Source organism: Scleromatobacter humisilvae (genome assembly GCF_023231945.1).
Taxonomy (GTDB): domain Bacteria; phylum Pseudomonadota; class Gammaproteobacteria; order Burkholderiales; family Burkholderiaceae_C; genus Scleromatobacter; species Scleromatobacter humisilvae.
This window is the reverse complement of the sequence record NZ_JAJLJH010000009.1, coordinates 172321-227695: the sequence shown is the minus strand read 5'-3', so window position 1 is coordinate 227695 and position 55375 is coordinate 172321. Positions and strand designations below refer to the sequence as shown.

At 70.1% G+C, this 55375-nt stretch carries 54 protein-coding genes (2 of these 54 running past the window's edge); 27 read left to right on the top strand and 27 right to left on the bottom strand.

Translation table 11 applies throughout. The features are described from left to right. The 6 genes from LPC04_RS23460 to LPC04_RS23435 all read left to right on the top strand — a co-directional run. A protein-coding gene (locus LPC04_RS23460; RefSeq protein ID WP_275684730.1) for a transporter substrate-binding domain-containing protein crosses the window boundary here: on the top strand, positions 1–237 show its end. The gene continues 555 nt to the left of window position 1, outside the view; 237 of the gene's 792 nt are visible here — the last part of the coding sequence; its start codon lies beyond the left edge, outside the window; it ends in the stop codon at positions 235–237. Between the two features lie 19 nt (positions 238–256). Next, a complete protein-coding gene (locus tag LPC04_RS23455; protein ID WP_275684729.1) occupies positions 257–934 on the top strand; it encodes an amino acid ABC transporter permease in 678 nt (225 codons plus the stop codon). A 1-nt stretch (position 935) separates the two neighbouring features. Continuing rightward, a complete protein-coding gene (locus tag LPC04_RS23450) occupies positions 936–1586 on the top strand; it encodes an amino acid ABC transporter permease (protein WP_275684728.1) in 651 nt (216 codons plus the stop codon). Next, a complete protein-coding gene (locus LPC04_RS23445; protein WP_275684727.1) occupies positions 1576–2325 on the top strand; it encodes an amino acid ABC transporter ATP-binding protein in 750 nt (249 codons plus the stop codon). Before LPC04_RS23450 ends, LPC04_RS23445 begins: the two co-directional genes overlap by 11 nt. A 105-nt stretch (positions 2326–2430) precedes the next feature. Beyond that, entirely contained in the window at positions 2431–2940 is a 510-nt protein-coding gene (locus LPC04_RS23440; protein WP_275684726.1) for a hypothetical protein, read from the top strand. Between the two features lie 56 nt (positions 2941–2996). Beyond that, on the top strand, positions 2997–3797 hold the full coding sequence (locus tag LPC04_RS23435) for a DUF72 domain-containing protein (RefSeq protein WP_275684725.1): 801 nt from the start codon (positions 2997–2999) through the stop codon (positions 3795–3797). On the opposite strand, the gene LPC04_RS23430 is transcribed toward LPC04_RS23435, so the two are convergent. Continuing rightward, positions 3798–4214 carry a CHRD domain-containing protein gene (locus LPC04_RS23430; protein ID WP_275684724.1) on the bottom strand — a complete coding sequence of 139 codons (417 nt, stop codon included), beginning with the start codon at positions 4212–4214 and terminating at the stop codon, positions 3798–3800. A 93-nt stretch (positions 4215–4307) separates the two neighbouring features. Further along, the gene (locus LPC04_RS23425) at positions 4308–4775 is read right to left on the bottom strand and encodes a nuclear transport factor 2 family protein (RefSeq protein WP_275684723.1); all 468 of its coding nucleotides are present in this window, start codon (positions 4773–4775) and stop codon (positions 4308–4310) included. Between the two features lie 86 nt (positions 4776–4861). Between LPC04_RS23425 and LPC04_RS23420 the strand changes: the two genes are divergently transcribed. From LPC04_RS23420 to LPC04_RS23405, 4 genes are all read left to right on the top strand, one after another. Further along, positions 4862–5422, top strand: coding sequence for a TetR/AcrR family transcriptional regulator (locus LPC04_RS23420; protein WP_275684722.1), 561 nt, complete (start codon positions 4862–4864; stop codon positions 5420–5422). A 78-nt stretch (positions 5423–5500) separates the two neighbouring features. Then, positions 5501–7285 (top strand): DUF885 domain-containing protein, encoded by a 1785-nt coding sequence (locus tag LPC04_RS23415; RefSeq protein ID WP_275684721.1) that lies wholly within the window; start codon positions 5501–5503, stop codon positions 7283–7285. Positions 7286–7384: 99 nt separating this feature from the next. Continuing rightward, positions 7385–8125, top strand: coding sequence for a hypothetical protein (locus tag LPC04_RS23410; protein WP_275684720.1), 741 nt, complete (start codon positions 7385–7387; stop codon positions 8123–8125). Next, the gene (locus LPC04_RS23405; RefSeq protein ID WP_275684719.1) at positions 8122–9438 is read left to right on the top strand and encodes an outer membrane protein assembly factor BamB family protein; all 1317 of its coding nucleotides are present in this window, start codon (positions 8122–8124) and stop codon (positions 9436–9438) included. Before LPC04_RS23410 ends, LPC04_RS23405 begins: the two co-directional genes overlap by 4 nt. 93 nt (positions 9439–9531) lie before the next feature. Here the strand turns inward: LPC04_RS23405 and LPC04_RS23400 are convergent, their stop codons facing one another. The 3 genes from LPC04_RS23400 to LPC04_RS23390 form a co-directional block, all read right to left on the bottom strand. Further along, the gene (locus tag LPC04_RS23400) at positions 9532–11298 is read right to left on the bottom strand and encodes a DUF885 domain-containing protein (RefSeq protein ID WP_275684718.1); all 1767 of its coding nucleotides are present in this window, start codon (positions 11296–11298) and stop codon (positions 9532–9534) included. 96 nt (positions 11299–11394) lie between these two features. Beyond that, positions 11395–12573 carry a trans-sulfuration enzyme family protein gene (locus LPC04_RS23395; RefSeq protein ID WP_275684717.1) on the bottom strand — a complete coding sequence of 393 codons (1179 nt, stop codon included), beginning with the start codon at positions 12571–12573 and terminating at the stop codon, positions 11395–11397. 5 nt (positions 12574–12578) lie between these two features. Next, positions 12579–13979: a cystathionine beta-synthase gene (locus LPC04_RS23390; RefSeq protein WP_275684716.1), complete on the bottom strand. Its 1401-nt coding sequence runs from the start codon at positions 13977–13979 to the stop codon at positions 12579–12581. 185 nt (positions 13980–14164) lie between these two features. Here LPC04_RS23390 and LPC04_RS23385 point away from each other — a divergent pair, with 185 nt between their 5' ends. From LPC04_RS23385 to LPC04_RS23350, 8 genes are all read left to right on the top strand, one after another. Next, the gene (locus tag LPC04_RS23385) at positions 14165–15004 is read left to right on the top strand and encodes a TIGR00266 family protein (protein WP_275684715.1); all 840 of its coding nucleotides are present in this window, start codon (positions 14165–14167) and stop codon (positions 15002–15004) included. A 54-nt stretch (positions 15005–15058) separates the two neighbouring features. Continuing rightward, positions 15059–15970 carry an EI24 domain-containing protein gene (locus LPC04_RS23380; protein ID WP_275684714.1) on the top strand — a complete coding sequence of 304 codons (912 nt, stop codon included), beginning with the start codon at positions 15059–15061 and terminating at the stop codon, positions 15968–15970. Beyond that, on the top strand, positions 15967–16752 hold the full coding sequence (locus LPC04_RS23375) for a competence/damage-inducible protein A (protein WP_275684713.1): 786 nt from the start codon (positions 15967–15969) through the stop codon (positions 16750–16752). Before LPC04_RS23380 ends, LPC04_RS23375 begins: the two co-directional genes overlap by 4 nt. Positions 16753–16962: 210 nt before the next feature. Then, complete coding sequence (gene glnA / locus LPC04_RS23370; protein WP_275684712.1) at positions 16963–18378, top strand: type I glutamate--ammonia ligase; 1416 nt, start codon at positions 16963–16965, stop codon at positions 18376–18378. Positions 18379–18620: 242 nt separating this feature from the next. Then, positions 18621–19115 carry a hypothetical protein gene (locus tag LPC04_RS23365; protein ID WP_275684711.1) on the top strand — a complete coding sequence of 165 codons (495 nt, stop codon included), beginning with the start codon at positions 18621–18623 and terminating at the stop codon, positions 19113–19115. After that, the gene (gene glnL, locus LPC04_RS23360) at positions 19115–20272 is read left to right on the top strand and encodes a nitrogen regulation protein NR(II) (protein ID WP_275684710.1); all 1158 of its coding nucleotides are present in this window, start codon (positions 19115–19117) and stop codon (positions 20270–20272) included. The genes LPC04_RS23365 and glnL overlap by 1 nt, the downstream gene beginning before the upstream one ends. Positions 20273–20290: 18 nt before the next feature. Continuing rightward, on the top strand, positions 20291–21817 hold the full coding sequence (gene ntrC, locus LPC04_RS23355) for a nitrogen regulation protein NR(I) (RefSeq protein WP_275684709.1): 1527 nt from the start codon (positions 20291–20293) through the stop codon (positions 21815–21817). An 89-nt stretch (positions 21818–21906) separates the two neighbouring features. Next, complete coding sequence (locus LPC04_RS23350; protein ID WP_275684708.1) at positions 21907–22662, top strand: tetratricopeptide repeat protein; 756 nt, start codon at positions 21907–21909, stop codon at positions 22660–22662. 18 nt (positions 22663–22680) lie between these two features. On the opposite strand, the gene LPC04_RS23345 is transcribed toward LPC04_RS23350, so the two are convergent. Further along, positions 22681–24099 carry a sensor histidine kinase gene (locus LPC04_RS23345; RefSeq protein ID WP_275684707.1) on the bottom strand — a complete coding sequence of 473 codons (1419 nt, stop codon included), beginning with the start codon at positions 24097–24099 and terminating at the stop codon, positions 22681–22683. Positions 24100–24223: 124 nt separating this feature from the next. Between LPC04_RS23345 and LPC04_RS23340 the strand changes: the two genes are divergently transcribed. After that, positions 24224–25144 carry a DMT family transporter gene (locus LPC04_RS23340; RefSeq protein WP_275684706.1) on the top strand — a complete coding sequence of 307 codons (921 nt, stop codon included), beginning with the start codon at positions 24224–24226 and terminating at the stop codon, positions 25142–25144. Here the strand turns inward: LPC04_RS23340 and xth are convergent. Both xth and LPC04_RS23330 read right to left on the bottom strand, forming a co-directional pair. After that, entirely contained in the window at positions 25111–25878 is a 768-nt protein-coding gene (xth, locus tag LPC04_RS23335; protein WP_275684705.1) for an exodeoxyribonuclease III, read from the bottom strand. The two genes, LPC04_RS23340 and xth, sit on opposite strands and share 34 nt — an antisense overlap. 58 nt (positions 25879–25936) lie before the next feature. After that, positions 25937–27130 (bottom strand): macrolide family glycosyltransferase, encoded by a 1194-nt coding sequence (locus LPC04_RS23330; protein WP_275684704.1) that lies wholly within the window; start codon positions 27128–27130, stop codon positions 25937–25939. Between the two features lie 114 nt (positions 27131–27244). Here LPC04_RS23330 and LPC04_RS23325 point away from each other — a divergent pair, with 114 nt between their 5' ends. Then, a complete protein-coding gene (locus LPC04_RS23325) occupies positions 27245–28561 on the top strand; it encodes a hypothetical protein (protein WP_275684703.1) in 1317 nt (438 codons plus the stop codon). Here the strand turns inward: LPC04_RS23325 and LPC04_RS23320 are convergent. Then, positions 28536–29732 carry an FAD-dependent oxidoreductase gene (locus tag LPC04_RS23320; protein WP_275684702.1) on the bottom strand — a complete coding sequence of 399 codons (1197 nt, stop codon included), beginning with the start codon at positions 29730–29732 and terminating at the stop codon, positions 28536–28538. The two genes, LPC04_RS23325 and LPC04_RS23320, sit on opposite strands and share 26 nt — an antisense overlap. Here LPC04_RS23320 and LPC04_RS23315 point away from each other — a divergent pair. Beyond that, on the top strand, positions 29731–30132 hold the full coding sequence (locus tag LPC04_RS23315) for a hypothetical protein (protein ID WP_275684701.1): 402 nt from the start codon (positions 29731–29733) through the stop codon (positions 30130–30132). The genes LPC04_RS23320 and LPC04_RS23315 overlap by 2 nt on opposite strands. Before the next feature lie 9 nt (positions 30133–30141). Beyond that, positions 30142–30603 (top strand): acyl-CoA thioesterase, encoded by a 462-nt coding sequence (locus LPC04_RS23310; protein ID WP_275684700.1) that lies wholly within the window; start codon positions 30142–30144, stop codon positions 30601–30603. Here LPC04_RS23310 and LPC04_RS23305 read toward each other — a convergent pair. The 8 genes from LPC04_RS23305 to LPC04_RS23270 all read right to left on the bottom strand — a co-directional run bounded on the left by LPC04_RS23305 (position 30581) and on the right by LPC04_RS23270 (position 37497). Beyond that, positions 30581–31018 carry a YybH family protein gene (locus LPC04_RS23305; protein WP_275684699.1) on the bottom strand — a complete coding sequence of 146 codons (438 nt, stop codon included), beginning with the start codon at positions 31016–31018 and terminating at the stop codon, positions 30581–30583. The genes LPC04_RS23310 and LPC04_RS23305 overlap by 23 nt on opposite strands. A gap of 54 nt (positions 31019–31072) precedes the next feature. Further along, positions 31073–31882: a molybdopterin-binding protein gene (locus LPC04_RS23300; protein WP_275684698.1), complete on the bottom strand. Its 810-nt coding sequence runs from the start codon at positions 31880–31882 to the stop codon at positions 31073–31075. After that, positions 31879–32745 (bottom strand): cytochrome b/b6 domain-containing protein, encoded by an 867-nt coding sequence (locus LPC04_RS23295; protein WP_275684697.1) that lies wholly within the window; start codon positions 32743–32745, stop codon positions 31879–31881. The genes LPC04_RS23300 and LPC04_RS23295 overlap by 4 nt, the downstream gene beginning before the upstream one ends. A gap of 73 nt (positions 32746–32818) precedes the next feature. Then, positions 32819–33442 carry a hypothetical protein gene (locus tag LPC04_RS23290; protein WP_275684696.1) on the bottom strand — a complete coding sequence of 208 codons (624 nt, stop codon included), beginning with the start codon at positions 33440–33442 and terminating at the stop codon, positions 32819–32821. Positions 33443–33628: 186 nt separating this feature from the next. Further along, entirely contained in the window at positions 33629–34216 is a 588-nt protein-coding gene (locus tag LPC04_RS23285; protein ID WP_275684695.1) for a TetR/AcrR family transcriptional regulator, read from the bottom strand. A 57-nt stretch (positions 34217–34273) separates the two neighbouring features. Further along, entirely contained in the window at positions 34274–35263 is a 990-nt protein-coding gene (locus tag LPC04_RS23280; RefSeq protein WP_275684694.1) for a 2-dehydropantoate 2-reductase, read from the bottom strand. Between the two features lie 4 nt (positions 35264–35267). Further along, complete coding sequence (locus tag LPC04_RS23275) at positions 35268–35840, bottom strand: DUF4337 domain-containing protein (RefSeq protein ID WP_275684693.1); 573 nt, start codon at positions 35838–35840, stop codon at positions 35268–35270. A gap of 100 nt (positions 35841–35940) precedes the next feature. Further along, complete coding sequence (locus LPC04_RS23270) at positions 35941–37497, bottom strand: methyl-accepting chemotaxis protein (protein WP_275684692.1); 1557 nt, start codon at positions 37495–37497, stop codon at positions 35941–35943. Between the two features lie 201 nt (positions 37498–37698). Between LPC04_RS23270 and LPC04_RS23265 the strand changes: the two genes are divergently transcribed. From LPC04_RS23265 to LPC04_RS23255, 3 genes are all read left to right on the top strand, one after another. Then, the gene (locus LPC04_RS23265; RefSeq protein WP_275684691.1) at positions 37699–38514 is read left to right on the top strand and encodes an isocitrate lyase/PEP mutase family protein; all 816 of its coding nucleotides are present in this window, start codon (positions 37699–37701) and stop codon (positions 38512–38514) included. Positions 38515–38605: 91 nt separating this feature from the next. Further along, positions 38606–39136, top strand: coding sequence for a GAF domain-containing protein (locus LPC04_RS23260; protein ID WP_275684690.1), 531 nt, complete (start codon positions 38606–38608; stop codon positions 39134–39136). Positions 39137–39138: 2 nt separating this feature from the next. Then, entirely contained in the window at positions 39139–39990 is an 852-nt protein-coding gene (locus LPC04_RS23255; protein ID WP_275684689.1) for a sugar nucleotide-binding protein, read from the top strand. Here LPC04_RS23255 and LPC04_RS23250 read toward each other — a convergent pair. After that, the gene (locus tag LPC04_RS23250; RefSeq protein WP_275684688.1) at positions 39911–40450 is read right to left on the bottom strand and encodes a hypothetical protein; all 540 of its coding nucleotides are present in this window, start codon (positions 40448–40450) and stop codon (positions 39911–39913) included. The two genes, LPC04_RS23255 and LPC04_RS23250, sit on opposite strands and share 80 nt — an antisense overlap. A 136-nt stretch (positions 40451–40586) precedes the next feature. On the opposite strand from LPC04_RS23250, the gene LPC04_RS23245 reads away from it, so the two are divergent. Further along, complete coding sequence (locus LPC04_RS23245) at positions 40587–41768, top strand: hypothetical protein (protein WP_275684687.1); 1182 nt, start codon at positions 40587–40589, stop codon at positions 41766–41768. A 5-nt stretch (positions 41769–41773) separates the two neighbouring features. On the opposite strand, the gene LPC04_RS23240 is transcribed toward LPC04_RS23245, so the two are convergent. From LPC04_RS23240 to LPC04_RS23230, 3 genes are read right to left on the bottom strand one after another with little or no spacing between them, the layout of a single operon-like run. Further along, positions 41774–43198 carry an efflux transporter outer membrane subunit gene (locus tag LPC04_RS23240; RefSeq protein WP_275684686.1) on the bottom strand — a complete coding sequence of 475 codons (1425 nt, stop codon included), beginning with the start codon at positions 43196–43198 and terminating at the stop codon, positions 41774–41776. Further along, positions 43195–44406 carry an efflux RND transporter periplasmic adaptor subunit gene (locus LPC04_RS23235; protein WP_275684685.1) on the bottom strand — a complete coding sequence of 404 codons (1212 nt, stop codon included), beginning with the start codon at positions 44404–44406 and terminating at the stop codon, positions 43195–43197. The genes LPC04_RS23240 and LPC04_RS23235 overlap by 4 nt, the downstream gene beginning before the upstream one ends. A gap of 2 nt (positions 44407–44408) precedes the next feature. Further along, positions 44409–47630, bottom strand: coding sequence for an efflux RND transporter permease subunit (locus LPC04_RS23230; RefSeq protein WP_275684684.1), 3222 nt, complete (start codon positions 47628–47630; stop codon positions 44409–44411). Positions 47631–47858: 228 nt separating this feature from the next. Here LPC04_RS23230 and LPC04_RS23225 point away from each other — a divergent pair, with 228 nt between their 5' ends. Continuing rightward, on the top strand, positions 47859–50237 hold the full coding sequence (locus tag LPC04_RS23225) for a hypothetical protein (RefSeq protein WP_275684683.1): 2379 nt from the start codon (positions 47859–47861) through the stop codon (positions 50235–50237). A 9-nt stretch (positions 50238–50246) separates the two neighbouring features. On the opposite strand, the gene LPC04_RS23220 is transcribed toward LPC04_RS23225, so the two are convergent. From LPC04_RS23220 to LPC04_RS23195, 6 genes are all read right to left on the bottom strand, one after another. Further along, complete coding sequence (locus LPC04_RS23220; protein ID WP_275684682.1) at positions 50247–50774, bottom strand: dihydrofolate reductase; 528 nt, start codon at positions 50772–50774, stop codon at positions 50247–50249. Next, positions 50771–51601 (bottom strand): thymidylate synthase, encoded by an 831-nt coding sequence (locus LPC04_RS23215; RefSeq protein WP_275684681.1) that lies wholly within the window; start codon positions 51599–51601, stop codon positions 50771–50773. The genes LPC04_RS23220 and LPC04_RS23215 overlap by 4 nt, the downstream gene beginning before the upstream one ends. Positions 51602–51647: 46 nt before the next feature. Next, complete coding sequence (locus LPC04_RS23210; RefSeq protein ID WP_275684680.1) at positions 51648–52382, bottom strand: helix-turn-helix domain-containing protein; 735 nt, start codon at positions 52380–52382, stop codon at positions 51648–51650. A 69-nt stretch (positions 52383–52451) separates the two neighbouring features. Next, positions 52452–54080, bottom strand: coding sequence for a serine hydrolase domain-containing protein (locus LPC04_RS23205; RefSeq protein ID WP_275684679.1), 1629 nt, complete (start codon positions 54078–54080; stop codon positions 52452–52454). Beyond that, entirely contained in the window at positions 54077–54814 is a 738-nt protein-coding gene (locus LPC04_RS23200) for a helix-turn-helix domain-containing protein (protein WP_275684678.1), read from the bottom strand. The genes LPC04_RS23205 and LPC04_RS23200 overlap by 4 nt, the downstream gene beginning before the upstream one ends. A gap of 6 nt (positions 54815–54820) precedes the next feature. After that, on the bottom strand, positions 54821–55375 hold the 3' end of the coding sequence (locus LPC04_RS23195) for a peptide MFS transporter (RefSeq protein ID WP_275684677.1). It continues 732 nt past the right edge of the window; 555 of the gene's 1287 nt are visible here — the last part of the coding sequence; its start codon lies beyond the right edge, outside the window; its stop codon occupies positions 54821–54823.

The window sequence follows — 55375 nt, the reverse complement described above, 5'->3', positions numbered from 1 at the left end:
CAGGTGATCGCGACCGGCGCGTCGGTGGCCGGCAACATGATGGCGCGCAACCCGGCGCTGGGCACCGAGTACAAGCTGCTGCTCAAGGACTCGCCCAACTTCATCGGCGTGGCCAAGGGCGACGACAAGCTGCGCCAGAAGGTCAACGACATCATCGCGGCGGCCAGGTCCAGCGGCGAGATCGACCGGCTGTGCATGAAGTGGCTGGGCCGCCCGGGCGGCGACCTGCCCAACTGACGGCCGCAGGCGAACGACGATGATCCAGCTCGACTTCGCGGCCGTCCTCGTCGACTGGCCGCTGCTGCTGCGCGGTGCCGCCTTCACGCTGGGCCTGACCGCCGTTGCCGCGGTGCTGGGCGTCGCACTGGGCATCGCCTGCGCGCGGGCGCGCACGCACGGCCCCGCGCCCGTGCGCGCGCTCGCGGCGGCCTACGTCGAGCTGATCCGCAACACGCCGTTCATCGTGCAGCTGTTCTTCATCTTCTTCGGGCTGCCCAGCCTGGGCCTGAGGCTGTCGTCGGAGACGGCGTCCATCATCGCGATGACGCTCAACCTCGGCGCCTACGCCGCCGAGATCGTGCGCGCCGGCATCGAGAGCACGCCGCGCGGACAGCTCGAGGCGGCGCGCAGCCTCGCGATGAGCGAGCGCCAGGTGTTCCTGCGCGTGGTGCTGCCGCCGGCGCTCGGCCGCGTCTGGCCGGCGATGGTCAGCCAGATCGTCATCGTGATGCTGGGCTCGGCGGTGTGCGGCCAGATCGCCGCGCAGGAGCTGAGCTACTACACGAACCTGATCATGAGCCGCAACTTCCGCTCGTTCGAGGCCAACTTCGTCGCGGCGGCGATGTACCTCGCGATGGCCGTGCTGCTGCGCCAGGCGCTGGTGTGGGCCGGCCCGCGCTGGATCTTCGGGCGCATCGCGCCGACGGGGCGCTGAGATGGTCGAGTTCTCGGTCGGGCAGATCCTGTGGAACCTGCTGCTCGCCGCGCGCTGGACGGTGGTGCTGTCGCTGATCGCGTTCGCCGGCGGCGGCCTGGTCGGCCTCGCGCTGCTGACCGCCCGGCTGCGCCGCTGGCCCGGCGTACCCACCGCCGTATCGACCTACGTGCACGTGTTCCAGGGCACGCCGCTGCTGATCCAGCTGTTCCTCGCCTACTTCGGCCTCGGGCTGTTCGGCATCAACGTGTCGGCGTGGTTCGCCGCCAGCGTCGCGTTGACGCTCTATGCGAGCGCCTACCTCACCGAGATCTGGCGCGGCTGCGTCGATGCGATCCCGCGCGGGCAATGGGAGGCCGCCGACAGCCTCGCGCTGAGCTTCGGCGAGAAGCTGCGCTACGTCGTCGCGCCGCAGGCGCTGCGCATCGCGGTCGCGCCCACGGTCGGCTTCCTCGTGCAGGTGATCAAGGGCACGGCGCTGGCGTCCATCATCGGCTTCATCGAGCTCACCAAGACCGGCACGATGATCACCAACGCGACCTTCCGGCCGTTCACCGTCTATGCCTGCGTGGCGCTGATGTACTTCGCGCTGTGCTGGCCCGTTTCCGCCTGCAGCAAGAGACTCGAAAGAAGGATGCGCCGTGACCGCTGATGCCAGCTTTTCCATCGTCGACATCAAGCAGCTGCGCAAGCGCTACGGCACGAACGAGGTGCTCAAGGGCGTCGACCTCGACGTCAGGCGCGGCGAGGTGATCGCCATCATCGGCAAGAGCGGCTCGGGCAAGAGCACGCTGCTTCGCTGCATCAACGGGCTCGAGGAATTCCAGGAAGGGACGCTGCACGTCGACGGCCAGCCGCTGAAGCACGGCGACGCGAAGGCGATGCGCGAGCTGCGCCAGCACGTGGGCATGATCTTCCAGAACTTCAACCTGTTCCCGCATCTGAGCGTCGGCCGCAACGTGATGCTGGCGCCCACGCTGGTGAAGAAGGCGCAGCCGCAGGCCAACGACGAGACGGCGCGCAGGCTGCTCGCGCGCGTGGGCCTGGCCGAGAAGTTCGACGCCTGGCCCGACCAGCTGTCGGGCGGCCAGCAGCAGCGCGTGGCCATCGCCCGCGCGCTCGCGATGCAGCCCAGCGTGATGCTGTGCGACGAGATCACCTCAGCGCTCGATCCCGAGCTGGTGGGCGAGGTGCTCAAGGTCGTCGAGAGCCTGGCCGAGGAGGGCATGACGCTGCTGATGGTCACGCACGAGATGAACTTCGCGCGCAAGGTGAGCGACCGCGTCGTCTTCATGCACGCCGGCCGCATCCACGAGATCGGGCCGCCGGACGAGATCTTCGGCGCGCCGCGCACGCCCGAGCTGCAGCAGTTCCTCGCGACCTTGCACTAGCGGACCGTCGCCGGACCCCACGCCACCGTCGTTGGTCGCAACGCCGCGGCGCCGGACGCCGCGTCGGACTACAACGGAGGCCTTGCCCCATGCGGGAGGTATCCCATGCGGTTCCTCGTCCTGTCCCTGTTGCTGGCGCTCACGATGCAAACCACCTCCGCCGCCCCGGCCCCGGTTCCCCAGGCCGCCGACATGTTCGACTTCTGGGTCGGCGATTGGCAGGTCAGCTGGAAGAACGCCGACGGCAGCGTCGGCAAGGCGCGCAACCACGTGTCGCGCATCCTCGACGGCCACGTCATCGAGGAGCAGTTCGAGCAGGATCCGGCCGACCTGGCGCCCTTGCTCAAGGGCCGCTCGCTGAGCGTGCGCGACCCGGCCGGGCTCTGGCACCAGGCCTGGGCCGACAACCAGGGCGGCTTCTTCGCGCTGACGGCCAGCGCCGACGGCGACAAGCGGCTGTTCTCCACCGCGCTGGTGCCCGTCGGCGACCAGGTCAAGGGCCAGCGCATGATCTTCCACGACATCCGCAAGGACGGCTTCACCTGGGACTGGGAAGGCACCACCGACGGCGGCAGGACCTGGAAGCTGCTCTGGCAGCTGGACTACAGACGGTGAGCGCAGGCGCCGCGCGGATGGGGTAAAAACGCAGTCCCCTTCGAGGAGCGCAGCACATGACCCGAATCCGAGTTGGCATCGGCGGCTGGACGTACGAGCCCTGGCGCGAGACCTTCTATCCGCCCAAGCTGCCTGCCGCGCGCGAGCTGTCGCATGCGAGCCGGCAGGTCACGGCGATCGAGGTCAACGGCACCTACTACAGCACGATGACGGCCAAGTCCTTCGAGCGCTGGTTCGCGGAGACCCCCGACGACTTCATGTTCTCGCTCAAGGCCAACCGCTTCGCCACCAACCGGCGCGTGCTGGCCGAGGCCGGGGAATCGATCGGGCGCTTCGTCAACAGCGGCCTGGCGCGGCTGGAGCACAAGCTGGGGCCGCTGCTGTGGCAGTTCGCCGACTCCAAGAAGTTCGACCCGGTGGACTTCGAGGCCTTCCTCAAGCTGCTGCCCGAGGACGTCGAGGGCCGCAAGCTGCGTCACGTGCTCGACGTGCGCAACGACAGCTTCATGGTGCCCGAGTTCCTGGCGCTGGCGCGCAAGTACCGCATGGCGGTCGTGTTCACCGACTCGCCCAAGTTCCCGTCGTTCGCCAACCTGACGGCGGACTTCGTCTACCTGCGGCTGATGAACGCGCAGTCCGACGTGCCCACCGGCTACGCCCCCGAGGTGCTGGCCTCGTTCGCGGCCTGCGCGAAGGTGTGGGCCGGCGGCGGCGAGCCGTCGGGGCTGCCGCTGGTCGCGGGCGACGCGGGCGCGCCGGCGAGTGCCTCGCGCGACGTGTTCATGTTCATGATCAACGGCGCCAAGGAGCGCGCGCCCGCCGCGGCGATGGGCGTGATCGCCGCGCTCGGGGCCTGATCAGGGCTTCAGCTGCGCGCGGACCTCGCCGCCGGGATGCTCGGCGGTGTGCACGTTGACATAGAGGTTGCCGGCTTTCCACGCCGCCATCTGTTCGGGCGTCAGCTTGGCGCCCGCGGGGACGGTCCACGTGCCGGGATCGCCGCCGCTGAGCGTGATGATCGGCGGCCCGGCCGTGCCCGGCGCGCCCGTGTGGATGTGGGCCGCCCTGCCTTGAATCGTGGGCGTCGAGATGGTGCCGCTGACGTTGCCGTCGGCGTCGATCCTGATGCTGCCGGTGCCGACGGCGGTGCTGGTGTTCGGCGGCGTTTCCTCGGCACCGGTGAGCCTGAGATCCTGGGCAAGGGCGCTGCCCATGCCGAGCGTGCCCGCCAGCAGGACGGCAGCAACGATCGAATTCGAGCGAAAGATGGGCATGGCGTGTCCTCGAGCGAGTTCAGGGATGCGGATGTTGGCCCGCGGCCGCGCGCGATACGCCGGCAGGGTCAAATGCGGCGGCGCACAACGCTTTCAGAGACCGAGGTCGCTCAGGCCGGGATGATCGTCCGGACGCCGCCCCAGCGGCCAATGGAACTGGCGGTCGCCCTCGGCGATGGGCAGGTCGTTGATGCTCGCGAAGCGCCTCGTCATGAAGCCGTGCTCGTCGAACTCCCAGTTCTCGTTGCCGTACGAGCGGAACCAGTGGCCGGAGTCGTCGCGGAACTCGTAGGCGAAGCGCACCGCGATGCGGTTGGCGTCGTGCGCCCAGAGCTCCTTGATGAGCCGGTAGTCGAGCTCGCGCGCCCACTTGCGCTGCAGGAACTCGCGCACCTGCTGGCGCCCGGCCGGGAACTCGGCGCGGTTGCGCCAGCGCGTGTCCTCGGTGTAGACCTGCGCGACGCGCGCCGGGTCGCGCGAGTTCCAGGCGTCCTCGGCGAGGCGCACCTTCAGCACGGCGGATTCGCGGGTGAAGGGCGGCAGCGGCGGCTTGGTGTCCATGGTTTCTCCGTTCGATGGGAATGTAGACAGGTTCGTCTACCTGCGGCAGTCTAGGCCAGGTAGACAAGTCTGTCTACAATGAGTCCATGACCACCGGGCCCATCGTCGCGACGCCGCGCGAGCGCATTCTTCGCGCCGCGCACGACCTGTTCTATCGCGAGGGCGTGCGCGCCACCGGCATCGATCGCGTCATCGCCGAGTCGGGCGTCGCCAAGCTCACGTTCTACCGCCAGTTCGCAAGCAAGGACGAGCTGGTCCTCGCCTTCCTCGACGTCCGCCACGAGCGCTGGATGGCCTGGTTCGTCGCCGCGCTCGCGCGCCACGGCGGCACGCCGGCGGCCATCGCGCCAACCCTGTCCGAGTGGTTCGCGAGCGACGACTTCCGCGGCTGTGCCTTCCTCAACAGCGTCGGCGAACTCGCGCCGGCGCTGGCCGCGGTGCTGGACGTCACGCGGCGCCACAAGCAGGAGATGACCGCCGCCGTCACGCGGCTGATGAAGCCCGCGCCCGGCCGCGCGCGCGCGGCCCGCGCGCTCGCGCTCGCCATCGACGGCGCCATCGTGCAGGCGCAATACCTCGCGACGCCGGCCCCGGCGGTCGAAGCGTTGTCGTTGCTGGTGAAAACCCTGGAAAAGGCGCTCGCCTAGACAAGTCCAGACATCGTCGCGCGAGCCGGACGTAACATGCTCGACCTCGAACCCGTCCGCCGAAGCGCAAATCCCGCCATGACCAAGTCGCCGCTCACCCTCCTGCTGGCCAGCCTGCTCGCCGCCAACGCGTTCGCCGCGCCTTCGACGCACGAGCGCCTGACCACGCTGGCGCAGGAGATCGTGCAGACCACCTCGCGCGAGAACCCGATGCAGGCCACCTACCTGGGCATCCCCGGCATGGACGGCGACCTCGCCATCCCCAGCGAGGCAACGCGCGCCGCGCACCTCGCGCGCCTGAAGGGCTGGGCCGCGCAGATCGACGCGATCAAGTCGGCCGCGGGGCCGTCCATCTCGCTGGTCGACGCCGACGACGCGAAGCTGCTGCACGCGCAGCTCGACGAGGAGCTGGACGGCCTGCTGGTCCGCCAGACCGACCGCAAGGACTACGCCGGCCCGGCGCTCGCCGTGGTCGGGGCGCTCTACACGCAGTTCCTGCACCTGCCGATCCCCGGCCGCGACGACGCGACGTCCGCCGACCTGCACCAGGCCTGGGTGGACATCGCCTCCCGCATGGAGAAGAGCCCCGCCTACATCGAGGCGGGCCAGAAGCTGGTGACGCATCCGGGCAAGCTGTTCGGCACGGCCGGCAGCAAGCAGATCGCCGGCGCGCCGGACTTCATCGGCGGCGCGCTCACCGACGCCGCCAAGGAACAGCTCGCGAACGATCCCGCGACGCTGCAGCGCTTCACGGCCGCACGCGACGCGCTGCTGGCGACGCTCGCCAGGAGCGACGCCTTCATCAAGGCGCACGTCGACGCGTGGCCCGAGAACTTCGCGATGGGCAAGGCCGCCTACGACCAGATGCTGCAGCGCGAGCAACTGCTGCCGTTCACGTCCAAGGATGTCGAGGGCATGGCGCGCGACGAGCTGGCCCACGGCTGGGCCGAGGAGGCCTGGCTGAAGTCGCTGGCGGCCGATCGCAAGGTCGCGTTCGGCGCCGAGAGCGGCGGCGGCATGGCGCCCGACGGCTCGGCGCTGATCGGCTACTACCGCGAGCGGATCGCCCAGCTGACGAAGTTCGTCGTCGACCACGATGTCGTCACGCTGCCGCAGTGGCTCGGCGCGATCGACGTCGTGGAGACGCCCAAGTTCCTGCAGCCAGTGTCGCCGGGCGCGTCGATGGATTCGCCGCGGCTGTTCGCGAAGTCGGGCAACGGCTACTACTTCATCACGCCGCCGGAGTCGCTCAAGGACGCCGCCAGCCGCCTCGACATGAACGAGGACTTCGACCGCGACCGCATCCTGTCGACCGCCGCGCACGAGGCGATGCCGGGCCACTTCCTGCAGTTGTCCATCGCGCGCCGGCATTCCGACTACATCCGCAAGATCCAGTACTCGGGCGTGTTCGCCGAGGGCTGGGCGTTCTACGGCGAGGAGATGTTCGTGCGCCTCGGCCTGTACGGCGACGACCTCGACGCGCGCCTGTTCACCGCGCGCTGGGAACGCGTGCGCGGCGCGCGCGTGGTGGTCGACGTCAAGCTGGCCAGCGGCGAATGGACGCTGGCGCAGGCCGCGAAGTTCTTCGAGGAGCAGTCGGGCTTCACCAAGTCGGCGTCCGAGGCCGCCGTGGCGGGCTACGCGCTGCGCCCGGGCTACGTGCTGGCCTACACGGTCGGCCGCCTGCAGCTCGAGCAGCTGCTGGCCGAGTACCAGCACCGCGTGGGCGACAAGGGCTCGCTGCGCGACTTCCACGACCGCCTGCTGTCGTACGGCTCGTCGCCGTTCTCGATCGTCGGGCCGGAGCTGCTGGCCGACCTCGACAAGCCGGCCAGCGCGGTGCGCGCCGTCGCCAATTACTGACCGCTGCTCGCGGCCTCTTTTCGGCCGTTCGTCGCAATGCACGCCCCGCGGCGCGGGTGCTGCCTATATTGGCCGCATCCCGTCGATTGCGGAGGCATCGTGCGAATCCTGTTCCACCTGCTGGCCGGCGCCTGCGCGCTGTCTGCCCTCAATGCGATCGCCACGCCCGATGCGTCGGGACGCTGGGAAGGCGCGGTCGACATCCCCGGCAGCCCGCTGCGCCTGATCGTCGACCTCGACCGCGACGGGCGCGGCCAGTGGCAGGGCTCGGTCGTCCTGCCCGATCGCGGCGTGAAGGGCGCGCCGCTGTCCGAGCTCGGTGTCGACGGCTGCGACGTCCACTTCGGGCTCGCCGCGGCGTTCGCCGGCGGCGGCGGCGCGAACCCGAAGGTGGCGCTCGCCTGCCAGCCGGACGGCTCGCTCGCCGGCAGCTTCGAGCTCGCCGGCAACCGCACGACGTTGACGCTGCGGCGCAGCGGCGCGGCGCAGGTCGATCGCGTCGCGCCCAACAGCGTGATCAGCGCGGCGCTGGCCGGCCGCTGGACGGGCCGCTACGAAATGGGCGGCTATGCGCGCGAGGTCACGCTGACGCTGGCCAACCGCCCCGACGGCGGCGGTGGCGGCCAGCTGGTCGTCGTCGGCAAGCGCACGACGACGCTGGAGATGGATCGCGTCATCGAGGGCCGCGAGTTCGTCACGCTGGGCGCCAGCGCGGCGGACCTGCGCATCGAAGGACGCTTCGCCGCCGCGGACGGCACGATAGCCGGCTCGGTCCTGCTCGGCGGCTTCGAGGCGCCCATCGTGCTGCATCGCCAAGCCAGCGGGGAGAAGGCATCATGATCGCGCGCTCCTCCTGCTCGCTGGCCCTGTCCGCGCTGGTCGCGCTGCTGCCCGCCGCGGTGCAATCCCAGGCGATGTTCCGCGGCGACGCCGCCCACCATGGCGCGAGCACCGAGCAGGCGCCGCGCGAGTTCCATCGCGTCAAGTGGACGTTCACGACGGGCGCGCGCGTCGTCTCGTCGCCGGTGTGGCGCGACGGCACGCTGTACTTCGGCAGCGACGACGGCAACGTCTACGCCGTCGACGCCGCCACCGGCCGCCAGCGCTGGATGGCGCGCACCGGCGGCCCGGTGCCGTCGACGCCGGCGCTGGACGGCGACCGGCTGTTCGCGCTCAGCTACGACGGCCGGCTCTACGCGCTCGACGTGCGCACCGGCGAAGTCCTCTGGAAGTTCGCGACCGAAGGCGAGCGCCGCTTCGAGGCGCGCGGGCTGCACGGCATGCAGCCGCGCACGCAGACCTTCGCCGACATGTACGACGTCTTCCTCTCGAGCCCGCTGGTCGTGGGCGGCAAGGTCGTCTTCGGCAGCAGCGACGGCCACGTGTACGCGGTCGACGCGGCCAGCGGCGCGCTGGCGTGGAAGTTCGCCACCGGTGACGTGGTGCATGCGTCGCCGGCCTATGCCGACGGCCTGGTCGTGATCGGCAGCTGGGACGGCAAGCTCTACGCACTCGACGCACAGACCGGCGCGCAGCGCTGGGCGTTCCAGGCTGGCGTCGATCCGCTGATCCACAACCAGCAGGGCTTCCAGTCGTCGGCGGCCATCGTCCATGGCATCGTCTACGTCGGCTGCCGCGACGCGCACCTCTACGCGATCGACCTGCACACCGGCGCCGAGAAATGGAACATCGACACGGCCGGCAGCTGGGTCAACAGCTCGCCCGCGGTCGCCGGCGGCCGCATCTACTTCGCGACCGCCGACACCGCGCAGTACCACGTGGTCGACGCCGTCACCGGCAAGCCCGCGCAGCCGGCCGCCTCGACGCTGGCCTACGTGTTCGGCTCGCCGACCGTCGCCGGCGACACAGTGCTGGTGGGCGTGCTCAACGGCACGCTGCAGGCGCGCGACCGTGTCGACGGCCGCGTGCTGTGGGAGTTCCGCACCGAGGCCGCGCGCGCCAACCTCGGCTGGGCGCTCGCCGCCGACGGCCGCTTCGATTCGGCGATGCTGTTCCCGTCGTCGACGGGTGACGCCACCGCCGACGGGGCGCGCCGCCAGCAGGGGGTCGGCTCGTTCTACTCGACACCGCTGGTCGCGCAGGGCACCGTCTACATCGGCAGCGCCGACTCGAAGGTCTACGCGATCGAGTAGACGACGACCCCCGCTCGCCTTGGCTCGCAGCCCCCCGAGGGGGCCGCCCGGGCTTGCTCCGGAGCGGCCGAGCGCGGCGCCCGGGCCCGCCTTCTACTTGGCCGTCAGCGCCGTGTCCGCCGGCGGCAGGCCTTCGAGCTCGCGCACGTATTTGGTCGCGATGGAGCCGTGCGACAGCATGCGGTCGCGCACGGCCAGCATGTCGCCGCCCATCTTCGCCTGCAGGTCGTGCGCCAGCGCGAGCTGTTCCTGCACGCCGACGAAATAGGTCGACAGCTGCCCGGCCGACATCTCGGCACGCCGCCACTTGCCCGCGGCCTCGCCTTCTTCCTGGTAGCCCGTCTCCATCATCAGGCGCTTGGCCTGGTCCTCGGTCATCCCGGCGGTGTGGATCTTCTGGTCGATGATGGCGTTGGTGTCGGTGCGCAGGCGCACCTTGAGCTGCTCCATGCGCGTCTCGTCGCCGCCCCAGCCGGCCTCGGCCATGAACTGCTCGGCGTAGACGGCCCAGCCCTCGACGAAGGTGCCGCTGTAGGTCATCGCGCGCACCAGCGTCGGGAAGTGCACCTGGCTCGCGTGCGCGCCCTGCAGGTAGTGGCCGGGCATCGCCTCGTGGGCGGTGATGTCGCGCAGCTCGGCGCTGTTGTCCTCGCGGTACTGCGACTCGACGCGCTGCGGCGACCAGTCGGCCGGCGTCGGCGAGATCGCGTAGAACGTGATGCCGTCCTTGTCCAGCGGCCCCGCCCAGTCGCAGAACGCGACGGCCGCGCCGCGCTGGAACTCGGGCATCACGATGACCTTGATCGGCCGATCCGGCACCGTCACCAGCTTGTGCTCGCGCACGAAGGCGGTGGCCTTGTCGAGGTCGCCGCGCGCCTCGGCGACGATGGTGTCGTTGTTCGGATGCGTCTCGGCGATCTTGTCCAGCACCGCGCGCACGATCGCGTGGCCGTCGACGCCGTCGGTCGGCTTGTCCGGGAACCAGCGCTTGTACAGCGGCAGGGCCGTGTCCTCCATCTGCTTCTGCGTGACCAGCAGGTCGGCCTCGGCGCGGCGCAGGATCTCGTCGGCGGACAGGTCGGAGTCGAGCGAGAACTTCAGGCGCTGGTCGAAGTGCTCCTTGCCGAAGCGGAAGTCGCCGTCGGAGCGCGGCAGCAGCGTCTTCTCGAGCCACGTGCCGTAGTCCTTCAGCGCCGCGATCGCGCGGGCGCGCGCCGGCGCGAGCTGGGCCTCCATCGCGGGCGCCTGCTTGATGAAGTCGTCGATGTCGTCCTGCAGGAACGAGATGGCGCCCTTGTTCTGCGCGATCGCCGTCTCCGTGAACACGCGCGGCGGGCGCTGCAGGTTCTGCTTCGCCGCGGCGACCAGCTTCGGGATGGCCTGCAGCCGCAGGTTGGCGTCGGCCAGGCGATGCTTGATCGGCGCGAAGTCGCGCGCGAGCAGCACGTAGACGCCTTCGGTCGCGGAATAGTCCGTCACCTGCCACGTGTAGGTCTTCAGCACCTCGATGTCGTACAGGCGCGCGCGCAGGTCGTTCTCGAGGATCTCGCGGTCGACGGCGTCGTCGGGCGGCAGGCTCGACGCCGGGATCGCCTGGATCACGTCCAGCGTCTTGCGATAGAGCCGGCGATCGGCCGCGACACCGGCGGCCGACGAGTCGCCGGACTTGCGGTCGAAGCGATGGTCGCCGAGCTGCGTGGCTTCTTCCGGGTGCGTGGCGAGGTAGTGCTCGTAGAAGTCGTGCACGACCTGTTCGAAGCGGTGCGTGGCCGCCGGATCGGGCGCGGCGTGCGCGGTCGAGGCGAGCAGGGCGAGCGCGCCGGCCAGCGCGAGGGACAGCTTGGAGCGGGAGAGGTTCATCGTCGGCATCCTTGGTGCGAGGCGACGAGTATGCGGGATGCGCGGGCGCAAAAAAAGCGCGTTCGAGGACGCGCTTTTGGCGAAAGACTCGGCCGCTCAGACCTGGGCGAAGCCTGCTTCGAGGTCGGCCTTGAGGTCGTCCAGCGCCTCGATGCCCACCGACAGCCGGATCAGCGTGTCGTTGATGCCGAGTGCCGCGCGCTGCGCCGCCGGGATCGACGCGTGCGTCATGATCGCCGGGTGCTCGATCAGGCTCTCGACGCCGCCGAGGCTCTCGGCCAGCGCGAACAGGTGCACCTTCTCGAGGAAGCGGCGCGAGCCGGCGAGATCGCTCTTGAGATCGATCGAGATCATGCCGCCGCCGCCGCGCATCTGGCGCTTCGCGAGCGCGTACTGCGGGTGGCTCTCCAGGCCGGGATAGTGCACGCGCGCCACCTTCGGATGCGCCTCCAGCCACTGCGCCAGCGCCAGCGCGCTCTGGTTGTGACGCTCCATGCGGATCGCCAGCGTCTTGATGCCGCGCAGCGCGAGGAACGAGTCGAACGGCCCCGCGATGGCGCCGACCGCGTTATGCAGGAACGCGAGCTGCTCGGCCCATGCGGCCTGGCGCGGCTCGTTGCCGATGATCGCGACCCCGCCGACGACGTCCGAGTGGCCGTTGAGGTACTTGGTCGTCGAGTGCACGACGATGTCGAAGCCGAGCGCCAGCGGGTTCTGGCCCCACGGGCTCGCGAAGGTGTTGTCGGCCACCGCGATCAGGTTGGCGTCCCGCGCGATCTTCGCGACGGCGGCGAGGTCGATCAGCTTGAGCAGCGGATTCGACGGCGTCTCCACCCACAGCATCTTCGTGTCGGGCCGGATCGCCGCGCGCACGGCCTGCGGGTCGGTCATGTCGATGAAGCTGACCTGCAGCCCCATCGAGCGCTTGCGCACGCGCTCGAACAGGCGGAACGAGCCGCCGTAGAGGTCGTCGCTGGCGACGATGTGCGCGCCGGCGTCCAGCAGTTCGAGCACGGTGGACATCGCCGCCAGGCCCGACGCGAACGCATAGCCCTGCAGGCCGCCCTCGAGGTCGGCCACGCAGCGCTGCAGCGCCTCGCGCGTCGGGTTCTGGCTGCGCGAATACTCGTAGCCCTTGTGCACGCCGGGGCTGGACTGCACGTAGGTCGAGGTCTGGAAGATCGGCGGCATGATCGCGCCGGTCGACGGATCCGGATGCTGGCCGCCGTGGATGACGCGGGTGTCGAAGCCGTGCTTCGGGGTGTCGTTGCTCATGATGTTCAGGCCAGAGTCTTGCGGAGGTAGTTCAACAGGTCGAAGCGTGTGATCAGACCATAAAAGCCGTCCGCGTCGGCGACGACCGCGACCCAACCCTCCTGCAGGGTCGTGATCAGCGCCTGCAGGCCGGCGTCGGGGCGCAGCGTGCGCAGCTGGCGGTTCATCGCCTGGCGCACCGGCTGGCGGAAGCGCTCGGAGTCGCCGCTGACGTGCAGCAGCAGGTCGGACTCGTCCAGCAGCCCGGCCAGCTTGCCGTCCTGCAGCACCGGCACCTGCGAGATGTCGGCCGCGCGCATGCGCTGGAACGCGGTCAGCAGCGTGTCGTCGGGCGTCACGCTGATGACGGCCTCGTCGACCGCGCGGCGCGAGATCAGGTCGCGCAGGTCGCCGACGCTCGGGCGCGGCAGCAGGCCCTGGTCGAACATCCAGCTGTCGTTGTAGACCTTGGACAGGTAGCGCGTGCCGGTGTCGCAGACGAAGGTCATGACGCGCTTCGGCGTGGTCTGCGCGCGGCAATGGCGTAGCGCCGCGGCCAGCAGCGTGCCGGTCGACGAGCCCGCCAGGATGCCCTCGCGCTTGAGCAGCTCGCGCGCGGTGCGGAAGCTCTCCTCGTCGTCGATGGTGTAGCCGGTGTGCACGTTGCTCAGGTCGGCGATGGCGGGGATGAAGTCCTCGCCGATGCCTTCGACGGCCCACGAGCCCGCCGCGCCGAACTTGCCGGTGGCGATGTAGTCGCACAGCACGGAGCCCTTGGGGTCGGCCAGCACGAACTCGGTCTCGGGCGAGACGCGCTCGAAGTAGCGCTTCAGGCCGGTGAGCGTGCCGCCGGAGCCGACGCCGCAGACGATGGCGTCGACGCGATGGCCCAGCTGCTGCCAGATCTCGGGCGCGGTGCCCGTCTCGTGCGCGAGCGGGTTGGCGGGGTTGTTGAACTGGTCGATGTAGAACGCGTCGTCGCCCATCTCGCGCGCCAGGCGCGCGGCCATGTCCTGGTAATACTCGGGATGGCCCTTGGCGACGTCGGAGCGCGTCGTGTGCACCTCGGCGCCCAGCGCCTTCAGGTGCAGCACCTTCTCGGACGACATCTTGTCCGGCACCACCAGCACCACGCGGTAGCCCTTGGCGCGCGCCACCAGCGCCAGCCCCAGGCCCGTGTTGCCGGCCGTCGCCTCCAGCACCGTGCCGCCCGGCTTCAGGCGGCCGTCGCGCTCGGCGGTCTCGATCATCGCCAGGCCGATGCGGTCCTTGATCGAGCCGCCCGGGTTCTGCGACTCGAGCTTGAGGAACAGCTGGCAGCAGCCGGTGTCGAACTGCGTGATCTCGACCATCGGCGTGTTGCCGATGAGGTCGAGCACGGCGGGGCGGGCGGGCTTCGCGGCCTGGGTCTGGACGGGTGTGGTCATGTCTCGTGGTGGCGGCCGATGGCTTGTGGCCGGGGCCGCTCGTGGTTGACGGTGCGGGGAGGATAACGCCGCGGCAAATGCGTCCGTCTCATGGCTTTATCCAATGTTGGCGTGTTAGGGGCCGGGCGAGTCCGGCTTGACGGAGAATGCCGATCCGGCACGAGCCGGCAACCGAGGGAACAGAAATGGCGATGGACGTGGTCGACTACGAGATCAAGGGCGCGGAGATGCAGTTCGTCGAGGTCGAGCTCGACCCGGGCGAGGCGGCGGTCGGCGAGGCCGGCTCGATGATGTTCATGGAAAACGGCATCGTGCTCGACACCGTCTTCGGCGACGGCTCGCAGCAGAACTCCGGCCTGTGGGGCGCGCTGGTGGGCGCGGGCAAGCGGCTGATCAGCGGCGCCAACGTGTTCACCACCGTGTTCATGAACCAGTCCGGCCAGAAGCGCCGCGTCGCCTTCGCCACGCCGGTGCCGGGCAAGATCCTCGCGATCGACCTGCGCACGGTGGGCGGGTCGCTGATCTGCCAGAAGCAGTCGTTCCTGTGCGCGGCGCGCGGCGTGTCGCTGGGCATCGCGTTCCAGCAGCGACTGGGCGTGGGCTTCTTCGGCGGCGACGGCTTCGTCATGCAGCGCCTGGACGGCGACGGCATGGCCTTCGTGCACGCCGGCGGCACCGTCGAGAAGCGCGAGCTGCAGCCCGGCGAGACGCTGCTGATCGACCACGGCTGCCTGGTGGCGTTCACGCAGACGGTCAACTTCGAGATCCAGTACGTGGGCGGCATCAAGACCGCGCTGTTCGGCGGCGAGGGCCTGTTCTTCGCCAAGGTGACGGGCCCGGGCACCGTGTGGATCCAGAGCCTGCCGTTCTCGCGCCTGGCCAGCCGGGTGTTCGCCGCCGCGCCGCAGAACGGCGGCAGCAGCGACCGCGCCGGCAGCAGCAGCGGACTGGGCGTGGTCGGCGGCCTGGCGACCGGCGGCATCCTCGGCGGACTGGGCAGCCTGCTGTCCGGCGACGACGATTGAGCGCCAGTTGAAATTCACATTGGTCGCACCTCGCTCGTTTACGCTCACGCTTCGATGAAATCGCTGTTCGGCTCGTTCTGGCGCGCGGTCGCCTACTGCCTGCACCCCAGGGTCATTGCGCTGTCGCTGCTGCCGCTGCTGGTGGCCGGCGCGGTCACGCTCGCCGCGGGCTACCTGTTCTGGGAGTCGGCGATCGCCTCGGTGCGCGCGACGCTGGAGCACTGGTCGCTGGTCAACTCGATGCTCGAATGGATGTCGTCGATGCTGGGCGCGAACTTCCGCACCGGCGTCGCCGCGCTGATCGTGATCGCGCTGACCATCCCCGTGGTGGTGGCGATGACGCTGGTGCTGGTCGGCCTGTGGATCACGCCGGCCATCGTCACGCTGGTCGCGCGCCGGCGCTTCCCGGCGCTGGAGCGTCGCCACGGCGGATCGTGGTGGCTGGGCATCTTCGCGTCGCTGGCCTGGACGGTGGGCGCGCTGCTGATGGTGATGATCACGCTGCCGTTCTGGCTCGTGCCCGGGCTGGCGCTGGTGCTGCCGCCGCTGATCTGGGGCTGGCTGACCGCCAAGGTGATGGGCTTCGACGCGCTCGCCGAGCACGCGTCGCAGCCGGAGCGCGAGGCGATCCTGCGCGCGCACCGCTGGCCGCTGCTGATCATGGGCATCGTCTGCGGCTTCCTGTGCGGCGTGCCGTCGATGATCTGGACGCTCAGCATGCAGCTGATCATCTTCGCGCCCTTCATCATGGTGGGCGTGATCTGGCTCTACACGATGATCTTCACGTTCTCGGCGCTCTGGTTCACGCACTACGGCCTGGGCGTGCTGGCCACGCTGCGCGACGCCGAGTCCGCGATGCGCGCGGTGCAGCCGGCGGTGGTGCCGTCGTCCGACCTGCAACTGGTCGAAGAGGTGCCGCCGCACGAGCGCTTCGGCTACGAGGATTCGAGGCCCCTGGAACCATGAACTTCGGCGCATTGATCATCGGCGACGAGATCCTGTCCGGCCGGCGCGAGGACAAGCACCTCGCCCGCGTCATCGGCGCGCTCGAATCGCGCGGGCTCGCGTTGTCCTGGGCGCACTACCTCGGGGACGAACCCGCGCGCATCGTGGCCGAGATCCGCGCCGCGGCCGCCTCGGGCGACACCGTGTTCTCGTTCGGCGGCATCGGCGCGACGCCCGACGACCACACCCGCCAGTGCGCCGCGCAGGCGCTGGGCCTGCCGCTCGCGCTGCATCCCGAGGCCGAGGTGCTGATCACCCAGCGCGGCCGCGACATGGCCGCCGAGAAGGGGCTGGCCTACGACACGGCCGGCCCCGACCACCAGCGGCGCCTGAACATGGGCGTGTTCCCGGCCGGCGCGACCCTGATCCCGAACCCGTACAACCGCATCCCGGGCTTCAGCGTCGGCCACCTGCACTTCATGCCCGGCTTCCCGGTGATGGCGCACCCGATGCTGGACTGGCTGCTGGACAACCGCTACGCCGACCAGACCCGCGCGCACGCGCTGCGCGCCGTCCGCGTGCGGGGCACGAACGAGTCGGCGCTGATTCCCGTCTTCGAGCGCGTCGAGGCCGCGTTCGCCGGCGTGCGCTCGTTCAGCCTGCCCAGCGTCGACCACCCGACGTTCGGACCGCACATCGAGATCGGCGTCAAGGGTGCGGATCCGGCCCAGGTCGAGCTGGCGATGGCCGCGCTGCGCGAGGGCGCCGCGGCCGCCGGTGCGATCGAGATAGACCCGTCCTGAAATGGTGCGTACGATGCCTTGTTTCGGTGCGCCAGATGGAATGCACAATGGCGGTGCGCGCCTGCGCGCTGCCCGGCAGTCCAGTTCCCCGGGATTCCTCGCCGCCTCGCGCGGCATGGAACCTGCTTTCCACCCCTCGCAGACCGTTCAGATGGCCGACCCCTGGTGTGCCGGCCCGGTAGCTTGCCAAACAAATTTAGGAGCCCGTTGATGTCCAAGACCGTCGCCGACGTGATGAAGTTGGTGCAGGAAAACGAAGTCAAGTTCGTTGACTTCCGTTTCACCGATACCCGTGGCAAGGAACAACACGTGTCCGTGCCTGTCTCTCACTTCGACGAAGACAAGTTCGTCTCCGGCCACGCGTTCGACGGTTCGTCGATCGCCGGCTGGAAGGGCATCGAGGCGTCGGACATGCAGCTGATGCCCGACCCGAACACGGCCAACATCGATCCGTTCTTCGAAGAGCCGACGCTGATCCTGACCTGCGACGTGGTCGAGCCGAGCGACGGCAAGCCCTACGAGCGCGACCCGCGCTCGCTGGCCAAGCGCGCCGAGGCCTACATGAACGCCTCCGGCCACGGCGACACCGCCTACTTCGGCCCGGAGCCCGAGTTCTTCATCTTCGACTCGATCCGCTGGGACGTCAGCATGAAGGGCTGCTCGGTCGAGATCGAAGCCGAGGAAGCCGCCTGGAACACGGGCAAGAACTACGAGCACGGCAACAAGGGCTATCGCCCGTCCGTCAAGGGCGGCTACTTCCCGGTGCCGCCGGTCGACGCCGGCCAGGACATGCGCTCGGAGATGTCGCTGATCCTCGAGCAGATGGGCATCCCCGTCGAGGTCCATCACCACGAGGTGGCGAACGCCGGCCAGATGGAGATCGGCACCAAGTTCTCGACGCTGCTGCAGCGCGCGGACTGGGTCCAGCTGCAGAAATACATCGTCCACAACGTCGCTTTCGCCTACGGCAAGACGGCCACGTTCATGCCGAAGCCCATCGTCGGCGACAACGGCTCGGGCATGCACGTGCACCAGTCGGTCTGGAAGGACGGCAAGAACCTGTTCGCCGGCGACGGCTATGCCGGCCTGTCGGAATTCGCGCTGTTCTACATCGGCGGCATCATCAAGCACGCCCGTGCCCTGAACGCGATCACGAACCCGACGACCAACAGCTACAAGCGCCTGGTGCCGGGCTACGAAGCCCCGGTCAAGCTGGCCTACAGCTCGCGCAACCGCTCGGCCTCGATCCGCATCCCGTTCGTCGCCAATCCGAAGGGCCGCCGCGTCGAGGCGCGTTTCCCGGATCCGATGATGAACCCGTACCTGGGCTTCTCGGCGCTGCTGATGGCCGGCCTCGACGGCGTCGAGAACAAGATCCATCCGGGCGAAGCCGCCACCAAGGATCTGTACCACCTGCCGCCGGAAGAAGACGCGAAGATCCCGACCGTCTGCTCCAGCCTCGAGCAGGCGCTCGACAACCTCGACAGCGACCGCGCGTTCCTGACCAAGGGCGGCGTCTTCACCGATGCGTACATCGACGCCTACATCGAACTGAAGATGCAGGACGTCCAGCGCATGCGCATGACGACCCACCCGGTCGAGTTCGACATGTACTACTCGTTGTAAGACGGCCCCCGGTCGCCGAGTACGGCGCCCACCCCCCGAGGGGGCGGCGGCCTTGCTCCGGAGCGGCCGAGCGCGGCGTCCGCCGAGCTTGCGCCCTTCGTTCTGCGTACCCAAAGAAGCGGCCCCGCGACGGGCCGCTTTTTTTTGCCTTTACGCGGCCGTCGGCGCGGCGCTGTCGTCCGGCAGGGGCGCAGACACGTTGGCTCACCATCAGGCGCACCGTTTTGCGCCACAATGAAAAGATGAACGTGGCACCCGCATCCGCTTCCCGTCTCTCCTCGGCGCTTGGCGCCGCGCTGCTGGCCGTCGCCTGCGGCGGCGCGCAGGCCGGGGACATCTACTACCGCTGTCCCGACAACGTGTTCACCAACACGATCACGCCCAAGGAGGCGGACGCCAAGGGCTGCAAGGCGCTCGAGGCGCAGCAGCCCACGACGATCCCCGCGCCCAAGCTGCGCCCGGCCGCCGCGCCCGGCTCGGCGGCCAGCCGCGTCGACGCGCAGGAGCAGAAGGCGCGCGATTCCGATGCGCGCAAGATCCTGCAGGACGAGCTGATCAAGGCCCAGGCCCAGCTCGACGCGCTGCAGAAGGAATACAACAACGGCCAGCCCGAGCGCCGCGGCGACGAGAAGAACTTCCAGAAATACCTCGACCGCACGGCCGACCTGAAGGCGCAGATCGCGCGCACCGAGTCCGACATCACCGCGATCACCCGCGAGCTGTCGAAGACGCAGTGATGGCCCCGCGCCGCGCGCCGCCGCCCGCCGCCCCGTCGGACGTCGCGCCGGACGCAGCCCCCGAAGGCATCGACGCCGGCGCGCATCGGGTCGGCGGCATCGACTACACCGCGTTCGACCACCTCGCCACGCTGGTGGCCGTCGTCGAGCCCGACGGCAAGTGCGTGTTCGCCAATTCGGTGCTGGAGGCCGTGGTCGGCGTCGCGCGCCGCAAGCTCACCCGCGGCAGCATCTACGACTGGTTCCGCGAGACGGCGGCGCTGTCGGAGGCCATCGCGGCGGTGTCGCGCAACGAGTTCTCCGCGCGCCGCTTCGACGGCTCGCTCAAGCGCTCGTCGGTGTCGTCCACCGCGACGCTGCCGGTGCACGTCATCGTCAGCCAGCACGACCTGCACGGCGGGCGCGTGTTCGTCGAGATGATCGAGATCGAGCAGCAGACGCGCCAGGATCGCGAGGAGCGCGCGCTCGGCCAGGCGCAGGTCACCAAGGAGCTGATCCGCAACCTGGCGCACGAGATCAAGAACCCGCTGGGCGGCATCCGCGGCGCGGCGCAGCTGCTGGAGCTCGAGATCGACCAGGCCGAGCTGGGCGAGTACACGCAGGTCATCATCCACGAGGCCGACCGGCTGCAGGTGCTGGTCGACCGGCTGCTGGCACCGCACCGCAAGGCGCAGGTGGTCGCCGAGCTCAACATCCACGAGGTGCTCGAGCGCATCCGCTCGCTGGTGCTGGCCGAATACCCCCGTGGGTTGGTCGTCGAACGCGACTACGACACCTCGATCCCCGAGTTCCGCGGCGACCGCGAGCAGATGATCCAGGCGGTGCTCAACATCGTGCACAACGCGACGCAGGCGCTTGCCGAGCAGATCGAGCAGGGGTCGGCGCGCATCGTCCTGCGCACGCGGATCGCGCGCCAGGAGACGATCGGCAAGCAGCGCTACCGACTGGCATTGGAATTGCATATCCAGGACAACGGCCCGGGCGTCCCCGAGTCCATTCGCGATCAGATCTTCTATCCGCTGGTGTCGGGGCGGGAAGGCGGGTCGGGCCTGGGCTTGACGCTGGCGCAGACGTTCGTGCAGCAGCATCTGGGCACGATCGAATGCGACAGCGTTCCAGGATGCACGGTTTTCAAGATCCTGATTCCTCTGCATTAGCCTGCAGCGCGCAAACGCATGAAACCCATCTGGATCGTTGACGACGACCCATCCATCCGCTTCGTGCTCGAGAAGGCGCTGGCCCGCGAACAGCTGCCGGTGCGCAGCTTCGCCACCACGCGCGACGTCCTGACCGCGCTCGAGACCGACGAACCGCAGGTGCTCGTCTCGGACATCCGCATGCCGGGCGGCTCCGGCCTCGACCTGCTGGCCAAGGTCAAGGAGCGCCTGCCGGGCCTGCCCGTCATCATCATGACGGCGTACTCCGACCTCGACAGCGCCGTCTCGTCGTTCCAGGGCGGCGCCTTCGAGTACCTGCCCAAGCCGTTCGACCTCGCCAAGGCCGTCGAGCTGATCCGCCGCGCGCTGGAAGAGAGCCTGCGCGAGGAGGTGCTCGACGAGCGCAACGCGCCGGTGCCCGAGATCCTCGGCCAGGCGCCCGCGATGCAGGACGTCTTCCGCGCGATCGGCCGGCTGTCGCAGAGCAACGTGACGGTGCTGATCACGGGCGAGTCGGGTTCCGGCAAGGAGCTCGTCGCGCGCGCGCTGCATCGCCACAGCCCGCGCGGCGACCAGGGCACCAACGGCGCGTTCGTCGCGATCAACACCGCGGCGATCCCGAAGGACCTGCTGGAATCCGAGCTGTTCGGCCACGAGCGCGGCGCCTTCACCGGCGCGCAGACGATGCGCCGCGGCCGCTTCGAGCAGGCCGACGGCGGCACGCTGTTCCTCGACGAGATCGGCGACATGCCGTTCGACCTGCAGACGCGCCTGCTGCGCGTGCTCAGCGACGGCCAGTTCTACCGCGTGGGCGGCCACCAGCCGATCAAGGCCAACGTGCGCGTGATCGCCGCGACGCACCAGAACCTCGAGGAGCGGGTGCGCCAGGGGGCCTTCCGCGAAGACCTGTTCCACCGCCTCAACGTGATCCGCCTGCGCCTGCCGCCGCTGCGCGAGCGCGCCGAGGACGTGCCGGCGCTGGCGCGCTTCTTCCTGCAGAAGAGCGCCAAGGAGCTGGGCGTCGAGCCCAAGCGCATCACCGACGAGGCGCTCGAGGCCATGAAGGGCTTCGACTTCCCCGGCAACGTGCGCCAGCTCGAGAACATCTGCCACTGGTTGACCGTGATGGCGCCGGCGCAGGTCATCGAGAGCAAGGACCTGCCGCCCGAGCTGGTGGCGCCGCGCAGCGCGTTCCAGCGGCCGTCGTCCAGCGACACCGCGTCCGCGCGGCCGGGCGAGGGACTGGGCGGGACCTACGTGCCGGCGGTCGACGGCACGTCCGCCGCGTCGGTGCTGCCCGCGGTGCACCTGGCCGGCGTGCCCGGCGGCAGCACCTGGCTGGGCGACCTCGAGCTCGCGGCGCGCACGCTGCTCGATGCCGGCTCGCCGGACGTGTGGGAGCAGCTGAGCCGCCAGTTCGAAGGGCAGCTGATCCGAACCGCGCTGGCGCTGACGCGCGGCCGGCGCATCGAGGCCGCGCAGAAGCTGGGCATCGGGCGCAACACCATCACGCGCAAGATCCAGGAGCTGGGACTCGACGATTGAGGCGTTTCCCACGCGCCCGCGGGACGCGTGCGCGTGGGCGATGCCTCGTCCGCCTACAATTTCACCTCTGAAAGCAGCAGAGGGAATCTGTGTCGATCCTGTTGATCCTGAACTACGCAGTCGCGATCTTCTTCGCGGTGCACGCCGTGCGCACCGGGCGCCAGATGTACTGGATCATGATCCTGCTCATCTTCCCGCTGCTCGGAAGCCTGGTCTACTTCTTCGCCGAGTACCTGCCCGAGGTCCGGCATTCAGGCGTGGCGCGCAAGGGCGCGCGCGTCGTCAAGTCCATCGTCGACCCGAACCGCGAGCTGCGCGAGGCGCGTCTCGGGTTCGAGCGCACGCCCACGGTCGACAACCGCTCGCGCCTGGCCGAGGCGCTGCTGGCGCGCGGCGACTATGACGAGGCGGTGCAGGAGTTCCAGGCCTGCGCCAGCGGTCCGTACGCGAAGGACGTGAAGTTCCGCCGCGGCCTGGCGCGCGCGCAGCTGCTCGCAGGCCGCCACGCCGCCGCCGCCGCGACGCTCGAGGCGCTGCTGGCCGACTCGCCGCGCGACGCCGGCAGCGACGCCGCGCTGTGGCTCGCGCAGGCGCTGACGCAGGTCGACGAGACGCGCGCGCTGGCGGCCTTCGATCACGCGAGCCACGTGCACAACACCACCGAGACGCAGGCCGCCTACGGCATCTTCCTCGCCAGCCTCGGGCGCGACGCCCAGGCCCGTCCGCTGCTCGAAGGCGTGGTGCACAACGCGCGCGTGGGCACGGCGTCGTCGCGCGAGCTCAATCGCGAGTCCATCGACCAGGCGCGCGCGGCGCTCAAGGTCGTCGAGTCGCGCGGAGGCTGATCTTCAGACGACGCCGCTTCACGCCGCCTTCGGCAGCGTGAAGTGGAACGCCGCGCCGTGGTCGGGCTCGGCCTCGGCCCACACGCGGCCGCCCTGGCGCTCCACCGCGCGCCGCACGATGCTCAGGCCGATGCCGTGGCCCTCGAACTTGCGGCCGTGCAGCCGCATGAAGGGCTCGAACAGCTGGCCGGCCGCCGCGGCGTCGAAGCCGACGCCGTTGTCGCGCACGTGCACGGTCACCTCGCCGTCGTCGACGCTGGCCTCGATGCGCACGATCGGCGGATGGGCCTCGCGGGAGAACTTCAGCGCGTTGGTGATCAGGTTGACCAGCACCGGCCGCAGCAGGTCGGCGTCGGCCTGCACGTCGGGCAGCTTGCCGACGATCCATTGCGCCTTCGCGGCGTCGCCCGGGGCCAGTTGCAGCTGGGCGATCACGTCGCGCGTCAGCGCCTCGAGCGCCACGGCGCGCGGCGCGATCCGGGCGTCGCCGACGCGCGCCAGCTGCAGCAGCGCGCTGATCAGCTTGGTGGACGTGTCGGCCTGCGACGAGATCGCGGCCAGCGAGCGGTGCACCATGTCGAGGTCGCCGCTGGCCAGCGCGTCGCTGGCCAGGCGCGCGAGGCCGGCGATGCCCCCCAGCGGGCCGCGCAGGTCGTGCGACACGCTGCGGTTGAAGCCCTCGAGGTTGGAGACGAGCTCGCGCAGCGACTGCGTGCGCGCCTGCACCGTGGCCTCCAGCGTCTGGTTGGCGTCCTGCAGCGCCTGCTCCGCTGTCGCACGCCGCGCGACCTCGGCCTCCAGCGCGCGGCGCCGGCGCAGCAGGCTCACCGTCAGCAGCGTCGTGCCGAAGAACAGCATCGGCATCACGCCCAGCACGCGGTAGTGTCCGGGGACGGCGTGCAGGACCCCCAGCGCGACGAAGGTGGCCGGCACCGCCAGCAGCGTCAGGCCCAGCAGCACATGGCCGGCGCCGGGCTCGTCGCGCGACCGGCGCAAGGCGAGGGCGGCCAGTCCGATGTAGCAGATCATCGTGGACAGGTTGGCGACGAGCCGCGGCACGTCGACGCCGAGCGCGAGCGGCACCAGCACCAGCAGCGACGGCCCGAGCAGCAGCCACCACGCGCGCCCGCGCCGGCGGCCGTCGCCCAGGTAGCCGATGACCCCGAGGCTGATGGCCACCGTGGCGACGATCAGCACGCCGGCCCAGAAGCGTTCGCCGGGCGTGTCCAGCAGCGCGTCGGCGGGCGGCTGCCCGGCCTCGAACGCGTACCAGAAGGCGGCCAGGCCGAAGCCCGCGGACAGCCACGCCAGCCCGGGTTCGCGATCGCGCCGGGCCAGCGCGACGAACACGATCGCCAGCGTCGCCAGCACGAACGCCGCCATCGCCGTCGCGCTGATGGGCACGTCGGCGGGAATGAGCGCGGCAAGGGCGTTCATGGACGTCGTTGGGAGGGACCGCCGAGGGGTGAATCGATTCTGTGCCTCGCCTCGCGGCCCGGCAATCACCAAAAGAGGGTTCCTGCTCGACGGCGCCGCCGCTCGTGGCACACTGCGCGGCCCCATGCCCACGACCGCCCTCTACGCCATCTGCATCCTGATCTGGGGCACCACCTGGTTCGCCATCACCGCCCAGATCGACGTCCTCGCCCCGTCCGTCGGCGTCGCGCTGCGCTTCGGGCTGGCCGCCGCGGTGCTGTTCGCGGCCTGCGGGCTGCGCCGCATCCCGCTTCGCTTCCCGGCGCGTGTCCAGGCGCTGATCCTCGCGCAGGGCCTGGCCGGCTTCTACGCCAGCTACGTCTGCGTCTACGAGGCCGAGCGCTTCGTGGCCAGCGGCGTCGTGGCGGTGGGCTACGCGGCGTCGCCGCTGTTCGGGCTCGCGCTCGCCCGCGTGTTCCTGCGCACGCCGATGTCGGCCCGCGTCGCGCTCGGTGGCCTGGCGGGCATCGCGGGCGTCGTGCTGATCTTCTGGCACGAGTTCACGCGGCTGGCGGCGTCCGCGCAGACGCTGCGGGGCATCGTGCTGACGATGGTGTCGGTGCTGCTGTCCAGCCTGTCCACCATCGCCGCGTCGGGCTACCACCGGCACGGCGTCCGCGGCTGGGGCCCGCTGGCCTGGGCGATGGCCTGGGGATCGGCCGGGGCGCTGGTGCACGCACTGGTCACCGGCACGCCGTGGGGCTGGTCATGGCGCCCGGGCTTCGTCGGCTCGCTGGTCTACCTGGCGATGTTCGGATCCATCCTCGCGTTCGGTGCGTACTACGCGCTGGTGCATCGCGTGGGCGCGGCCAAGGCGGGCTACGTCGGCGTGCTGACGCCGCTGGTCGCGCTGGTGGTGTCGGGCGTGCTGGAGAACTTCCTGTGGACGGGCCTGACGGTGGCCGGCATCGCGCTCGCGATCCTCGGCAACGCGATCGCGCTGTGGCCCGCGAAGCGGGCGCCTGCCGATGCTCAGGAGTCGATCTCGACGATCACCGGCGCGTGATCGCTGGGCCGCTCGAGCTTGCGCTGCGCCTTGTCGATCGTGCATGACCTGACGCCCGCGCGCAGCGGCTCGCTCACCAGGATGTGGTCGATGCGCAGGCCCTGGTTCTTGCGGAACGCGAGGTTGCGGTAGTCCCACCAGCTCCATGACTTGGGCGGCTGATCCAGGAGGCGGAACGCGTCGTGCAGGCCGAGTCCGACCAGCGCCTGGAAGTGCCCGCGTTCCTCGGGCGTGCAATGGATCTGGCCGTACCAGAGCACCGGGTCGTGCACGTCGCGGTCCTCCGGCGCGATGTTGAAGTCGCCCATCAGCACCAGCTTCGGATGCGCCGCCAGCTCCGCCGCGAGCCAGTCCTTGAGCGCCGCGAGCCAGCCCATCTTGTAGGCGAACTTGTCGCTGCCCGGCGCCTGCCCGTTCGGGAAGTAGCCGCCGACGATGCGCACGTCGCCGATCGTCCCTGCGATCACGCGCGCCTGCTCGTCGGCGTGGCCGGGGATGTTGCGCACGATGTCGGTGGCCGGCAGCTTCGAGATCAGCGCCACGCCGTTGTACGTCTTCTGCCCGAAGAACTCGGCATGCCAGCCGGCCTCCTTCAGCTCCGCATGCGGAAACTTCTCGTCGACCAGCTTGGTCTCCTGCAGCACGACGGCGTCGGGCTGCGTCTGCGCCAGCCAGGCGAGCAGGTGGGGCAGGCGGATGCCGAGGGAGTTGACGTTCCAGGTGGCGAGTTTCATGGGCGGGGCGCAGAGTTGCAGGCTGCGATTCTCCACTGAACCCGGGTTGCCGTGCGCCTCACGCGATCCCGCGCGCCTTCTTGAACGCGAACACCTCGTCCGCCGCCCGCGGATAGCCGCCCGCCGCCCGGAAGGATTCGGCGATGACGTGGATCGCCTCGCGGAACGATGGCTCCGTCGTCACGCGCTCGACGGCGTCCGCGAGCTGCCCGGCGGTCGCCGTCGCGTGATCGAGCACCAGCGTCGCGCCCAGCTCGCGCGCGCGTGACGCGAGCGCGGGCTGGTCGGCGCCCATCGGCAGGCAGACGAAGGGCACCTCGGCGGCGAGGAGGTCGCTGATGCTGTTCATGCCGGCGTGCGTGATCGCGGCGCTGGCGTGCTTGAGGATCTCGCCTTGCGGCACGTACGGCCGCACGATGAAGTTGGCGGGCAGGCGCCAGCGGGCGGTGTCGACGCCGCAGGCCGCCATCACGACGACGCCGTCCCAGCGCGCGAACGCCGGGATGAAGGCGTCGTAGAGCGCGGGGCTGCGGTCGCCGAACACGGTGCCCAGCGAGATGTAGAGCACCCGCTTGCCTTCGATGCGCTCGAGCGGGAAGTCGTGCGTCTCCTGGCGTGCGTGCACCGGCGGACCGACGAAGCGGGTCGAGTCGTCGAAGTACGGCAGCTCGCCTGCGAACAGGCGCGAGGTGTAGACGAGGTTGAGGTCGCCCGGGTTGAAGATCCAGTCGCGGAAGTCGGTGGACAGCGCGATGCCGAAGCGCCGGCCGATGTCGGACGCGGCGCGCGCCATGACCGCGTCGCGCTCGGGGTTCGGCGCGAGCATCGGGTGCGCGGACGGCTTGTCGCGCTCGAAGAACGGCTGCAGGCCGGCGAACACGGCGTGCGAAGCGACGGTCGGCAGTTCCAGCAGCCGCGCGACCGGCCTGGCGAACGGGAACGGCGCGGAGTGCACGAGGTAGTCGAAGCGGCGGTACTGGGTCTGCGCGAAGACGTCGGCGATCGAGTCGGCGCCGCGCGCGAACACGTCCAGCATCGCCGAGCGCTGGCCCGGCGCGGGCGGGCCCTTGAACAGGTCGAGGTCGTGCGCGTAGGCCTTGAACGTGGCGCCGGTGGCCTCGACGCGCTCGCGGAACGGCTCGGACGCGAAGTAGGTGACGCGCTCGCCGCGCCGGACCAGCGCATCGACGAGGCCGAGGGTGGGGTTGACGTGGCCGTGCGACGGCGACGCGAGGAACAGGACGTTGGACATCGGGGTATCGCGGGAGTTCAGGCGCCCATGCTCGCGCGTGCGTGCTTTCCACGGCCTTACCGGACGCCGGCTCGCGCACAATGCGCCGTCCACTGGCTTTCGCAGAGGTGATCGATGTCCTTGCGCGCTCCCGTGTTGCTGGCCCTGGTGGCCGCGCTGGCGACGGCGCCGGCCGCCGCCGCGGTCGATCCCGTCCGGGCGCAGGCCCTGTTCCGCGAGGCCGCGCAGCTGTGCGGCCAAGACGGCGGCGCGCTGTGGCACCACTCGCTGTGCGGGCCCATCCTGCTGGTCGACTGGACGGACAACACGGCCGTCGCCAACCAGCCCGACCCGCAAGGCACGCTCAAGCCACTGGGGCCCGTGTTCGCCGGCATGCTGCCGCCGGACCTGGTCATCGCCAACACGCCCATCGAGTGGGAAGGCAGGCGCTGGACGGAGCTGCTCTGGCCGCTGCCCGACGACGTCGCCCATCGCCACGTGACGCTGTCGCACGAGCTGTTCCATCGCGCGCAGCTCGAGCTGGGCATGGTGCAGCGCGACGGCGGCAACCTGCACCTGGACACGCTGGACGGCCGCATCCTGCTGCAGCTCGAATGGCACGCGCTGGCACGCGCGCTCACCGCGCCGGACGCGGGCGCGCGCCGCGACGCGATCTCGGACGCGCTGCTGTTCCGCCACGAGCGCTACCGCCTCTTTCCCGACGCCCGCGCCGAGGAGCGCGCTCTCGAGCTCAACGAGGGCGTGGCCGAATACACCGGCGTGCGCGTCGGGCTGCCGACATCCGCCGAGCGCACCGCCTATGCGTTGCGCGACCTCGAGACCTTCATCATGGTGCCGACCTTCGTGCGCTCGTTCGCCTACGCCACCGGGCCGGCGTGGGGCCTGCTGCTCGATCAGGCCGACCCTGCCTGGCGCGACAAGCTGGCCGCCGCGATGAAGGCCGGCAACCCATCCGGCCTCGACGAGATGCTGCAGTCCGCACTGAAGCTGCCCGAGCCGCCGGCCGCCAGCGCGAAGGCGCGCGAGGCCGACTACGACGACACGCTGCGCCCGCGCGAGCTCGCGCGCGACCAGGCCAGGCAGGCGCACCTGGCCGAGCTGAAGGCGAGGCTGGTCGACGGGCCGGTGCTGCGCCTGCCGCTGGCCGGGCACCACGCGAGCTACCAGTTCAACCCGACGACGCTGGAGGCGCTGGGCGCGGCGGGTGTCGTCTATCCGACGATGACGCTGAGCGCCGACTGGGGCGTGCTGTCGGTGGAGCAGGGCGCGTTGCTGGACAAGCAGATGTCGGTGGCCGCCGTTGCGGCCGGCACCTCGGCCGATCGCGCGCAGGGTCCGGGCTGGCACCTGACGTTGAACAAGGGCTGGAGCGTGGCGCCGGGCGGGCGCGCGGGCGACTTCGTCGTCAAGGAAGCGGGCGCGGCGCCGTAGCGCTTCGGGCCCGAGCCTGGTGCCCGGCGAACAGCGCCGCCACGCTGCGCGGCGCATCGGCGCCGAAGAAGCGCTGATGGTTGCGCGCCGTCTGCTCGGCGACGCGCGCGCTGCGCCGAAACATCGCCTGCTCGTAGGCGGCCAGCGCGGCCTCGATGTCGCCGGGATGGTCGCGCAAGGCCAGGCCCAGTTCGGCGCCGTCCTGGATCGCGAGATTGGCGCCCTCGCCGGCGAACGGCGACATCAGGTGCGCCGCGTCCCCGACCAGCGTGGCGCCCGCGACGCGACTCCACCGATGGTCGACCGGCAGCGCATGGATGAGCCTGACGACGGGGACCGTGTCGCTGTCGGTGACCAGCGCGCGGAGCGCGGGCGCCCACCCCTGGAATTCGTCGGCCAGTCGACGCAGGGCGGCCGCCGGCTGGCCGAAGTCGATGGCGGCGATCCAGTCTTCCGCCTTGTTCAGCGCGACGTAGGTGTGCAGGGTGCCGTCGGCGTAGCGATGCGACAGGATGCCCTGGCCCGGCTCGACCGCCATCAGCGTGCCGCTGCCGATCGCCGCCGCGCTGGCGCTGTATCGCCGATCGCCGTCGATCAGCGTGTTCTCGACGAATAGCGTGCCGACGTAGGAAGGCGTCGCGCCGGACAGGAGCGGACGCACCCGCGACCAGGCCCCGTCGGCGCCGACCAGCAGGTCCGTGGTCGTCTCCGAGCCGTCGGCGAAGGTCAACCGGTGCTGCCCGTCGGCGAGCCGCCTGGCGCGCGCGAGCTTGCAGCCCCATCGGATGGTGCCGGCGGGCAGCGAGGCCATCAACAGGCGACGCAGCGCGCCGCGATCGACCTCGGGCCGGGCCGGGTTGCCCGATCCAGGCTTGTCGAGCAGCACGCTGCCGTGCCGGTCGACGACTCGCTTGGCATCCTCGCCTGGAAGCGCGAGCGCGAGGAACTGGTCGTGCAGGCGGGCGGCCTTCAACCCGAGCTGTCCGGTGTCGTCGTGGATGTCCAGCAGGCCGCCCTGCGCGCGCGCGTCGGGCGAGGCCTCGGCTTCGAGGATCGTCGCGGCGATGCCGTTGACATGCAGCACGCGTGCGAGCGTCAGCCCGCCGAGGCCGGCACCGACGATGGCGATGCGGGGCTTCCCGGCGACGGGAGAAGGATGGGAGGAGGTCATGGCGCGTTCCGATGTCCGCGAACTGCACGGCGATGCGCGGCAGTTCGAAGAGGTCCGACGGGAGTCGGGGGAAACGCTGGCCGGCTTCGCGGGAGATGCGAAGCGGCGTGTGCGCGGCAGCCTGGAGAGTGCGCCGTTTTTCGCGGTTGTCGAAGGCAGATTGTCGCACGAGTCTCGCGCAGCGAGCCTCGCCGTGCGTCGTCTTCACGTGCGCCACGGCGTTGGCCACGGGCTGTTCCAGCACCTTGGCATCGACGACTGCCATCTGCCCGAGGTGCAGGCAGCCGCCATCGGCCCAGTGCTTTCCGGGCTTGGCCAGCAACACCTCGTGGCCGTCTTTCCGCCGAAGGCCGCGCCGCTCGTCGGCAGCGACCCGCAGCGCGGGCGACAGGGCCGATAAACTGGCTGGATGAGCGACCCTTCGAATCGGCCGGCGTGGGACGCGCCGCATCCGCACGTGCTGGCCGTGGACGTCACCACCGCGCACATCGACCTGATGCAGCACGTCAACAACGTGCACTACCTGCAGTGGCTGGAGAACGTCGCCTGGTCGCATTCCGACTCGCTGGGCATGCGCCAGGAGGACTACACGCGCCTGGGGCACGGCATGGTGGTCAAGCGCCACGAGCTGGACTACGTCGCGCCCGCGCTGCTGGGCGACCGCGTGCTGCTGGCGACGTGGATCGTCGGGCTCGACCGGCTGTCGACCCATCGGCGCTACCAGTTCGTGCGCGAGTCCGACGGCGCGACGCTGTTCCGCGGCGCGACGCACTTCGTCTGCGTCGAGATCGCCAGCGGCAAGGTGCGGCGCATGATCCCGGAGTTCGCCGAGACCTACGGGCGGGCGGTCACGCCGTGGCCGGCCGTTTGAGGATGCCCTTGCCGCCGTCGTGCGCGAGCGGCACCGAGGTGTGCTCGTGCACCACCAGCCAGCGGCCGCCGCGCTCGCGCAGCACCCAGCTGAGGCGGTTGTCGAGCGAGCGCAGTTCCTGGCCGGCCGCGTCGACCGCGTGATAGGTCAACGAGGCGGTCAGCAGCGCCATGTCGCCCGAGACCTGCGTGCGCACGTCGTGCGCCTCGACGACCGAGCGCTGGTCGCCGAGGAACGCGAACCACCCCTGGGCCATCTCGCGCCAGGAGGCGATGTCGTGTTCCCACGTGCCCCACAGCTCGAAGATGCGCGCGTCGTCGGCGTAGATCGCGACGAAGGCGTCGACGTCCTTGGCGAGGACGGCGGCCTGGTAGGCGGCGAGTGCCTGGCGGACAGGCTGGTCGGAGGCGGTCATGTCGGGCTCCACGCGTAGGGCGCTGCAAGCGTACCCGATGTTCGCCGAGGTCGCTCAGATCCCCGCGTACCACTCGTAGCCGCGATCCTCCCAGAAGCCGCCCTTGCCGCCGTTCAGGTGCGAGTAGGCGTCGGCAACCTCGATGCGGTTGACGTACTTGGCCTGCTTGTAGCCGAGCTGGCGCTCGATGCGCAGGCGCAGCGGCGCGCCGTGCGCGACGGGCAGGTCCTTGCCGTTCATGCCGTAGGCGAGGAGGGTCTGCGGGTGGTAGGCGTCGAGCAGGTCGATGCTCTCGTAGTAGAGGCCGCTGTCGTCGGCCGTTTCGCCGAGGTTGTCGGCGCAATGGAAGATCACGTAACGCGCGCCCGGCTTCAGGCCGGCCAGGTCGAGCACCTGCGACAGCGGCACGCCCTGCCACTTGCCGATCGCGCTCCAGCCCTCGACGCAGTCGTGGCGCGTGATCTGCGTGCGATTGCGCATCGCCTTCAGCTGGGCCAGCGAGAGCGACTGCGGACGCTGCACCAGGCCGTCGACCTGCAGCCGCCAGTCGACGAACTGGCCCTGCAGCAGGCGCGCGTATTCCTTGCTCTGCGGCATCGAGGTGCCGTTGGAACGGAACACCGGCGACAGGTCGCGCTCGCCGTATTCCTTGGCGAGCGGCTGGTGCTCGAGGATCAGCCGCTGGCTCGCCAGCGTGAGCTTCTCGGCGCTGCGCAGCGTCGCGTCGATGCGCGGGTTGTTGACGGCGCGGTCGCAGCCGGCGAGCGCCAGCGATCCGGCGCCGGCGGCGAAGGCCGTCAGCCACTTGCGGCGCGCCTGGAACGGCGTCATCCGGTCCGCCTTGAACTTGACGTTCGGGTTCATTGCGCGTCTCCCTCGACGTCGATCGCGTACTTGCCCGTGATCATCGAGCGCAGGTTGTTCCAGACGCCCGACACCAGCACCATCACCACGTGCACGACGACGAACGCGACGAGCAGCGACGCGCAGATGAAGTGCAGCGAGCGCGCGGACGGGCGGCCGCCGAAGATGTCCAGCAGGATGTGGAACGCCGAGTCCATGCCCGGCGACATCGTCAGGCCGGTCAGCACCATCAGCGGCAGCAGCACGAACGCGACGCCCATGTAGGTCAGCTTCTGCAGCACGTTGTAGCGGCGCGCGGCCTCGCCCTTGGGGAAGTTGAGCTTGGCGTGGTCGACGATCTCGTGCGCGAGATTCGCCGGCGCGAGTTCGGCCTTGGTCGTCAGCAGGTCGCGCCTGAAGTGCCGCGACACGAGTCCACCGATCAGGTAGACCGCGCCGTTGATCGCGAACAGCCACGCGAAGAAGAAGTGCCAGCGCCGGCCGGCGGCCAGGTCCTGGTACGACGGGATCGTCAGCCAGGACGGGAAGCCGCGCGCGGCCGGGTTGCCGTCCTCCTTCGAGACGCCGAGCAGCCCGGTCGTCTCGATGGTCAGCGAGCCCAGGTGCGTGACGCCGCGCACGCCCGTGCTGGTGTTGAGCGCGTCGAGGGACAGCCACGCGTGGTCGTTGTCCGCGCCGTACTCGCCCCAATACAGCCGGGGGTGCGCGTTGAAGATCTGCGCGCCCGTCATCAGCAGCAGCGAGAAGCAGAAGACGTTGATCCAGTGCGTCAGGCGCACCAGCAGCGAATGGCGCGGCACGAGCTGCCGCGGCGCGGGCTCGCTGCGAGGGACGGTGCCCGAGGGCATCCTGGCGATGGTCATGTCTGGCCTTGTGTTCGTGTCTGCCGTTGGTCGCGCGGCGCAGGCAAACCTTACACCGCGAGGCTGACACGGATCACATCGGCGGGACGAGGCCGTCCTTGCCGACCACGACCCGGCCGGTGCTCAGCTTGCCGTCGTCGGCGCGATCGGCCGGCACGAACACCGCGGCGCCCGGCTTGACGTCGGCGTTGACCGCCGGCGCGAAGGTGACGATGGGCGTGGCCGGCGTGACGACGATCTTCTTGGACTGGCCGTGGTAGACGACGTTGACGGTCGTGCCGTCGACGGACTGCACCGCCTCCGACACCGCGCCGTTGGTCATCGTGCTGTTGGGCTTCAGGTCCCAGCCGTAGCTGCCCTCGCCGGTGCCGCGCATCGACGGCGGGAAGATCAGCACCTCCAGCGCACCGTCGCCGCCCTTGGCGTTGGGCAGCGAGGCGATGCCGACGAAGTCGCCGGGCTTGATGTCGGCCAGCGTCGCCTTGGCGATGCCGCCGGCCTTCCAGCCGGCATTGAGCTTGACGGACACGTTGTCGCCGTCGCGCGATTTCACCAGCAGCGTGTCGGCCGAGACGCTGACGACGGTGCCGCGCACGCGCACGCCGTCGGCGGCGAGCGCCGAGGGCGACGCGGCGAGCGTCGCGAGTGAAGTGGCCAGCGCCAGGGCGGCGAATTGGAAGGTCTTGCTCGATCGCATTTGAATCTCCAGGGTGGGCGGCACGCGGCCGCGAAACGGGTTGAGGCGCTCGGAAAGGTGGATGCCCGGAAAGCGGCGCCTCGTTCGGGCTTTCGTGAAAAGAATCAGTGCAGTTGCGTGAAGATCGGACTGTTGCCGTGTGGCTATCTACTGGTTGGTAGGTCGATCTTGCAAAAAAAGCCGGGCTCAGTGACGCGCCGCCAGGCGCGCCAGGAGCCCTTGCGAGATCGACGTGAAGACGGCGGGGTCATCGTAGGCGCGGGCCGAGACCATCGCGCCGTGGATCGCCGCCATGAAGCCCGACGCCTCGACGGCCGGCGTGCCGTGCAGCGCGAACTTGCCGGCGCGCTTGCCGTCCGCCAGCGTGGCTGCGAGCCATTGCGAGAGGTCGTCGAAATGGCCGCGCACCTCGGCACCGACCTCGTCGGGGATCGCCGGCATCTCGGTGGCCAGCATTGCGCAGATGCAGAACGGCAGCGTGCGTTCGCGGATGCAGTCCTGCCAGAACAGCGTCCATGCCTGCAGACGGGCGGCGGGATCGGGCACCTTCGCCGCGAGCTCGGCCAGGCCCGCGGCGGCCTCCGCGCGATACGCGGCGACGACGCTGCGCACCAACTCCGCCTTGCTCGGGAAGTGGTGGTGGATGCTGGCCTTGGTGATGCCGACGGCCTCGGCGATGTCGGCGTAGCTGAAGCCGTTGTAGCCGCGCAGCGCGATCAGCGAGCGCGCGCAGGCGGCGATCTCGGCGGCCTTGGGGGAAAGTTCGGAACCCATGGCGTGCAGTCTACCAACTAGTAGGTTGGTGTCAAGTGCCCGCCGATCCGGCCGCCTTCAGCGCGCCTCCGGATACAACCCGTGCACCTGCCCGAACACCCGCGCCAGCCCGAAGATCGCGTCGATCAGCGGCGTGGCCACGCCCACGTGCTGGCCCAGCTCGCGCACCGCGCCGACCAGGCTGTCCAGCTCGATCGCACGGCCGGCCTCGGCGTCCTGCAGCATCGAGGTCTTGAACGCGCCCAGCTTGCGCGTGATGGCGTGGCGCTCGGCGGGCGTCTGCGTGATCGCGAAGCCGAGCCGCTCGCCGATGCGGCCGGATTCGAGCATCGCGTCGCTGGTGAGCTGGCGCACCAGCTCGTCGCCGATGACCCGGTCGGTCGTCGCGCCGGTGATGGCGCTGATCGGGTTGGTGGTCATGTTGCCCCACAGCTTGTACCAGATGTCGCGCTGGATCATCTCGCTGGCGATGGTCTCGAAGCCGGCCTCGTCCAGCACCGTCTTCAGCGCGGCGACGCGCTCCGACACGCCGCCGCGCGGCTCGCCGATGACCAGGCCGCGACCCATCTGGTTCCACGCCTTTCCGGGCTCGCTGACCGACGCGGCGGCGTGCACCACGCAGCCGATCACGTTGTCGATCGGCAGGTGCGCGGCGATGCCGCCGTCCGGATCGACGCTCTTCAACGCGAGTCCCGCGGCCGGTCCGGACAGCCCCTGGCAGAACCACCACGGCACGCCATTCATCGCCGGCACGACCAGCGTGTGCGGGCCCAGCAGCGGCGCGATGCGGCGCGCGACATCGGCGAGCCCCGGCGCCTTGACGGCGATCACGACGACGTCCTGCACGCCGAGTGCGGCCGGGTCGGCGCTCGCGCGCACGGGGCCCGAGATCGGGCCGGCGAAGCCGTCGACGCGCAGCCCGTGCTCGTTCAACGCGGCGAGCGTCATGCCGCGCGCGACGGCGCTCACGTCGTGCTTGCCCGTGGCCGCGAGCCGCGCGCCGATCAGCAGGCCGATCGCGCCCGCGCCGTAGATGCAGACCTTCATGGAGTCAAACTTTCAGGAACGCCGCGATGCCGATCGCGATGCCCACGCCGGCCACCCCCAGCGTGCCCCATTCGAGCCAGCGGCGCCGCGTCAGCAGCGCGATGGCGGCCAGCGCGATCGAGACCTGGATCACCGTCGTCGCCTCGGCCCAGCGGTGGTGCTGGTGCATCAGGTGCTCGGACTCCTCCTCGAACTTCTTCGCCTCTTCCTCGAGCTCCTTGGCCTTGGCCATGATGGGCTCCTTGTCGGCCTTGTACTTCTCGATGTTCTTCGCGTACGCGTCGCGGCGTTCGGCCGGCACGATGTCCAGCGCGACCTCGGCGATGGATTGGCGCGCGTTCTTGGCCTGGTAGAAGTTCCACTGGTCGGACGCCTCGGTCGTGCGGATCGCGGCGTTGTTCTTCGCCAGCCCGGCGTCGGCCTGCGTGGCGCCGCCCAGGTACGAGAAGATGGCGCCGATCGTCGCGAGCAGCGCCGTGATCACCGCGAGCTGGCCGGTCATGCCGCGCGCGCCGTGTTCGACGGCGTGCTCGACCTCGTGATCGTGGGGGCCGTGGACGTGGAATCCTGAGGTCATGGACTGTTCTTTCGCTGATCGGGGGAGACGCGCCGCCCCTTGCAGGCGGCGCCGTAGCCGGCGATGGTAGCGAAGAACCGTGTCCGTCCCGGAAAAGTCCTCAGAGGCGGAAGACGCTGACGATCTGCGTCAGCCGCGCGGCCTGCTGGCTCAGGCTCTCGGCCGCCGCGGCGCTCTGTTCGACGAGGGCCGCGTTCTGCTGCGTGGTCTGGTCCAGCGCGCCGACCGCGTCGCCGATCTCGCCGATGCCGCCCGACTGCCGCACCGTGGCGCTCGAGATCTCGCCAATCAGCTGGCCCACGCGCTGCACCTGCGCGACGATGTCGTTCATCGACGCGCCGGCCTCGTCGACCTGGCGCGCGCCGATGTCCACCTTCTCGACGCTCGCGCCGATCAGGCTCTTGATCTCCTTGGCCGCCTCGCCCGAGCGTTGCGCCAGCGAGCGCACCTCGCCCGCGACGACCGCGAAGCCGCGGCCCTGCTCGCCGGCGCGCGCGGCCTCGACCGCGGCGTTGAGGGCGAGGATGTTGGTCTGGAACGCGATGCCGTCGATGACGCCGATGATGTCGCCGATCCGCTTGGACGACACGGCGATCTCGTTCATCGTCTCGACGACGCGGTTGACCGCGACGCCGCCGCGGCTGGCGGCGGCCGAGGCCTCGCTGGCGAGCTGGTTGGCCACGCCGGCGGTCTCGGCGCTGGAGCGCACGCTGCCGGTGAGCTGCTCCATCGAGGCGGCCGTCTGCTGCAGGTTGCCGGCCTGCGCCTCGGTGCGCTGGCTCAGGTCGGCGTTGCCGCTGGCGATCTCGACCGAGCCGGTGGCGATCGCGTCGCTCGACAGGCGCACCTGCCCCACGACTTCGGCGAGGCGTTCGCGCATGCGCTGCATCGCCACGAGGATGCTGCCCGTGTCGCCGGCGCGCGTGCGGATCGTGACGGCGAGGTTGCCGTCGGCGATCGCGCTGGCGATGGAGACGACCTCGCCGGGCTCGGCACCGAGCTGGCGCACGAGGCCGCGCGTGATGGTGACGGCCATCGCGCTGGCGGCGACGACGGCCAGGCCGGCGAGGATCAGCGTCAGCACGATCGCGTCGTGGCCGTCCTCGCGGGCGGCCTGGCCTTCCTTGTTCATGATGGCCGTGTTCAGCTTCGTGATCTCGCCGATCGCGGCGAAGAACGCGCGCTGCGACGGGCGCATCGTGATCAGCAGCGCGTGCGAGGCGTCGTCGTATTGGCCGGCCTTGACCAGGCGAATGACCTCGTCGCGATCCTTGTAGAACGAGGCGCGCGCGGCCATCATCGCGTCGACCAGCTCGCGGCCCTTGGCCAGGTCCACGTGCTTGTCGAACTCGGCGATGCCGTCGTCGGTGGCCCGGGCGTTGAGCGCCAGGTTCTTGAAGGCGTCCGCCGACTGCTCGGGATCCTTGGCGGCGATCACGGCGTTGCGGATGAAGCGGGCCTGGGCGTTCGCGCTGTCGGCGATCGCGGTGATCTTCTGCACGCGGTAGTAGCGTTCATCGACGATGTTGGCGATGCGCGCGTCGATCGCCTGGAAGCGAAACGCGCACACGGCGGCCACGAGCGCGATGAGGCCGACCAGCACGCCATAGCTCAGGGCTAGCTTGGTGGCGACCTTCATTGTCTTGGTTGCGGACATGTTCGATGTGTCTCCGTACTGCATGCGCTGGATTCGAGCCAGGAGAACCCAGCTTCATGTCGTATCGGAGTGCGCGCCGCCAAACTTGAGCATGGGGTCTTGTCGGGAAATCTCGGCATGGACAGGTCCGGATATGGCGGGCAGGTCGTTCGCAGGCATGCGACGATGCGCGCCACCCCGACATTCCTCGCAGGAGAGCGCATGAAGTCCGAACTCGCCACGCTGGCCACCCGTTTCCACGCGCTGCACGCCGACGGCCTGCTGCGCTTGCCCAACGCCTGGGACGCCGGCAGCGCGCGCCTCGCGCACGCGGCGGGCGCGCGCGCGATCGCCACCAGCAGCGCCGCCGTCGCCTGGGCCCACGGCTGGCCCGACGGCGACCTGCTGCCGGTCGAGCTGCTGCTGCAGACGGTGCGCGCCGTCGCCGGCGCCACCGGGCTGCCGGTGACCATCGACATCGAGGGCGGCTACTCGGACGAGCCCGCTCGCGTCGGCGAGCTCGTGACGGCGGTGCTCGAGGCCGGCGCCGTCGGCATCAACATCGAGGACGGCAGCAAGGATCCGGCGCTACTGTGCGCCAAGATCGCCGCCGCCCGCGCCGCGGCGACGTCGGCGGGCGTCGACCTGTTCATCAACGCGCGCATCGACACCTGGCTGCGCGCGCTCGCGCCGGCCGGCCAGCGCGTCGGCGAGACGCTCGCGCGCGCCGCGCGCTACCGTGCCGCGGGCGCGAACGGGCTGTTCGCACCGGGCGTCACCGACGCCGACGAGATCGCCGCGCTCGTCGCCGGCACCGACATGCCGCTCAACGTCCTCGCCTGGACGGGCCTGCCCGACGCCGGCCGCCTGCAGTCGCTGGGCGTGCGCCGCTTCAGCGCGGGCTCCGCGATCTCGGAGGCGATGCACGGCCACGTGCTGGCGATGATGCGCGAGTTCGTCGCCACCGGGCGCATCGACACGGCGAGCGCGACGCCGGCCACCTACGGCGAGGTGCAGGCGCTGATGGCGCGTCGCTGAATTCGCGACCCGCGATGCAAGGCTCGCGCAAAGCCCGAACGCACGCCGCCTGGCGTTGAGCGAAAATCACGGGCCTCCCAACGGTGCCCGCGTGAAGCCGACGTTCAATTTCCATCACCTGATGCGCGACCACTCGCTGGCCGTCGACCTCGGACGCATGACCGAGACCGACGCCGCCACCGCGGTCGCCCGCGCGATCCAGCAGACCCTGGCCTGCGCCCGTGTGAACTTCTGGAACGTGTCGGGGCCGGTCGGGCAACGCGCGATGCGCCGCATCACCGGCTACGACGGGCGCGCCGCGCGCGTGCTGGCGGAGCCGCTGGAACTGCGCGAGACCACCGGCGAGTTCTTCAGGCAACTGCATGACAACGGCTGCTACGTCTGCCCCGACGCCGCCACCGATCCGATCCTGCGCGAGATCTTCCGCACCTACCTGCAGCCGACGCGGGGCGTGACGATGATCGTCGCGGCGTTCTACCTCGACGAGAAGACCTGGGGAATGATCTCGTGCGTGCACGACGCGCCGCGGCGCTGGACGGCCGAGGAGATCACGGCGCTGCGCAAGTGCGCGTCGGAGCTGTCGCGCCGGCGCGCGCAGGTGCTGGACGTCCAGGGCCGCTAGGCATGCGACTGCTGGTCACCGGCCTGACCGGCACCCTCGCGCCGCATCTTGCGCATCTGGCCGAAGCGGCGGGATGGCGGATCCTCGGCTGGGATCGCCACGCCGTTCCCGCCGACGACGGCGTGCAGGCGCGTGCGTGGCTGGCGCAGGCGCGTCCCGACGCCATCGCTCACCTGGCCATCGGCAACGTCGTCTGGGCCGGGCTGCTGGCCGGGCATGCGCACGAGCACGGCATCCCGTTGCTGTTCACGAGCACCGCGATGGTGTTCGACCACGACCCCGACGGCCCGCACGACGTCGCCGATGCCCGCACGGCGCGCGACGACTACGGCCGCGGCAAGATCGCCTGCGAGGACGCGATCCGCCGCGCGTGTCCTGCCGCGGCGATCGCGCGCCTGGGCTGGCAGATCGATGAACGCGCCGTCGGCAACAACATGCTCGCCGAGCTTGATCGCTGGCAGGCGCGCGACGGCCGCATCGTCGCGAGTTCGCGCTGGACGCCCGCCTGCAGCTTCATGGCCGACACCTGCGAGGCGCTGCTGGCCCTGTTGACGACGCGCCAGGCGGGCACCGTGCATCTCGATTCGAACGCCGCCGAGGCCTGGCGCTTCGACGAGATCGTCATGGCGCTGAAGACGCGATTCGCGCGCGACTGGACCGTCGAGGTCGATGGATCCGCCGCGGCGTACGCGCACGACCAGCGGCTGGTCGGCGGCTCAGCGACGCTGCCGGCGCTGTCGACGCGCCTGCCGTCGCTCGCGCGTCGAGGCGCGCCTACCGGTAGACCTTGTACGAGCCGGGCACGTTGCCGTCGTAGTACTTGCCGCCTTGCTCGCCGTCGCGCAGCACGGTGATCTTGCCGCCGGTGGTGGAGACGTCGCCGAGATAGCCCGTCACGCGGATCTGGCTGTAGCCGTCGCCCTTGAGCGCCTCGCAGGTGCGCTGCGCGAACGGATCGTCGCCCTTGGCGGTGCGCAGCCCGCCGCCGCACACCAGCAGCTTCAGGTCGATGAACGCCTTGGTCAGGCCTTCCTTGCGGATGACGACGGCCAGTTCCTCGGGCGAATACTTCTTCAGGCCGTCCGCGCGCTGCGCGCCGGTGAAGCGCGAGCCGCCGGTGGCGCCATGGCAGATCAGCAGCAGCGTGTCCCAGGGCGAGACGCCGTCCAGGCATCCGCCGAAGAAGCGCGAGACAGCCTTGCCCTTGCCCGAGACGAAGTGGTTGCTGAGCGTGTACTGGCCGCCGAGCTGGAGGCCGCTCGCGAAGTCCCGCATTTCCTGCGTGGGGACGGGCAGATAGATCCAGGTGGTCATGGAGTCCTCGTCGTGTGTTCGCGGATGTTGTGGAGCACTCTAGTCGAGGCGTCCCGCGGGTCGGACCGGGTTAAACGCGCATGCGCGCCGAGCGCGACAATGCGCCTGAAGCCAGTTCCCTACTTTGCCGACCCAGATGCTCGATTCATTTTCGCGCCAATGCGCTGCTCGTCTTCTTGCCACTTCGCTCGCCCTCTCGTGCGCGGCTTGCTCGCCCGGCGAGTCGAAGGAGTGGGTCGACGTGGCGCAGCTCCATGACGGCAGCACACTGGAGGTGACGAGGCTCGTCAGATCGAGTTATGGCGATGGCCCGCTCGATCAAGCCCTCCAGAAGCTGCCGCACTTTCATGAACTGAGCGCAGTCGTACCGGGAACCCAGTCCGAATTGCACTGGAAAGGGCCCTACGAAATGGTCCCTGTCATGCTCGATTTCGTCGATGGCGTTCCCTATCTGGTGATCTTGCAGAACAGCAGCTTTTCGGACATGAAGAGTTTTGGCTGCCCGGAGATTCCATTCGTGTTCCTGAAATATGAACAGGTCGGGTCGACATGGCGACAGATCCAGCCGGCGTCGATGCCGGCGGCGCTGACCAAGGCCAACTTGTCCGGCGGCGACAACGAGCTTGGACAGATGCGCGATCACTGGCAAGGCGTGGCCGAGATCGCCGAAGCGAATTTACGGATGGAAAGAATGTCGAACGGCTATTTCGCCACGACTGTCCCGCGCGACTTCGCTTCCTGGAATTTCGCGAACAAGGAAGCAGAGAGGCACCGTCATTTCAAGGATGGCTGTCATGTGCCTCAGCCGAAGGTGGAAAGCCTGCTTGAACGACTTCCCGCGCAAAGTGTCGCGTTGGAAGTTCTCGAATCCACGGAACTCCGCCCGGAGCTGGTCTTGAGCAGCGGCGGGTGGGCGAAGGTTGCGTGGGACGCGGAACGCGAAAGCCGCTGCGACGAGTTCATCAAACCGGAATACGAAGGCTCTGCCGCCGAAGTATTCATCAAGGATCTCTCAGGCCTGAAGCGAGCGCCGTTTCCCAGCATCCGCATCTGCGAGCGGGACGCCTTGTGGCTCGGCAATTACGTTCCGCCGAAAAGCAGCGTCATCCTCTCCAAGTATCTGCCGACAGGCGAGAGGGTCTACACGATCAGTTTCAAGGAGCCCGATGCACTGCCTGGGCACCTGGGCGCACTGATGGCCCCGACGTTCAAGGTGTCGAATGGCTACATGGCGTTCGACTGGTGGGATTCGGATCAGAAAGGCGAGGAGCGATACGTCATACGTCGCATGAAGGTCCGGCTGAAGGAGCCGAACTAGTTCGCTCAGGCCCCGCCGCCGCTCCAGCCGCCGCCCAGCGCCTTGACGAGCGCCGTCGCCACGATCTGCCGCTGGCCCGCGAGCTGCGCGGCCTGCAGCTGCACGGTCAGCAGCGACTGCTGCGCCGTGATCACGTCGAGATAGGTCGCCACGCCGCCTTCGTAGCGCGCGTCGGCCATGTCCAGAACGCGCTGTGCCGACGCGACGGCCACCTGGGCCTGCGCGGTGGCGCGATCGAGCGAGGCGACGCCCGTGATGCCGTCCTCGACCTCCTGCATCGCGGTCAGCAGCGTGCGGCGATAGGTGGCGACCGTGGCGTCGTAGCCGGCCTTGGCGAAGTCGACGTTGGCGCGCGTGCGTCCGGCGTCGAACAGGGTCTGCGTGGCCGAGACCCCGATAGCCCAGACCAGGCTGGGCGCGTTGAACAGCGTGCTGAGCGCGCGGCTCTCCTCGCCGATGCTCGGTTGCAGGAAGATGCTGGGATAGAACGCCGCCGTCGCGACGCCGATCTGCGCGTTGGCCGCGGCCATCGCGCGCTCGGCGGACGCGACGTCGGGCCGGCGCTGCAGCAGGTCGGACGGTACACCCACGGGTATCGGCGGCGGCCGCAGGTCGCGCTTGACCGGCGGCAGGCTGAACGTGGGCGCGGGCGCGCCGATCAGCGCGGCGATCGCGTGCTCGAACTGCGCGCGCTGGCGCTTCTGCACGTCGACCTGGGTCAGCGTCGAGTCCAGCAGGGCCTGCTGCTGCGCGACCTCGAGGCCGGTGCCGGCGCCGAGGTCGTGGCGCTGGTTGACGAAGCCGAGTGCCTTGCGCTGCAGCGCGATCGAGCGATCGAGCACGTCCAGCGAGGCGTCCAGCGTGACGAGGTTGTACCAGTCCGACGCCAGCTCCGCGCTGACGACCAGCCGCGTGTTCGCAAGGTCGGCCGCCGACTGCTCCGCCGACGCCTTCGCACCCTCGACGCTGCGCGAGACACGCCCGGCCAGGTCGACCTCGTAGTTGACGCTCAGGCCCAGCGGGAAGTCGTTCTGCACCGTCGAGAAGTTCGGCGACGCGTAGTTCGCGAGCGGGCGGTTGGCCGAGATGCGGAAGCGCTGGTCGTGCGACGCCAGGCTCAGCGACGGGAACAGGCCGGCCGACGTGGCGGTGACGGTCGCGCGCGCCTGCGCGAGACGCGCGGCCGCGATCGCGAGCGTGGGGCTGTCGGCCATCGCACGCGTCTCGAGCGCATCGAGCTGCGCGTCGCCGAAGGCCTTCCACCAGTCGCCCTTGTCGGCGGCGTCGGCGGGCGCGCCGGTGCGCCAGGGCGCCTCCAGCTTCCAGGCCACGGGCAGGTCGGGCGTCGGGCGCTTGTAGTCGGGGCCGACGGCGCAGCCCGCGACCGCGAGCGCCGCCGCGAGCAGCGTGAGGCGGAACGACGTCTTCACGCCGGGGCCTTCGCCGTCGCGGGCGGCTGCGTGGTGACGACGTCGCCGTCCACCAGCGAGTCGGGCGGGTTCAGCACCAGGCGGTCGGTCTGCTGCAGGCCGCTCGTGACTTCGACGGTGGTGCCGTTGTTGCGGCCCAGCGTGACGGCGTGGAGCTTGACCTTGCCCTGGCCGTCGATCACCGCCACGCGCGTGCCCTCGCCGCGGAACAGCAGCGTGTTGCTGGGGATCGAGAGCGAGGCGCTGGCCGTCAGCGGCAGCGCGACCTGCACGTAGGCGCCGGGCAGCAGCGCGCCGTCCTTGTTCGCCAGCGACACCTCGACCTGCATCGTGCGCGTGCCGGCGTCGATCGAGCCCGACGTGCGGGTGACCTGGCCCTTGAACTGCTGGTCGCGCAGCTCGGCCTGCGTCACGGTGACGGCCTGCCCGGTCTTGACGAGGTTGGCGTAGGACTGCGGCACGCTGATGTAGACGCGCAGCGGATCGGTCTGCGACAGCAGGAACAGCGGCTTGCCGCTGCCGTCGATCAGGTCGCCGACGTCGATGTTGCGCTTGGTGACGATGCCGGCGAACGGCGCGGTCACGTGCTTGAACGCCTCGAGCTGCGACAGGCGCTGCAGGTTGGCGTCGGCGGCCGCGAGGTTGGCCTTGGCCTGCACCAGCGCGGCGCGGCGCTCGTCGAGGTCCTGCTGCGCGACGACGTCCTTCTTGCGCAGCGCGTCCCAGCGGTCGACGGTGGTCTGCGCGAGGGCGACGGTCGAGGCCGTCTGGTCGCGCACGGCCCTGGCCTGCGAGACCTGCTGGTCGAGCTCCGGCGCCTCGAGCTCGGCGAGCACGTCGCCTTTCTCGACACGGCTGCCGATGTCCTTGGTCCAGCTCTTGACGTAGCCCGCCGCGCGCGCCGCGATCGGCGCCTGCACGGCGCCCTGCAGCGTGCCGGGCAGCGCCACGGTGCGGCCCGCGCCCGCGGGTTGGGGCAGCGCCGTCTTGACGTAGATCGCGGTGTGCTCGGCGACGCTGGCGTCGAGATCCCTGCCGTTGGCCGCGCGGCTCAGCACGGTGCGCGCGGCGCCCACGCCCAGCAGCACCAACACGGCGATGGTGACGATCTTCAGGCCGCGCACGACCTTGCGGCGCTGCAGGTGATGGTGTTCGTCGTCGCCGGCGGCGGCGTGGATGCCGAGGCCGGCATGTCGCTGCTCAGTCATGGTCAGGTCTCCTGCGGATGGGGAACGTGGGGCGCCGCCGGCGCGTGGTCCGGGCGGCGCCGGTGGCGCGCCTCGAGCCGGCGGTGCACGCCGGCGAAGACCACCGGCACGAAGAGGAGGGTGGACACGGTGGCGAACAGCAGGCCGCCGATGACGGCGCGTCCGAGCGGCGCGTTCTGCTCGGCGCCTTCGCCCAGGCCGAGGGCCATGGGCATCATGCCGATGATCATCGCCAGCGCGGTCATCATCACGGGACGCAGCCGGGTCGCGCCGGCCTCGAGCGCGGACGCCAGCACCGGCACGCCTTCCTCGCGGCGCTGGCGCGCGAACGAGATCATCAGGATGGAGTTGGCCGTGGCGACGCCCATCGTCATGATCGCGCCGGTCAGCGCCGGCACGCTCAGCGTCGTGCCGGTGATGAACAGCATCCACGCGATGCCGGCCAGCGCGGCGGGCAGGGCGGCGATGATGATCAGCGCGTCGATCCAGGACTGGAAATTGACGACCACGAGCAGGTAGACCAGCACGATGGCCATCGCGAGGCCGACGATCAGGCCGAGGAACGACGCCTGCATCGTCTGCACCTGCCCGCGCACGACGACCGCGCTGCCGCGGGGCAGCTTGGCGCGCGTCGCGTCCACCAGCTGCGTCACCTGCTTGGCCACGTTGGCCAGGTCGGTGCCCTGCACGCTGACGAAGACGTCGATCGCCGGCTGGATGTTGTAGCGCGACGAGACGGCCTGCTGCACCGCCGGATTCACCTTGACGAGGTTGCCGAGCAGCTGCGTGGTGCCGGTGGTGGTGGCGCCGACGCCGTTGCCGAGACCCACCGGCGTGGCCAGCAGCGAGTCGAGCGAGTCGATGTTGTACTGGGGCGTCTGCACCGCGATGTTGTAGACGATGCCGTTCTGCGGATTGAGCCAGAACGCCGGCGCGACCTGCGAGCTGCCCGACAGCGCCACCAGCACGTTCTGGCCGACGTTGGTCGCGCTCAGGCCGACCTGCTGCAGCCGCGCGCGGTCCATGTCGAGGTTGATGGCGGGCAGGTCGTTGCGCTGGTGCACGTGGCTGTCGACGGCGCCGGGAATCTGCTCGATCTGCTTGTTCAGGGTCGCGGCGAGCGCGGCGTTGGCGACGACGTCGTTGCCGGTGAACTGCACGTCGATGGCCGCCGGCAGGCCGAAGTTCAGGATCTGCGTGACGATGTCGGCCGGCTGGAAGAAGAACTCGATGCCGGGGAAGCGCTTCGGCAACTCGCGGCGCAGCATCGCGACGAAGTCCGCCGTCGGCTTGTGATCCGTGGTCAGCGCGATCTGGATCTCGCCGTCCAGCGTGCCGATCGTGCCGGCGTTGCTGTACGACAGGTTGATGCCGGAGTTGGGCACGCCGAGGTTGTCCAGCACCGTCGCGAGCTGGTCGGCCGGCACGAGCTGGCGGATCTGCGCCTCGATCTCGTCGGCCGAGCGCGCCGTCTCCTCGATGCGCGTGCCGGTGGGCATGCGGAAATGCAGGCGGATCTGGCCGCCGTCGACGGCCGGGAAGAAGTCGCGGCCGAGCGCGAAGAACAGGCCGCAGGACAGCAGGCAGAACGCCATGAAGCCGAGCGAGAAGTTGCGCCGGTGCGAGAGCAGCACCGACAGCGCCATCGTGTAGCCGCCGCGCACCTGCTCGAAGCGGCGGTCGAAGGCCACGTTCAGGCGCTTCATCAGGTTGGGCCGGGTGCCCTCCGGCGGCGTGCCATGGTGCTGGCCCCGCATCAGCAGCATCACGAGCGTGGGCACCAGCGTCCGCGACAGCAGGTAGGACGCGGCCATCGCGAACACGACGGCCTCGGCCATCGGCACGAACAGGAAGCGCGCGACGCCGGACAGGAAGAACATCGGCACGAACACGATGCAGATGCACACGGTCGACACGAAGGCCGGCACGCCGATCTCGCCCGCGCCGACGATGATGGCCTCGTTCAACTCGGTGCCCAGGTGCAGGTGGCGCTCGATGTTCTCGATCGTGACGATGGCCTGGTCGACCAGCACGCCCACCGACAGCGCCAGGCCGCCCAGCGTCATGAGGTTGAGCGTCTCGCCGAGCAGCTGCAGGATGATCACCGAGGTCAGGATGGACAGCGGGATCGTCAGCGCGATCACCAGCGTTGAGCGCCAGTTGCCCAGGAACAGCAGCACCAGCGCGGCGGTCAGGCCGGCGGCGATCAGCGCTTCGGTCACGACGCCGGCGACCGCGGCCTTGACGAAGACCGACTGGTCGAACAGCGTCTTGACCGAGATCTCCTTGGGCATCTGCGCCGCGGCCGTGGGCAGCAGCGCGCGCAGGTTGGACATGATGTCCAGCGTCGACGCGCCGCCGTTCTTCAGCACCGACAGCAGCACGCCGCGCTGGCCGTCCTGGCGCACGATGTTGGTCTGCGGCGAGAAGCCGTCGCGCACGAAGCCGACGTCGCCGATGGTGGTGGTGGCGCCGTTGACGGTGCGGATCGGCAGGTCGTTGAGCGCGGCGATGGTGTCGGTCGAGCCGTTCAGCTTGACCGTGTACTCGGTCGGCCCGAACTTGGCGGTGCCGGACGGCAGGATCAGGTTCTGCACGTTCAGCGCCGTGACGACGTCGGCCGGCGACAGGCCGCGCGCCTGCATCGCGTTGGTGTCGAGGTCGATCGACACCAGCTTGCTCTTGCCGCCGTACGGATACGGGATCGCGACGCCGGGGATGTTGACCAGCTGCGGCCGCAGGATGTTGACGGCCGCGTCGAACACGGACTGCTCGGGCAGCGTGCCGCTCGACAGGCCCAGCTGCACCACCGGGATGCTGGACGCCGAGTACTTGATGATCAGCGGCGGCGTGATGCCCGGCGGCAGCTGCTTGATCTGCGTCTGCTCGATGGCCGCGACCTGGGCGATCGCCGTCTGGATGTTGGCGTTGGGCTGGAAGAAGATCTTGATGACCGCGATGCCCGACAGCGTCTGCGACTCGATGTGCTCGATGTCGGACACCGTCGTCGTCAGGCTGCGCTCGTTCTGCGACGTGATGCGCTGGCCCATCTCCTGGGCCGACATGCCCGTGTAGTTCCAGACGATCGAGATGACCGGGATGTTGATCTCGGGCAGGATGTCCGTCGGCATCTTCAGCAGCGCGAACGGCGTCGCGAGCACGATCAGCATCGCCATGACGATGAACGTGTAGGGCCGTTTCAGCGCGAGCTGGATCAAGTTCATGGAAGCGCTATTCCCGAGGCAGTCAAGCCCGCGATCATAGTGACAAGACGTGAAGCGACCCTCATCTTTCGGGGATCCCCTTTCGTTCTGGTCGGCTGTCCGTTTTGTCAGTTACATCCGGCCGGAACAGAACTATTTCGCGGTCCGGGGACGCTGGACGGGCCGGCCGGGATGGCGCGCGGCGGGGCATCGATAACATCGCCGGGCCATCCACCGAACCGGATCCGAATGAACCTCCTGCATGCCTTGCTGGCCCGGACTTGCCGCGCGGCCCTGGCGTTGGCGCTGCTCTCCTCGGCGGCCGGCGCCGGCGCCGAATCGACGACTGCCACCGACGACGCCTTCGGCATCCTGCTGGCCATGCCCGGCGCGCAGCCGAAGGAGGGCGGCTGGATCGTCTCGCAGGAGGCGGCCAGGGACGAGGCCGACCTGATCGAGCAGTTGAAGGACCTGAAGAAGGACGGCGCCAATTTCAATGCCATGCGCCACGGCGGCACGCTGCTGGCGCATGCGATCCGGGCCGGCAAGGATCGCACCGCGATCTGGCTGCTGCGCAACGGGGCCGGCACGAAGAAAGTGGTGTCCAAGGACGACGAGAACGCCGACGACCTCGCGCGCAAGTACCAGCGCGCGGCGCTGGTCAAGGTGCTGGAAGGGCAATACGGGCTGAAGCCGACGCCGCCGGCCGCGCCTGCGCGCAGGCCCGCGGCTGCGGCCCCGGCACCGGTCGCGTCGGCGCCGGGGCCGACGACCCGGATCGAGCAGTCCGTCGCCTTGATGCGGCGCCTGGACAGTCCCATGAGGTATGGCGACGCGAAGGCCGGCGCGGCCGCCGCGCAGGAATGGCAGCGCTGGTCGTCCGCGCTCAGCCAGGAGGAGTTCGCGTCCCTCTTCAAGGACGGCTACGAATTCGATTCGCTGGTCTTCCTCACGCACAAGACCGAGGGCGGGCTGCAGGACGCGCTGGATCGGCTGCCGGACGACCTCGTGCGCCGCCACGCGCAGGTCATCGCGGATGCTCTCGCCCGCGCGACTTTCGCGACCTATGGCCAGGAGCCGCGCATCGAATACACGAATGCGGCGCTCGCCTGGCCCGCGCTCTGGCGCCGCCTCGACCGCCCGCTCAGCTACGACAAGGACAGGGCGCGCGATGTCGCCGGCAACATCCCGCCCGCGCTGTGGCCAGGCCTGTTCGCCAGCGGCTATGCCAATCACGAGGCCGAGGTCACGGGCTGCCTGCTCGCGATGGTCGACCTGCCGCAGCTCGAGGCGCTGTGGCCGGACTTCCAGCGCTACTTCGCCGATGCGCGCGAGCAGGCGGCGGGCCTGGTGCTGGCGGGCTGGCGCGTCGACCACTGGCGCGAGGCTTGTCCCTACGGCAGCGAGCAGCCCGACACCGCCGCCAAGCTGGCCTTCCTGCGCGCGCAAGGCGTCACTGCGCCGGCCTACGGCCTGCGCACGGCCAGCGAGGACGAACCGATGGTGCCGGCACTGGCCGCGATGGTGCAGGCCTTCACGCCGGCGCGGGCGGTCGAGCCGCGCCTGGTCTCCGTCGGACCGGACTGCGGGCTCGTTCGCGGCGAGCGCTGGTTGAATGCGTTGGTCAAGTCGGGGCCGGTGGGCGACGGCGTCTTGCCGACCAGCGCGCAGCTGGTCGAACTGCCCGGAACCCGCGACTGCGGCCTCCTCGTCGGTGGCGACATCTACCCCGAATATCCGAACGTCACCGACGATTTCGACGAAGGCCCGTCTCGCGAGTCGAATGCGCCGCGCTGCGCGGACCTTCCGGACGACGGCGAGATCTGGGCCTTGGGCCGCGACGGCATCCAGAAGATCGCGCTCGCCGGCGGCACGCGCGGGTCGGGCTTCACGCTGGGCAAGGTGCGCGATCTCGAGACCGGCAAGGCCTACCTGTTCGACACCGGCCAGAGCGGCGCGACATGCAACCTGTTCCACGGACTCCCGCGTGCCTACGAATGGCAGGCCGGCGCGAAGGGGCCGGCGCTGGTGTCGAGCGCGGACGTCGACCTGCTCGACAAGCTGCTGCGCCGGCAATGCGAGCAGCCGGACGATCGCTCGGACGTGGAATGCCGCGGCCTGGATCCCGTCGACGCGCCGCCTGCCGAGGGCGTCCCGACGCTCGAGCGCTTGCGCCAGGGCAAGGCGGTCTCGGTGCGCGAACTGGTCGACGCCATCGGCGCGGAGCGCCGCGCAGCCTACGAGGCCGCGCTGGTCGCGCATGACAATGCGCAGCTTCGCGCACTGCTGGCGACCGGTATCCCGCCATGGTGGACCGCGGCCGAGATCCAGGCGCTCGCCAAGGCCGACCTGCCGCTGGACGAGAAGCGCCGCCGCATCGCGCTGCTGTTCGCGGATCCGGTGCAGCTGTCGCGGGCGCTGGGCGACGAGGAAGCCAGTGTCACGAGCACGCTGGGCCCCTGGCTGCCGCGCGAGGACTGGGCGCCGATCCTGCGGCTCGTTCGCAAGAGCCCTGCCAACTGGTACGACGCCCGCCGGCGCTTCGCCGCCCCGGACGGCAGCGCCGTCGGCTGCGACCTCGACCACGCCCAGGGCTTCCTGTGCGGCGGCGGCCTGCAGCCGCAGTGACGACGGCGCTCAGCGCGCCGCGTGCGTGCGGCGGTAGGTGACGAACGCGAAGTCGAAGTCGTTCGGCGCGTCGGCGTGGTGGCGCTCGCGGCCGGTCTCGACGAAGTGCTCGCGCGGCCAGGTCGGGAAGCGCGCGTCGCCGTCGAAGTCGCGGTCGATCTCGGTCAGCACGAGTTCGTCGGCGTGCGGCAGCGCGAGCGCGTAGAGCTCGGCACCGCCGATCACGAACGCGCGCAGGCCGTGCGGATTGGTGGCCACCGACTCGAGCGCCAGCTCCAGCGCCTCCTCGAAGCCGTGCGCCACCAGCGCGCCGTCGGCCTGCCAGCCGGCCTGGCGCGTGACGACGATGTTGGAGCGGCCCGGCAGCGGCCGGAAGCGCTTGGGGATCGAGTCCCAGGTCTTGCGGCCCATGATGACGGGGTTGCCGAGCGTGGTGCGCTTGAAGAACGCCATGTCCTCCGGCAGCTTCCACAGCAGCTCGTTGCCGTGCCCGATGACGCCGTTGCGCGCCACCGCTGCGATCAGCGTGACCTTCATACCGCCACCGGCGCCTTGATCGCCGGGTGGTGCTGGTAGTCCTCCACCGCGAAATCGTCGAATTCATACTCGAGGATGGACGCGGGCTTGCGCTTGATGTGCAGCGTCGGATACGGGAACGGCGTGCGGGCGAGCTGGGTGTCGACCTGCTCGGCGTGGTTCGCGTAAAGGTGGCAGTCGCCGCCGGTCCAGATGAAGTCGCCGACGTCGAGGTCGCATTGCTGCGCGAACATGTGCGTCAGCAGCGCGTAGCTGGCGATGTTGAAGGGCACGCCCAGGAAGATGTCGGCGCTGCGCTGGTAGAGCTGGCACGACAGCTTGCCGCGGCCGCCCGGCGTCTCGGGCGGCGCCACGTAGAACTGGAAGAACGCGTGGCAGGGCATCAGCGCCATCTTGCCCAGGTCGGCCACGTTCCAGGCGCTGACGATGATGCGGCGCGAGTCGGGGTTGGTCTTGAGCTGCTGCACGACCTGGGCGATCTGGTCGATGTGGCCGCCGTCGGGCGTCGGCCACGAGCGCCATTGCACGCCGTAGACCGGGCCGAGGTCGCCGTCCTCGCGGGCCCATTCGTCCCAGATCGTGCAGCCGCGCTCCTGCAGCCACTTGACGTTCGAATCGCCGCGCAGGAACCACAGCAGCTCGAGGATGATGGACTTCAGGTGCACCTTCTTCGTGGTCACCAGCGGGAAGCCCTCGGACAGGTCGAAGCGCATCTGGTGGCCGAACACGCTCGTCGTGCCGGTGCCGGTGCGGTCGGCCTTGAAGCGGCCCTGGTTGCGCACCAGGCGCATGAAATCTTCGTATTGCGAGCGGACGGGACGAGTCATCCGCCGATTTTAACGGCGCGGGCGTTGCCCCTGCGCCGGCGCCGCGTCAGCGCGCGTGCTTGGCCGCCGCCTTGCGGCCGGCGCGCGGCTTGGCGGCGGCCGCCGCGTCCTGCTCGTTGCGGGCCGACACCTTGACGAACATGTCCGCCAGCCGCTCGTCGTCCTCGCCGCGCGGCGCGCAGCTGCAAACGAGGCGGCACGGGCCCTCGGACGCCTTCAGGTACGCGTGCCCCATCTCGCTGTCGAAGTAGATCGAGTCGCCGGCGCGCAGGCGCACGGGCGCGTAGAGCTCGCTGTGGAAGTCGAGCTCGCCCTCGACGACGAACGTGAACTCCTCGCCGGGATGGCGGATGAGGCCGCCGAACTCCTCGTTGAACTCCGCCATCGTGCGCGCGCGGATCTCCACGAACATCGGCGTCATCTTCTTGTTCAGGAGCTCGGTGGCCAGGTAGGTCTGGCGGTAGCTGTGCGTCTCCACCAGTTGCCCGTCGCCGGCGCGCTGCACCGCGCGGCGGCCCGCGGCCAGGCCGCTGCCGCGCGCGGTCTGCGGCTTGGGGTCGACGAGGCTGGCCATGTCCACGCCCAGGCCCTTGCTGATCAGCATCAGCTTGTCGTAGGACAGCGAGACCGAGCCGATCTCCAGCTTGGACAGCGTCGACACCGCCAGGCCCGTGCGTTCGCTCACCTGGGCGAGCGTGAGCCCTTTGCCCAGGCGCAGCGCGCGGATCGTCGCGCCGGGCGAGCCGGCATCGGCGGGCGAGGTCTGACCATTGGCTTTCATGCGGCAGACTCTAGCAGAGGCCGAAACGGTTCTCCCGTTCGGAGAATCCTTGTCCGCCCGGGGCGCGCCTCAGTCGCCGATACGCTCGAAACGCATGCCGCGCGTGCGGCCGGAGTCGACGCGAAAGCCGGTCACCACGCCGTCGCGGCGGTCCACGGACAGCGCGGCGCGCAGCTGCGGATGCACCGCATGCGACAGCGCCACCACGTCCGCCGACAGCGCCTCCAGCGCCAGCTCGTTGACCGCGTACTGGCCGAAGATCCGCAGCTTCCAGGCCTCACCTTCCTGCAGGATGAGGGCGTCGGCGCCGAGATCGGCGGCGCGATAACGGCCCGCCAGCGGCGCGACCGCGTCCGCGGGCGCGGCGTCGGGCAGCAGCTCCAGGCGCAGCACGTGGCCGGACTCGGTGATCTCGAGCGTGGGCGGCGGGTCGCGGTCGGCGATGTCGGCCGTGCGCAGCGTGAACGGGCCCATCGCGATGTCCTCGAAGCCCAGGCGCAGCGTGTCGCCCTCGTCGCGCAGCGGCACCGGCGGGTTGTTCATCAGGCAGATCCCGAGCTTGCCGCCGGCGTCGCCGAAACCCGCGAGCAGGCCGGTGGACGGCGCGTGGTAGCGCTTGCCCAGCACGCTCTTGAAGCGGTCGATCGAGGCGCGTTCCTCGCGCGCCGCCAGCACCTCGTCGCCGAGCATCGTGTCGACGATGCGGTTGGCGAGTTCGACCGCGCTGACGACCGCGCCGTTGGTCATGATGATGATGTCCAGCGCGTGATCCGGCACCGTCAGCATCTGGCACGTGCCCCCGATGACGCCGCCGGCGTGGTGCACGACGCGCACGCCGCGGTAGCCGTGCACCATCAGGCCCAGCGCGTACGGCACCGTGCTGCCGTTGTTCAGGCGCACGGGCGTGGTCATCTGCTTCCACGTGTGGTCGCTGCCCACCGTGTGCGGCCCGCGCAGGTGGGCGAGCCAGCGCAGCATGTCGTCGATGGTGGAGATCATCGCGCCCTCGCCGCGCACCTCCTCGGTCGGGAAGATGCCGCGGCGCCAGCGGCCGTCCGGCTGCGCGACGTGCAGCGTGGCCATGTTGCGGTGGATCTCGAAATCGCTGGGCACCGACTTCGTGTCGACCATGCCCAGCGGCCTGAAGATGCGCTCTTCGAGGAACTGCTCGAACGGCATGCCGCTGACGCGCTCGACGATCAGCGACAGCAGGTGGTAGCCGCCGTTGTTGTAGAGCGTCTTGTCGCCGGGTGCGAAGTTGACGTCGCCTTGCCGGACCTGCGTCCTGAGCGCGACGCCTGTCGGCTTGATCGCCATCGCGTCGCTGAGGAAGCCGACGTCGAGATAGCAGCGATGGCCGCCCGAGTGGTTCATCAACTGGCGCAGCGTCGGCTCGCCCTCCAGCAGCGGCAGCTCGGGCACGTAGGTGCGCACGCCGGCGTCGATGTCGAGCTTGCCGTCCTCCGCCAGCAGCAGCGCGGCCAGGCAGGTGAAGTGCTTGCTGGTCGAGCCGATGCGCATGCGCGTCCAGGCGGTGTTGGCCACGCCCAGCTCGATGCTGGCGAGGCCGAAGCCGCGCCGGTAGACCGGCCGGCCGTGCTGCGCGACGCCGACGACCAGGCCCGGCGCGTCGCTGCGGTTGACCGCCGCGAACAGCTCGTCGAGCGCGTCGACGCCGGTCTTCGTGGTTTCACTCATGCTTTTCTCCGGGTGGCGATGGACGCGTCGGCCGCCAGCGGTTCCACGCTGTGGCGGCCGCCCGCGATGTTGACGAAGACATGCGCGTCGACCGCGTCGTCGGGCCCGCGCGGCGCGCAGCTGCAAAGCAGGCGGCAGCGTCCCGCCGAGGCCTTGAGGTAGGCGTGGCCCATCTCGCTGTCGAAGTAGATCGAGTCGCCCGCGCGCAGGCGCACGGGCGCGTAGAGCTCGCTGTGGAACTCGAGCTCGCCTTCGAGCACGTAGCTGAACTCCTCGCCCGGATGGCGGATCAGCCCGCCGAACTCGGCGACGAACTCGTCCAGCGTGCGGGCGCGGATCTCCACGAAGATGGGCGTCATCTTCTTGTTCAGCAGCTCGGTGGCCAGGTAGGTCTGGCGATAGCTGCCGGTCTCGACGACCTGGCCCTCCCCGGCGCGCTGCAGCACGCGGCGGCCCGACGTGAGGCCCGGCACGCGCGGCTGCTGCGGCTTCGGGTCGACGAGGCTGGCCATGTCCAGCCCCAGTCCCTCGCTGATCAGCAGCAGCTTGTCGTAGGACAGCGAGATCGCGCCCTTCTCGAGCTTGGACAGGGTCGAGACCGCGAGCCCGATGCGTGCGCTGACCTGCGCGAGCGTCAGGCCCTGGGCCAGGCGCAGCGCGCGGATGCGCGCGCCGGGCGAGTCGTCGTGCCGCGGCGCGGGCGCGGTCGAATGGCGGGTGGTGTGGTCGATCATGGCGGTTCAGGGCCGCTTCGCGGCGAAGCGGCCGACGGCCCAGAGCAGCGCGCCCGCGATCGCCGCGACGCCGCCGGTCAGCGCGAAGAAGGCGTCGGGCGCGAGGTGCTCCCACGCGGTGCCCAGCACCCCCGAGAGCAGGTTGCCGGCGAAGGCCGCGAGGAACCACGCCGCGATCGTCGTCGCGCGGAAGCGGGCGGGCGCGAGGCTCGCGAACAGGCCGAGCCCCACCGGCAGGATGTAGAGCTCGGCCAGCGTGAACAGCACGAAGAACGCGGTCACCCAGCCGACGCTGGTGGGCGCGTGGCGGGCCATGTCCACGTGCGCGATGGCCGCGAGCGCGAGCCACGACAGCGCCGACACGAACGCGCCGATGGCCATGCGCCCCAGCGGCCGCGCGGCGCCGCGACGGGCCTCGCGCCGCTGCCAGAGCGCGACCAGCAGCGGCGTGATCGCGAACACGAACATCGGGTTGAGCGACTGGATCCAGGTCGCCGGCATCGTCCAGCCGCCGAGATGGCGGTCGACGCTGGTGTCGACCCACACCGCCAAGGTGTTGCC

Bases quoted from the DNA above. Each gene is read 5' to 3' on its own strand.
- LPC04_RS23455 (WP_275684729.1), top strand. From the start codon at position 257: ATGATCCAGCTCGACTTCGCGGCCGTCCTCGTCGACTGGCCGCTGCTG.
- LPC04_RS23450 (WP_275684728.1), top strand. From the start codon at position 936: ATGGTCGAGTTCTCGGTCGGGCAGATCCTGTGGAACCTGCTGCTCGCC.
- LPC04_RS23440 (WP_275684726.1), top strand. From the start codon at position 2,431: ATGCGGTTCCTCGTCCTGTCCCTGTTGCTGGCGCTCACGATGCAAACC.
- LPC04_RS23435 (WP_275684725.1), top strand. From the start codon at position 2,997: ATGACCCGAATCCGAGTTGGCATCGGCGGCTGGACGTACGAGCCCTGG.
- LPC04_RS23430 (WP_275684724.1), bottom strand. From the start codon at position 4,214: ATGCCCATCTTTCGCTCGAATTCGATCGTTGCTGCCGTCCTGCTGGCG.
- LPC04_RS23425 (WP_275684723.1), bottom strand. From the start codon at position 4,775: ATGGACACCAAGCCGCCGCTGCCGCCCTTCACCCGCGAATCCGCCGTG.
- LPC04_RS23420 (WP_275684722.1), top strand. From the start codon at position 4,862: ATGACCACCGGGCCCATCGTCGCGACGCCGCGCGAGCGCATTCTTCGC.
- LPC04_RS23415 (WP_275684721.1), top strand. From the start codon at position 5,501: ATGACCAAGTCGCCGCTCACCCTCCTGCTGGCCAGCCTGCTCGCCGCC.
- LPC04_RS23405 (WP_275684719.1), top strand. From the start codon at position 8,122: ATGATCGCGCGCTCCTCCTGCTCGCTGGCCCTGTCCGCGCTGGTCGCG.
- LPC04_RS23400 (WP_275684718.1), bottom strand. From the start codon at position 11,298: ATGAACCTCTCCCGCTCCAAGCTGTCCCTCGCGCTGGCCGGCGCGCTC.
- LPC04_RS23395 (WP_275684717.1), bottom strand. From the start codon at position 12,573: ATGAGCAACGACACCCCGAAGCACGGCTTCGACACCCGCGTCATCCAC.
- LPC04_RS23390 (WP_275684716.1), bottom strand. From the start codon at position 13,979: ATGACCACACCCGTCCAGACCCAGGCCGCGAAGCCCGCCCGCCCCGCC.
- LPC04_RS23385 (WP_275684715.1), top strand. From the start codon at position 14,165: ATGGCGATGGACGTGGTCGACTACGAGATCAAGGGCGCGGAGATGCAG.
- LPC04_RS23380 (WP_275684714.1), top strand. From the start codon at position 15,059: ATGAAATCGCTGTTCGGCTCGTTCTGGCGCGCGGTCGCCTACTGCCTG.
- LPC04_RS23375 (WP_275684713.1), top strand. From the start codon at position 15,967: ATGAACTTCGGCGCATTGATCATCGGCGACGAGATCCTGTCCGGCCGG.
- glnA (WP_275684712.1), top strand. From the start codon at position 16,963: ATGTCCAAGACCGTCGCCGACGTGATGAAGTTGGTGCAGGAAAACGAA.
- LPC04_RS23365 (WP_275684711.1), top strand. From the start codon at position 18,621: ATGAACGTGGCACCCGCATCCGCTTCCCGTCTCTCCTCGGCGCTTGGC.
- glnL (WP_275684710.1), top strand. From the start codon at position 19,115: ATGGCCCCGCGCCGCGCGCCGCCGCCCGCCGCCCCGTCGGACGTCGCG.
- ntrC (WP_275684709.1), top strand. From the start codon at position 20,291: ATGAAACCCATCTGGATCGTTGACGACGACCCATCCATCCGCTTCGTG.
- LPC04_RS23345 (WP_275684707.1), bottom strand. From the start codon at position 24,099: ATGAACGCCCTTGCCGCGCTCATTCCCGCCGACGTGCCCATCAGCGCG.
- LPC04_RS23340 (WP_275684706.1), top strand. From the start codon at position 24,224: ATGCCCACGACCGCCCTCTACGCCATCTGCATCCTGATCTGGGGCACC.
- xth (WP_275684705.1), bottom strand. From the start codon at position 25,878: ATGAAACTCGCCACCTGGAACGTCAACTCCCTCGGCATCCGCCTGCCC.
- LPC04_RS23330 (WP_275684704.1), bottom strand. From the start codon at position 27,130: ATGTCCAACGTCCTGTTCCTCGCGTCGCCGTCGCACGGCCACGTCAAC.
- LPC04_RS23325 (WP_275684703.1), top strand. From the start codon at position 27,245: ATGTCCTTGCGCGCTCCCGTGTTGCTGGCCCTGGTGGCCGCGCTGGCG.
- LPC04_RS23315 (WP_275684701.1), top strand. From the start codon at position 29,731: ATGGCGCGTTCCGATGTCCGCGAACTGCACGGCGATGCGCGGCAGTTC.
- LPC04_RS23320 (WP_275684702.1), bottom strand. From the start codon at position 29,732: ATGACCTCCTCCCATCCTTCTCCCGTCGCCGGGAAGCCCCGCATCGCC.
- LPC04_RS23310 (WP_275684700.1), top strand. From the start codon at position 30,142: ATGAGCGACCCTTCGAATCGGCCGGCGTGGGACGCGCCGCATCCGCAC.
- LPC04_RS23305 (WP_275684699.1), bottom strand. From the start codon at position 31,018: ATGACCGCCTCCGACCAGCCTGTCCGCCAGGCACTCGCCGCCTACCAG.
- LPC04_RS23300 (WP_275684698.1), bottom strand. From the start codon at position 31,882: ATGAACCCGAACGTCAAGTTCAAGGCGGACCGGATGACGCCGTTCCAG.
- LPC04_RS23295 (WP_275684697.1), bottom strand. From the start codon at position 32,745: ATGACCATCGCCAGGATGCCCTCGGGCACCGTCCCTCGCAGCGAGCCC.
- LPC04_RS23290 (WP_275684696.1), bottom strand. From the start codon at position 33,442: ATGCGATCGAGCAAGACCTTCCAATTCGCCGCCCTGGCGCTGGCCACT.
- LPC04_RS23285 (WP_275684695.1), bottom strand. From the start codon at position 34,216: ATGGGTTCCGAACTTTCCCCCAAGGCCGCCGAGATCGCCGCCTGCGCG.
- LPC04_RS23280 (WP_275684694.1), bottom strand. From the start codon at position 35,263: ATGAAGGTCTGCATCTACGGCGCGGGCGCGATCGGCCTGCTGATCGGC.
- LPC04_RS23275 (WP_275684693.1), bottom strand. From the start codon at position 35,840: ATGACCTCAGGATTCCACGTCCACGGCCCCCACGATCACGAGGTCGAG.
- LPC04_RS23270 (WP_275684692.1), bottom strand. From the start codon at position 37,497: ATGTCCGCAACCAAGACAATGAAGGTCGCCACCAAGCTAGCCCTGAGC.
- LPC04_RS23265 (WP_275684691.1), top strand. From the start codon at position 37,699: ATGAAGTCCGAACTCGCCACGCTGGCCACCCGTTTCCACGCGCTGCAC.
- LPC04_RS23255 (WP_275684689.1), top strand. From the start codon at position 39,139: ATGCGACTGCTGGTCACCGGCCTGACCGGCACCCTCGCGCCGCATCTT.
- LPC04_RS23250 (WP_275684688.1), bottom strand. From the start codon at position 40,450: ATGACCACCTGGATCTATCTGCCCGTCCCCACGCAGGAAATGCGGGAC.
- LPC04_RS23245 (WP_275684687.1), top strand. From the start codon at position 40,587: ATGCTCGATTCATTTTCGCGCCAATGCGCTGCTCGTCTTCTTGCCACT.
- LPC04_RS23235 (WP_275684685.1), bottom strand. From the start codon at position 44,406: ATGACTGAGCAGCGACATGCCGGCCTCGGCATCCACGCCGCCGCCGGC.
- LPC04_RS23230 (WP_275684684.1), bottom strand. From the start codon at position 47,630: ATGAACTTGATCCAGCTCGCGCTGAAACGGCCCTACACGTTCATCGTC.
- LPC04_RS23225 (WP_275684683.1), top strand. From the start codon at position 47,859: ATGAACCTCCTGCATGCCTTGCTGGCCCGGACTTGCCGCGCGGCCCTG.
- LPC04_RS23220 (WP_275684682.1), bottom strand. From the start codon at position 50,774: ATGAAGGTCACGCTGATCGCAGCGGTGGCGCGCAACGGCGTCATCGGG.
- LPC04_RS23215 (WP_275684681.1), bottom strand. From the start codon at position 51,601: ATGACTCGTCCCGTCCGCTCGCAATACGAAGATTTCATGCGCCTGGTG.
- LPC04_RS23210 (WP_275684680.1), bottom strand. From the start codon at position 52,382: ATGAAAGCCAATGGTCAGACCTCGCCCGCCGATGCCGGCTCGCCCGGC.
- LPC04_RS23205 (WP_275684679.1), bottom strand. From the start codon at position 54,080: ATGAGTGAAACCACGAAGACCGGCGTCGACGCGCTCGACGAGCTGTTC.
- LPC04_RS23200 (WP_275684678.1), bottom strand. From the start codon at position 54,814: ATGATCGACCACACCACCCGCCATTCGACCGCGCCCGCGCCGCGGCAC.